At 72.7% G+C, this 55800-nt stretch carries 58 protein-coding genes and 2 pseudogenes (1 of these 60 only partly in view); 27 read left to right on the plus strand and 33 right to left on the minus strand.

Annotated elements, in window-relative coordinates; all coding sequences use genetic code 11:
- Positions 1-41: 41 nt before the first annotated feature.
- The 5 genes from ACXN5W_RS20120 to ACXN5W_RS20140 form a co-directional block, all read right to left on the minus strand.
- Entirely contained in the window at positions 42-1034 is a 993-nt protein-coding gene (locus ACXN5W_RS20120) for a divisome protein SepX/GlpR (RefSeq protein WP_473159881.1), read from the minus strand.
- Positions 1035-1205: 171 nt separating this feature from the next.
- The gene (locus ACXN5W_RS20125; RefSeq protein WP_473159882.1) at positions 1206-1841 is read right to left on the minus strand and encodes a GNAT family N-acetyltransferase; all 636 of its coding nucleotides are present in this window, start codon (positions 1839-1841) and stop codon (positions 1206-1208) included.
- Positions 1841-3169, minus strand: a complete 1329-nt coding sequence (locus tag ACXN5W_RS20130) for a molybdopterin molybdotransferase MoeA (RefSeq protein ID WP_473159883.1) — start codon at positions 3167-3169, stop codon at positions 1841-1843. The genes ACXN5W_RS20125 and ACXN5W_RS20130 overlap by 1 nt, the downstream gene beginning before the upstream one ends.
- Complete coding sequence (locus tag ACXN5W_RS20135; RefSeq protein WP_473159884.1) at positions 3166-4131, minus strand: UTP--glucose-1-phosphate uridylyltransferase; 966 nt, start codon at positions 4129-4131, stop codon at positions 3166-3168. The genes ACXN5W_RS20130 and ACXN5W_RS20135 overlap by 4 nt, the downstream gene beginning before the upstream one ends.
- Before the next feature lie 9 nt (positions 4132-4140).
- Positions 4141-6477: a diguanylate cyclase gene (locus tag ACXN5W_RS20140; protein ID WP_473159885.1), complete on the minus strand. Its 2337-nt coding sequence runs from the start codon at positions 6475-6477 to the stop codon at positions 4141-4143.
- A gap of 83 nt (positions 6478-6560) precedes the next feature.
- Between ACXN5W_RS20140 and ACXN5W_RS20145 the strand changes: the two genes are divergently transcribed.
- Both ACXN5W_RS20145 and ACXN5W_RS20150 read left to right on the plus strand, forming a co-directional pair.
- Positions 6561-7178, plus strand: coding sequence for a 5-formyltetrahydrofolate cyclo-ligase (locus ACXN5W_RS20145; protein WP_473159886.1), 618 nt, complete (start codon positions 6561-6563; stop codon positions 7176-7178).
- Between the two features lie 177 nt (positions 7179-7355).
- Positions 7356-7742, plus strand: coding sequence for an FmdB family zinc ribbon protein (locus tag ACXN5W_RS20150; RefSeq protein ID WP_473159887.1), 387 nt, complete (start codon positions 7356-7358; stop codon positions 7740-7742).
- Between the two features lie 28 nt (positions 7743-7770).
- Here the strand turns inward: ACXN5W_RS20150 and ACXN5W_RS20155 are convergent, their stop codons facing one another.
- A complete protein-coding gene (locus ACXN5W_RS20155; RefSeq protein ID WP_473159938.1) occupies positions 7771-7950 on the minus strand; it encodes a hypothetical protein in 180 nt (59 codons plus the stop codon).
- Between the two features lie 68 nt (positions 7951-8018).
- On the opposite strand from ACXN5W_RS20155, the gene ACXN5W_RS20160 reads away from it, so the two are divergent.
- Positions 8019-8558 (plus strand): hypothetical protein, encoded by a 540-nt coding sequence (locus ACXN5W_RS20160; RefSeq protein WP_473159888.1) that lies wholly within the window; start codon positions 8019-8021, stop codon positions 8556-8558.
- An 86-nt stretch (positions 8559-8644) separates the two neighbouring features.
- Here ACXN5W_RS20160 and ACXN5W_RS20165 read toward each other — a convergent pair whose 3' ends face one another.
- Complete coding sequence (locus ACXN5W_RS20165) at positions 8645-9127, minus strand: DUF2231 domain-containing protein (RefSeq protein WP_473159889.1); 483 nt, start codon at positions 9125-9127, stop codon at positions 8645-8647.
- Between the two features lie 159 nt (positions 9128-9286).
- Here ACXN5W_RS20165 and ACXN5W_RS20170 point away from each other — a divergent pair, with 159 nt between their 5' ends.
- Positions 9287-9709 (plus strand): Fur family transcriptional regulator, encoded by a 423-nt coding sequence (locus ACXN5W_RS20170; protein WP_473159890.1) that lies wholly within the window; start codon positions 9287-9289, stop codon positions 9707-9709.
- A gap of 34 nt (positions 9710-9743) precedes the next feature.
- Positions 9744-10592 (plus strand): oxygenase MpaB family protein, encoded by an 849-nt coding sequence (locus tag ACXN5W_RS20175; RefSeq protein WP_473159891.1) that lies wholly within the window; start codon positions 9744-9746, stop codon positions 10590-10592.
- A gap of 96 nt (positions 10593-10688) precedes the next feature.
- Here the strand turns inward: ACXN5W_RS20175 and ACXN5W_RS20180 are convergent, their stop codons facing one another.
- The 11 genes from ACXN5W_RS20180 to ACXN5W_RS20230 all read right to left on the minus strand — a co-directional run bounded on the left by ACXN5W_RS20180 (position 10689) and on the right by ACXN5W_RS20230 (position 19660).
- Complete coding sequence (locus ACXN5W_RS20180) at positions 10689-11534, minus strand: RecB family exonuclease (protein ID WP_473159933.1); 846 nt, start codon at positions 11532-11534, stop codon at positions 10689-10691.
- A 139-nt stretch (positions 11535-11673) separates the two neighbouring features.
- A complete protein-coding gene (locus ACXN5W_RS20185) occupies positions 11674-12288 on the minus strand; it encodes a MarC family protein (RefSeq protein ID WP_473159892.1) in 615 nt (204 codons plus the stop codon).
- A 40-nt stretch (positions 12289-12328) separates the two neighbouring features.
- The gene (locus ACXN5W_RS20190) at positions 12329-13246 is read right to left on the minus strand and encodes a PHP domain-containing protein (protein ID WP_473159893.1); all 918 of its coding nucleotides are present in this window, start codon (positions 13244-13246) and stop codon (positions 12329-12331) included.
- A complete protein-coding gene (locus ACXN5W_RS20195; RefSeq protein ID WP_473159894.1) occupies positions 13243-14523 on the minus strand; it encodes a hypothetical protein in 1281 nt (426 codons plus the stop codon). The genes ACXN5W_RS20190 and ACXN5W_RS20195 overlap by 4 nt, the downstream gene beginning before the upstream one ends.
- A 72-nt stretch (positions 14524-14595) precedes the next feature.
- A complete protein-coding gene (locus tag ACXN5W_RS20200; protein WP_473159895.1) occupies positions 14596-15399 on the minus strand; it encodes a SigE family RNA polymerase sigma factor in 804 nt (267 codons plus the stop codon).
- Between the two features lie 202 nt (positions 15400-15601).
- Entirely contained in the window at positions 15602-16486 is an 885-nt protein-coding gene (locus ACXN5W_RS20205; RefSeq protein ID WP_473159896.1) for a PH domain-containing protein, read from the minus strand.
- A 6-nt stretch (positions 16487-16492) separates the two neighbouring features.
- Positions 16493-16651 (minus strand): hypothetical protein, encoded by a 159-nt coding sequence (locus ACXN5W_RS20210; RefSeq protein ID WP_198348085.1) that lies wholly within the window; start codon positions 16649-16651, stop codon positions 16493-16495.
- 121 nt (positions 16652-16772) lie between these two features.
- Entirely contained in the window at positions 16773-17471 is a 699-nt protein-coding gene (locus ACXN5W_RS20215; protein WP_473159897.1) for a DUF6758 family protein, read from the minus strand.
- Between the two features lie 216 nt (positions 17472-17687).
- The gene (locus tag ACXN5W_RS20220) at positions 17688-18314 is read right to left on the minus strand and encodes a TrmH family RNA methyltransferase (RefSeq protein ID WP_473159898.1); all 627 of its coding nucleotides are present in this window, start codon (positions 18312-18314) and stop codon (positions 17688-17690) included.
- Positions 18315-18455: 141 nt separating this feature from the next.
- The gene (locus ACXN5W_RS20225; RefSeq protein WP_473159899.1) at positions 18456-18971 is read right to left on the minus strand and encodes a hypothetical protein; all 516 of its coding nucleotides are present in this window, start codon (positions 18969-18971) and stop codon (positions 18456-18458) included.
- Between the two features lie 167 nt (positions 18972-19138).
- Positions 19139-19660, minus strand: coding sequence for a MaoC family dehydratase (locus tag ACXN5W_RS20230; protein ID WP_473159900.1), 522 nt, complete (start codon positions 19658-19660; stop codon positions 19139-19141).
- Between the two features lie 584 nt (positions 19661-20244).
- On the opposite strand from ACXN5W_RS20230, the gene trxA reads away from it, so the two are divergent.
- From trxA to ACXN5W_RS20255, 5 genes and pseudogenes are all read left to right on the plus strand, one after another.
- Positions 20245-20607, plus strand: coding sequence for a thioredoxin (gene trxA / locus ACXN5W_RS20235; protein WP_473159901.1), 363 nt, complete (start codon positions 20245-20247; stop codon positions 20605-20607).
- A 300-nt stretch (positions 20608-20907) separates the two neighbouring features.
- Positions 20908-21858, plus strand: a pseudogene (locus tag ACXN5W_RS20240) (Rv2578c family radical SAM protein); the annotation flags it as partial.
- A 248-nt stretch (positions 21859-22106) separates the two neighbouring features.
- Positions 22107-23489 carry an FAD-binding oxidoreductase gene (locus tag ACXN5W_RS20245; protein WP_473159934.1) on the plus strand — a complete coding sequence of 461 codons (1383 nt, stop codon included), beginning with the start codon at positions 22107-22109 and terminating at the stop codon, positions 23487-23489.
- Complete coding sequence (locus ACXN5W_RS20250) at positions 23486-24823, plus strand: class I SAM-dependent methyltransferase (RefSeq protein WP_473159902.1); 1338 nt, start codon at positions 23486-23488, stop codon at positions 24821-24823. Before ACXN5W_RS20245 ends, ACXN5W_RS20250 begins: the two co-directional genes overlap by 4 nt.
- Positions 24823-25230: a CoA-binding protein gene (locus tag ACXN5W_RS20255; RefSeq protein ID WP_473159903.1), complete on the plus strand. Its 408-nt coding sequence runs from the start codon at positions 24823-24825 to the stop codon at positions 25228-25230. Before ACXN5W_RS20250 ends, ACXN5W_RS20255 begins: the two co-directional genes overlap by 1 nt.
- Positions 25231-25285: 55 nt before the next feature.
- On the opposite strand, the gene ACXN5W_RS20260 is transcribed toward ACXN5W_RS20255, so the two are convergent.
- Complete coding sequence (locus tag ACXN5W_RS20260) at positions 25286-26482, minus strand: acyl-CoA dehydrogenase family protein (protein WP_473159904.1); 1197 nt, start codon at positions 26480-26482, stop codon at positions 25286-25288.
- A 195-nt stretch (positions 26483-26677) separates the two neighbouring features.
- Here ACXN5W_RS20260 and ACXN5W_RS20265 point away from each other — a divergent pair, with 195 nt between their 5' ends.
- From ACXN5W_RS20265 to ACXN5W_RS20280, 4 genes are all read left to right on the plus strand, one after another.
- Complete coding sequence (locus ACXN5W_RS20265; RefSeq protein WP_473159905.1) at positions 26678-27259, plus strand: DUF4190 domain-containing protein; 582 nt, start codon at positions 26678-26680, stop codon at positions 27257-27259.
- 278 nt (positions 27260-27537) lie between these two features.
- Positions 27538-28548, plus strand: coding sequence for a helix-turn-helix transcriptional regulator (locus tag ACXN5W_RS20270; RefSeq protein WP_473159906.1), 1011 nt, complete (start codon positions 27538-27540; stop codon positions 28546-28548).
- A 332-nt stretch (positions 28549-28880) separates the two neighbouring features.
- Entirely contained in the window at positions 28881-29957 is a 1077-nt protein-coding gene (locus tag ACXN5W_RS20275; RefSeq protein ID WP_473159907.1) for a LuxR C-terminal-related transcriptional regulator, read from the plus strand.
- A 13-nt stretch (positions 29958-29970) separates the two neighbouring features.
- Positions 29971-31020: a hypothetical protein gene (locus tag ACXN5W_RS20280; RefSeq protein ID WP_473159908.1), complete on the plus strand. Its 1050-nt coding sequence runs from the start codon at positions 29971-29973 to the stop codon at positions 31018-31020.
- On the opposite strand, the gene ACXN5W_RS20285 is transcribed toward ACXN5W_RS20280, so the two are convergent.
- Positions 31014-31859, minus strand: coding sequence for an SDR family NAD(P)-dependent oxidoreductase (locus ACXN5W_RS20285; protein ID WP_473159935.1), 846 nt, complete (start codon positions 31857-31859; stop codon positions 31014-31016). The genes ACXN5W_RS20280 and ACXN5W_RS20285 overlap by 7 nt on opposite strands.
- A gap of 189 nt (positions 31860-32048) precedes the next feature.
- On the opposite strand from ACXN5W_RS20285, the gene ACXN5W_RS20290 reads away from it, so the two are divergent.
- On the plus strand, positions 32049-32702 hold the full coding sequence (locus ACXN5W_RS20290; protein WP_473159909.1) for a DUF4190 domain-containing protein: 654 nt from the start codon (positions 32049-32051) through the stop codon (positions 32700-32702).
- A gap of 127 nt (positions 32703-32829) precedes the next feature.
- Here ACXN5W_RS20290 and ACXN5W_RS20295 read toward each other — a convergent pair whose 3' ends face one another.
- Positions 32830-33783, minus strand: coding sequence for an HpcH/HpaI aldolase/citrate lyase family protein (locus tag ACXN5W_RS20295; RefSeq protein WP_473159910.1), 954 nt, complete (start codon positions 33781-33783; stop codon positions 32830-32832).
- A gap of 134 nt (positions 33784-33917) precedes the next feature.
- Between ACXN5W_RS20295 and ACXN5W_RS20300 the strand changes: the two genes are divergently transcribed.
- On the plus strand, positions 33918-34739 hold the full coding sequence (locus ACXN5W_RS20300) for an SDR family NAD(P)-dependent oxidoreductase (protein WP_473159936.1): 822 nt from the start codon (positions 33918-33920) through the stop codon (positions 34737-34739).
- A gap of 8 nt (positions 34740-34747) precedes the next feature.
- On the opposite strand, the gene ACXN5W_RS20305 is transcribed toward ACXN5W_RS20300, so the two are convergent.
- Positions 34748-35710, minus strand: a complete 963-nt coding sequence (locus ACXN5W_RS20305) for a DMT family transporter (RefSeq protein WP_473159911.1) — start codon at positions 35708-35710, stop codon at positions 34748-34750.
- A gap of 92 nt (positions 35711-35802) precedes the next feature.
- Between ACXN5W_RS20305 and ACXN5W_RS20310 the strand changes: the two genes are divergently transcribed.
- Positions 35803-36381, plus strand: coding sequence for a hypothetical protein (locus ACXN5W_RS20310; protein ID WP_473159912.1), 579 nt, complete (start codon positions 35803-35805; stop codon positions 36379-36381).
- 147 nt (positions 36382-36528) lie between these two features.
- Here the strand turns inward: ACXN5W_RS20310 and ACXN5W_RS20315 are convergent, their stop codons facing one another.
- Entirely contained in the window at positions 36529-37143 is a 615-nt protein-coding gene (locus ACXN5W_RS20315) for a TetR/AcrR family transcriptional regulator (protein WP_473159913.1), read from the minus strand.
- 115 nt (positions 37144-37258) lie between these two features.
- Here ACXN5W_RS20315 and ACXN5W_RS20320 point away from each other — a divergent pair, with 115 nt between their 5' ends.
- Complete coding sequence (locus ACXN5W_RS20320) at positions 37259-38137, plus strand: NmrA family NAD(P)-binding protein (protein ID WP_473159914.1); 879 nt, start codon at positions 37259-37261, stop codon at positions 38135-38137.
- Between the two features lie 93 nt (positions 38138-38230).
- On the opposite strand, the gene ACXN5W_RS20325 is transcribed toward ACXN5W_RS20320, so the two are convergent.
- On the minus strand, positions 38231-39100 hold the full coding sequence (locus tag ACXN5W_RS20325) for a PhzF family phenazine biosynthesis protein (protein WP_473159915.1): 870 nt from the start codon (positions 39098-39100) through the stop codon (positions 38231-38233).
- Between the two features lie 32 nt (positions 39101-39132).
- Between ACXN5W_RS20325 and ACXN5W_RS20330 the strand changes: the two genes are divergently transcribed.
- The 3 genes from ACXN5W_RS20330 to ACXN5W_RS20340 all read left to right on the plus strand — a co-directional run bounded on the left by ACXN5W_RS20330 (position 39133) and on the right by ACXN5W_RS20340 (position 42369).
- Entirely contained in the window at positions 39133-40473 is a 1341-nt protein-coding gene (locus ACXN5W_RS20330) for a magnesium transporter MgtE N-terminal domain-containing protein (protein WP_473159916.1), read from the plus strand.
- On the plus strand, positions 40466-41113 hold the full coding sequence (locus ACXN5W_RS20335) for a DUF1003 domain-containing protein (protein ID WP_473159917.1): 648 nt from the start codon (positions 40466-40468) through the stop codon (positions 41111-41113). Before ACXN5W_RS20330 ends, ACXN5W_RS20335 begins: the two co-directional genes overlap by 8 nt.
- Before the next feature lie 110 nt (positions 41114-41223).
- Positions 41224-42369 (plus strand): Mrp/NBP35 family ATP-binding protein, encoded by a 1146-nt coding sequence (locus ACXN5W_RS20340; protein ID WP_473159918.1) that lies wholly within the window; start codon positions 41224-41226, stop codon positions 42367-42369.
- Between the two features lie 326 nt (positions 42370-42695).
- Here the strand turns inward: ACXN5W_RS20340 and ACXN5W_RS20345 are convergent.
- Together ACXN5W_RS20345 and ACXN5W_RS20350 are read right to left on the minus strand one after the other, a co-directional pair.
- Positions 42696-43040, minus strand: a pseudogene (locus ACXN5W_RS20345) (twin-arginine translocase TatA/TatE family subunit); the annotation flags it as partial.
- A gap of 68 nt (positions 43041-43108) precedes the next feature.
- Entirely contained in the window at positions 43109-44638 is a 1530-nt protein-coding gene (locus ACXN5W_RS20350) for a S1C family serine protease (protein ID WP_473159919.1), read from the minus strand.
- Positions 44639-44962: 324 nt separating this feature from the next.
- Between ACXN5W_RS20350 and ACXN5W_RS20355 the strand changes: the two genes are divergently transcribed.
- Positions 44963-45574 (plus strand): O-methyltransferase, encoded by a 612-nt coding sequence (locus ACXN5W_RS20355; RefSeq protein ID WP_473159920.1) that lies wholly within the window; start codon positions 44963-44965, stop codon positions 45572-45574.
- A gap of 62 nt (positions 45575-45636) precedes the next feature.
- On the opposite strand, the gene ACXN5W_RS20360 is transcribed toward ACXN5W_RS20355, so the two are convergent.
- Together ACXN5W_RS20360 and ACXN5W_RS20365 are read right to left on the minus strand one after the other, a co-directional pair.
- Positions 45637-47121 carry a leucyl aminopeptidase family protein gene (locus tag ACXN5W_RS20360; protein WP_473159937.1) on the minus strand — a complete coding sequence of 495 codons (1485 nt, stop codon included), beginning with the start codon at positions 47119-47121 and terminating at the stop codon, positions 45637-45639.
- 224 nt (positions 47122-47345) lie between these two features.
- On the minus strand, positions 47346-47513 hold the full coding sequence (locus ACXN5W_RS20365; protein WP_473159921.1) for a DUF3117 domain-containing protein: 168 nt from the start codon (positions 47511-47513) through the stop codon (positions 47346-47348).
- A 190-nt stretch (positions 47514-47703) separates the two neighbouring features.
- Here ACXN5W_RS20365 and ACXN5W_RS20370 point away from each other — a divergent pair, with 190 nt between their 5' ends.
- Positions 47704-48561 (plus strand): PaaX family transcriptional regulator, encoded by an 858-nt coding sequence (locus tag ACXN5W_RS20370; protein ID WP_473159922.1) that lies wholly within the window; start codon positions 47704-47706, stop codon positions 48559-48561.
- Positions 48558-49349: an enoyl-CoA hydratase-related protein gene (locus tag ACXN5W_RS20375; RefSeq protein WP_473159923.1), complete on the plus strand. Its 792-nt coding sequence runs from the start codon at positions 48558-48560 to the stop codon at positions 49347-49349. The genes ACXN5W_RS20370 and ACXN5W_RS20375 overlap by 4 nt, the downstream gene beginning before the upstream one ends.
- A 23-nt stretch (positions 49350-49372) precedes the next feature.
- Here ACXN5W_RS20375 and ACXN5W_RS20380 read toward each other — a convergent pair whose 3' ends face one another.
- From ACXN5W_RS20380 to ACXN5W_RS20395, 4 genes are read right to left on the minus strand one after another with little or no spacing between them, the layout of a single operon-like run.
- Entirely contained in the window at positions 49373-49981 is a 609-nt protein-coding gene (locus tag ACXN5W_RS20380; protein WP_473159924.1) for a hypothetical protein, read from the minus strand.
- A complete protein-coding gene (locus ACXN5W_RS20385) occupies positions 49978-50580 on the minus strand; it encodes a DNA-3-methyladenine glycosylase I (protein ID WP_473159925.1) in 603 nt (200 codons plus the stop codon). The genes ACXN5W_RS20380 and ACXN5W_RS20385 overlap by 4 nt, the downstream gene beginning before the upstream one ends.
- A 48-nt stretch (positions 50581-50628) precedes the next feature.
- Positions 50629-51126, minus strand: a complete 498-nt coding sequence (locus tag ACXN5W_RS20390; protein ID WP_473159926.1) for an SRPBCC family protein — start codon at positions 51124-51126, stop codon at positions 50629-50631.
- Positions 51123-51794, minus strand: a complete 672-nt coding sequence (locus tag ACXN5W_RS20395) for a DivIVA domain-containing protein (protein WP_473159927.1) — start codon at positions 51792-51794, stop codon at positions 51123-51125. Before ACXN5W_RS20395 ends, ACXN5W_RS20390 begins: the two co-directional genes overlap by 4 nt.
- A gap of 138 nt (positions 51795-51932) precedes the next feature.
- On the opposite strand from ACXN5W_RS20395, the gene folP reads away from it, so the two are divergent.
- Positions 51933-52802 carry a dihydropteroate synthase gene (folP, locus tag ACXN5W_RS20400; protein ID WP_473159928.1) on the plus strand — a complete coding sequence of 290 codons (870 nt, stop codon included), beginning with the start codon at positions 51933-51935 and terminating at the stop codon, positions 52800-52802.
- Between the two features lie 189 nt (positions 52803-52991).
- Here the strand turns inward: folP and ACXN5W_RS20405 are convergent, their stop codons facing one another.
- Positions 52992-53369, minus strand: a complete 378-nt coding sequence (locus tag ACXN5W_RS20405; RefSeq protein WP_473159929.1) for an NADH-quinone oxidoreductase subunit A — start codon at positions 53367-53369, stop codon at positions 52992-52994.
- Between the two features lie 271 nt (positions 53370-53640).
- On the opposite strand from ACXN5W_RS20405, the gene ACXN5W_RS20410 reads away from it, so the two are divergent.
- Both ACXN5W_RS20410 and ACXN5W_RS20415 read left to right on the plus strand, forming a co-directional pair.
- Positions 53641-55056: a hypothetical protein gene (locus tag ACXN5W_RS20410; RefSeq protein WP_473159930.1), complete on the plus strand. Its 1416-nt coding sequence runs from the start codon at positions 53641-53643 to the stop codon at positions 55054-55056.
- Between the two features lie 302 nt (positions 55057-55358).
- A protein-coding gene (locus tag ACXN5W_RS20415) for a 2-oxoacid:acceptor oxidoreductase subunit alpha (protein WP_473159931.1) crosses the window boundary here: on the plus strand, positions 55359-55800 show its 5' end (the start). The gene runs 1403 nt beyond the window's last position; the window shows 442 of its 1845 coding nt (coding positions 1-442); its start codon is at positions 55359-55361; the stop codon falls past the right edge of the window.

Consider the following 55800-nt stretch of genomic DNA (forward strand, 5'->3'; position numbering starts at 1 on the left):
GGGGTGGGGGTGGGGGTGGGGGTGGGGGTGGGGGTGGGGGGTCAGGCGGGGTGGGGGCCGCGGCCGGCTTCGTAGGGGCGACCGCGCAGGCCACCCGTACGCCGGTAGGAGAGCGAAGCCGCGGTCCGACCGCCACCACCGGCCGCCGCCGCGGGCAGGTCGGAGCGGTCCAGGCCCATCGCCGCCCGGCGGACCGCCTCACGTTGGGCCGCCAGCCGGCGCTGCGCCTCCCGGCGGGCGGCGGCCCGCCGGGCCTGCTCACGACGCACCTCGGCCTGCCGGGCGGCCAACCACGCGGCCTCCCGGGCCTCGATCCGCCGCCGGCGCCGGGCCGTGATCGCGTGGTGGCGCAGCCGGATGACGTACGCGCCCAAGAACGCGCCGGTGACCGCGAAGCCGATCCAGAAACCGGGGCCGACCACGATCACCCCGATCAGCTCGACCAGGTTGAGCAGCAGCAGCGCGGCGAAGACCCGGCGTCGCCGGTAGACCGCCGGGGTGTGCCGGCGCGGGATCGGCCGGCGCGGCCGGTTGGTCGCCGAGACCGCGCGCAGGCGACGACCGGACCGGCCGACCGAGCGGGACGCCGAGCCCCGACCCGAGGACGAGCCGTCGGCGGACGAGCCCGCACCACGACCAGCACCCAGGGCCGACCCACGGCCAGCCCCGGCCGAGGTCGAGTTGGCGGGAAGCACCGAACCCGCCGAACCCGCCCGGTCAGTCGGGCGGTCCCGGAGCGCGGTACCGTTCCGACCGGACCGGCCCGTGGCGGCGCCGGACGGGCCGTCGGCGTGGGCCGCGCCAGCGGGGGCCCCGGACACCGGCCTGACCACGAGCTGGCGGGCCGGGTTGACGGGCCGCCGGCCTGGTACGGTGCGCAGTCGGCGTCGCCGTTCGAGCACCCGGGCCGTCGACTGGGCCCGCTCCGCCACCAACCGCTCGGTCGCGTCGTACCGGCGGACGAGGGCCGGCGCCAGTGCCAGCAGGCCGGCAGCGGCGAGGACGGCGAGGAGCACCGACGTCGGCACCCGCACTCCTCCCGTAGCCGCCGGACGACCGACTACCCGAAGGATTTTCGGGCGATGGCCGCAAATGGTGAAGATCATGCGGTCTACAGCGCGCTACCGCACGTCCAGTTACCCCAGGTTACGGGCGGTCAACCAGCCCGGCTCGACGCCGCGCCGGGCGGTTGACTCATGAACGAGTCAGGAAGCGGTGGCCCGGAGCCGGTGCCAGCGGGCCAGCAGGCCCCCCTCGGCCGCGACGTCTTCGCTGGTGAGGGCGTATCCAAGGTGGTCGCGCCAGGCCCGGTCGATATGCATGTAACGCGGGTGGTACGCCTCCTCGCGGAAGCCCAGCTTTTCCACGACACGCCGTGAAGGCCGGTTTTCGGGGCGAATGTTCACTTCGATGCGATGCAACCCGCTGGCGAACGCGTGGTCCACCGCCAGCGCGAGCGCCGTGGGCATGAGACCGCGCCCGGCGACCCGCGCGTCCACCCAGTAGCCCGCGTACGCGGAGCAGAACGCGCGGCGAACGATGTTGCCCAGGTTCAGGTGACCGACCAGCCGCTCCTGGCCGTCCTCGCGCAGGCACAGCGCGAACGGCATCCCCTCACCCCGCCGCGCGGACCGGCGCTGGTCGGCGTGGACATAGCGGAAGGCGGACGGCGAGTTCAACTCGTACCAACTGCCCGGCGGGGTGGACTCCCAGGGCGCCAGCCACGCTTCGTTGGCGCGCCGCACCTCCGACCAGGCCGCGGCGTCGGACCGGCGGTACGGCCGCAGCACCACCGGGCCGTCGGAGAGCACCACGGGCCAGCCCGGGACCGGCTGGAACATCACCGGCGCCGATCCAACAGCAGCACGTCCACGGTGGAGCCCGCGGCGGCGGTGGTGACCCGCTCGCCCAGCACCAGCAGCCCGTTCGCGTCAGCGAGCCCGCTGAGCGTGTGCGGGCCACCGCGCAACGGCTGCACCGTGTACCCGCCGCCGCGCCGCTCGGCGACGTGGGCCGGCCGGAACTCGCGCAGCCCGGCCGGGGACGAGACGGTCTCCAGCAGATGCGCCCGGGCACTCGGCCGGAACACCGGCTCGGCGCCGGCGAGCAGCTGGATGGCGGGCCTGGCCAACACCTCGAAGCCGATCAACGCGGCGCCAGGGTCACCGGGAAGACACACGACCGGTACCTCCTCGGCACCGACGGTACCGAAGCCGAGCGCCGTGCCGGGATAGAGGGCCACCTCGGTGAAGGTGACCGGTCCGGCCCGGCTGCCGTCCCGGCGGGACAGGATGCGCCGCACCATGTCGCCGGGACCCGTACCGGTGCCGCCGGTCGTGATGATCAGGTCGGCCCGCAGGGTCTGGTCCTCGAGGAGCCCGCGCAACCCCTCCGGGTCGTCGTCGCAGATGCCCACCCGGTACGCCAGGGCGCCCACCTCGGCGGCGGCGGCCGTCAGGGCGTGCGAGTTGGTGTCCACCACCTGACCCGGCTGGCTCGGCCGGCCCACGTCGACCAGCTCGTCACCGGTCGCCACGATCACCACGCGCGGACTGGGCCGGACCACGACATGCCCGAGACCGGTGGCGGCGAAGATCGCCACGAGGGCCGGTGAGACGTACGATCCGGCGCGGGCCAGCAACTCGCCGGCCGCCACCTCCTCGCCGGCCCGGCGTACCCCGTAGCCGCGCTTGGGCACCCGGTAGATCTCCACGGCCGCCATGCCCTGGTCGGTCCACTCCACCGGCACCACCACGTCCGCGGTGCTGGGCAGCGGCGAGCCGGCGGCGACCGAGAAACACGCGCCGGGCGTCAACCGGACCGGCCGCCAACTGGCCGCGCCCAGGTCACCGACCACATTGAGCCGGACGGGACGCGATCCACCGGCCCGACCGGCCCCGGGCAGCGGCCCGGCGGCCGGGGCGTACCCGGCGCCCCGGGCCAGCGACAGGTCTTCCCAGCGCGCGGCGTACCCGTCGATCGCCGCCTGGTCGAACGCCGGGAAGGCGTGCGGCGCCAGGACGTCCTCGGCGAGCGTGTTGCCGTACGCCTGGGTGAGGTCGAGGTCGAGCGGAGGCAGCGCCCGGAGCCTGCGCAGCACGCTGCCCAGGTACTCCGCGAGCGGCGTCAGCTCGTTTGCGGCCGCCTCGGCGTCGGCCGTGGCTGTCATGTACCGGACCCGCCCCCCGGGAAGCCCGCCCGCACGAACTCGCCGAGCCAGGCACGGAACTCAGCGCCCAGGTCGTCGCGCTCGCAGGCGAGCTGGACCACTGTCTGGAGGTAGCCCAACGGCATGCCGGTGTCGTAGCGGGTGCCGCGGTAGACGATCGCGTGTACCGGGGTCCCCTCCTTGCGTAGCAGGTCCATCGCGTCGGTGAGCTGGATCTCGCCGCCGCTGCCCGGCTCGGTCCGCCGGATCGCGTCGAAGATGACGCCCGGCAGCACGTACCGGCCGAGCACCGCCAGGTTGCTCGGCGCGTCCTCCGGCTGCGGCTTCTCCACCAGGCCGGTCACCTCGACCACCTCGCCGATGTCGGCGAACTCCGAGCCGGTCCGCTCGACCGACGCGATGCCGTACCGCTTGGTCTCGGCGGGCGGCACCTCGAAGAAGGCCAGCACGACGCCGCCGGTACGGGACTGGAGCTCCAGCATGGCCGGTAGGAGTGGTTCGGCCAGGTTGACGAACTCGTCGCCGAGCAGGACCGCGAACGGCGCGTCGCCGACGTGCGATTCGGCGTACCCGATCGCGTGACCGAGACCGAGCTGCTCGGGCTGCCGGCAGGTGTAGATCTCGGCCAGCTCGCTGGGCCGGCGGACGGCGGCCAGCCGCTCGGCGTCGCCCTTCTCCGCGAGCCGGGCCTCCAGGTCGAGGCGCCTGTCGAAGTGGTCCACCATCGACGTCTTGCCCCGGCCGGTGATCAGCAGTACGTCGTTGATGCCCGCGTTCGCGGCCTCCTCGACGATGTACTGCAACACCGGCCGGTCGACCACCGGCAGGAGTTCCTTCGGCACGGCCTTGGTCGCGGGTAGGAACCGGGTAGCCAGACCGGCGGCCGGGATGACGGCCTTCACCGCTCGCCGGCCGGCGGACGGAATGGTCGTCGTTGCTGGGGTCGCTGAATCCTCCGACATGTCGCGAGACTATCGGCCACGGCCCTGACGTGGCGGGTGTGGCCCGGAAGACGCGCCGCTGGCACCCGCGCCCGCGCGTGGCGGATCATCGTCCGCCCGGCCCGCGTCCGTCGGCCCGACATGGCCGTTGACCAGCGGTCGGTGCCCGGCCACCGCCACCCGGTAGGTGTCCCGGCCGGCCGCCTTGGCAAGGTACAGCGCGTCATCGGCCGCGTCGAGCACGAGCTGGCCGGTGGTCGCATGATCCGGATACACGGCGATTCCTATCGATACGCTGATCGTGATGAGCAACGGCGGGGCTGGCGTGCCGACCACCCCTGGCCCACCGACCACCCCCGCTCCGCTGACCACCCCCGGTCCACCGGCCGCCCCCGCTCCGCCAGCCATCCCCGGCCCACCGACCGCTCCGGGCCCACCGCTCGGAAGCGTGACCGGGGTGGACCGGATGGCGGCGCCGAGCCGTTCGGCGGCCCGAACCGCCCCCCGGGCGTCCGTCTCGGGCAGCAGCACCACGAACTCCTCGCCGCCCTGGCGGAAGGCCAGATCGACCTCCCGGACCACCGCCCGGATCCGCCGGGCGAACTCCACCAGCACCGCGTCCCCGGCGGCATGCCCGTACGTGTCGTTGACGTCCTTGAACCGGTCCAGGTCCAACACCAGCACGCTGAGCATCCGGCCGAACCGGCTGGCCCGTTCCACCTCCCGACGGATCGACTCCTTCAGATAGCGGTAGTTCCACAACCCGGTCAGCGGATCGGTCAGGGACAACCGCTGGGCCTCCTCGTGCACCCGGACGTTGTCCACGGCTATCGCCGCGTGCCGGGCGAACGACCGGAGCGTGACCAGGTCCGCGTCGTCGAACTCGTCGGCGCCGAGCCGGTCGTACAGCGCCAGCACGCCCAGCGCGACCGGTGGGGTCGTACCGCCGAGGGTGATCGCGGCCCAGGCGGCGGCCGTACTGGTCGGCCCCTCGCCGGGCGATCCGGGCGCGGCGAACGGCACCGCCACATAGGTGGAGCAGCGCGGTTCCTCCGGGGCGAGCACCGGGCCGTCCCGGCGGACCCGGCCGCGCCGGGGCTCGCCGGTCGCGGCCACCCGCCCGAGCAGGCCACGACCGAGCGGGATCCGGATCCGGGACGGGTCGTGGGCCGGACCGCCGGGCCGGGTGGCGGGCACGGGCAACCCCTGGGCGCACTGCCCGACCAGCATCCCGGTCAGGTCGTCGACCAGCAGCACGATCCCGGCCCGGGCCCCGCTGGCGGCCAGCGCGCTGTCCAGGATCACCCGCAGGATCCGTTCCAGGTCATGCGTGCTGGCCAGGGTGTCGCCGAGCACCGCCAGGTTTCCCCGGAGCTGGTCCCGGCTCGTGGTCAGCGCCTGCACATAGGACTGGGTTTCCCGGGTCATCCGGTTGATGGTGGCGGCCAGCCGGCCCACCTCGTCCGGTCCGCGCACCGGAACCCGGACCGTGAGGTCGCCCTCGGCCACCCGCTCGACGCCGTGGGCCAGTTCGGCCAGCGGCCGGGTGGTGGACCGGGCCAGTCGCCACGCGGCCACCAGGGCCAGCCCGCCGGCGAGCAGCACGGCGACCGTGAGCAGCGCGTACGCCCCGACCGGCCGGTCGGGGCGGATGGACAGGACCAGCGGGAGCGGCTGGCCGGGTGCCGGCCCGACCCGCCGGACGTACCGGCCGTCGTCGGCGCGGACGACGGTGTCCCCCTCGATCCGCCGCGCGGCCGCCAGCACGGCTTCCCGTACCGTGGGCTGCTCGGTGCTGCGCGCGGCGGTCGCCCCACCGGGCCCACCGTCGGATCCGTCGCCGGACGCACCGTCGGCGAGCGTCACGGCCGCCCCGGTGACCGCGGCGAGCCGGGTCACGAAGGGCTCGTCCACCGGCGCGGCGGTCCAGACCGCGCCGATCCGGGCGCCGTCCGCGCCCCGCAGCTCGCTGCGCACCGCGAGAGCGTACGCCGCGGCACCGGAGGGCAGCGGCGTACCGCACTCGGCCCATGGTGCGGCCGGGGCGTTCGGGGTCTGGAACTCGACGTCGTCGCCCGGACCGGTGAGCCGGACGGCGGCGGCCAGCCCGCGCCCGACCACCTGGGTGGCGGCACCGACCCGGGCCGCCGGCTCGGCCGCCAGGGCGACCGCGTCGGCCGCCGCCCGCAGTTGCTGACACAGCGCGCCCACCGAGGTCCGGGTCACGGTGGCGGCCAGGTCGAGCCGTTCCTGGGACCGTCGGGCATCGACGGCGCCCAGCGTGGTGCCGGCGAAGACCGCGCCGAGCAACACCGGTCCGAGCACGACCGCGAGAAACGCGGTGGTCAACCGTCGGCGCAGCGTCACTCGTCCCCCCGGAGATTCCGCACCCGTAGCTGCGATGCTGACACAGCCCGATCGGTTAACCCGACTGGACATCGGAGAGTTGCGTGCCGGATTTTTCGGATGAAGCGGAAGCGCTGGACAGCGCCAAGAACGAGTTGCGGCACGCGGTGCTCACCCGCCGCCGGGCACTGCCCGCGCCGGCCCGCACCCGGGCCGCCGGGCTCGTGCTGGCCGAGCTGACCGCGCTGGTACGCCGGCTGCGTCCACGGGTGGTCACCGGGTACGTCCCGGTGGGGACCGAACCCGGGGGGCCCGAACTGCCCGCGGCACTGGCCGGCGCGACCACCCGGGTGGGGCTGCTGTTGCCGGTGTTGCGACCGGACCTGGATCTGGACTGGGCCGCCTACACCGGGCCGGCCGACCTGCACGCAGCCGGACGGGGAATGCGGGAGCCGGCCGGCCCCCGGCTGGGCACCGAGGCGATCATCGGGGCGGGGCTGGTGGTGGTCCCCGCGCTCGCCGTGGACGGCACCGGTGCCCGGCTCGGTCGGGGTGGCGGCTCCTACGACCGGGCGCTGGCCCGGGTCGCTCCCGGCGTGCCGGTGGTGGCGCTGCTGCACGACGGCGAGTTGGTGGCCGAGGTGCCGGCGCTGCCGCACGACGTGCGGGTCGACGCGGTGATCACCCCGACCGGCGGGACCCGGTGGCTCCGCCCGGAATGACCCACATCACCTTGTCCCCTACCCTGGCCATACCGGGACGGGCGTACGGACCGACTGTCTGGCTGCCCACGTCCGCTGGACGGAACCGGGTCCGATGACGCACCATTGGCACTCGAATGCGTTGAGTGCCAATGAACGGCATCCGGCGTCAACCGACCGCAAGATCCGGAGGGGACCGTGCCCACGTACCAGTACGCCTGCACAGCGTGCGGCCACCAGCTCGAGGCGGTGCAATCCTTCGCCGACGAGCCGTTGACCGAGTGCCCGTCGTGCGAGGGCCGGTTGCGTAAGGTCTTCAACTCGGTCGGGATCGTCTTCAAGGGCTCCGGGTTCTACCGGACCGATTCCCGATCGAACGGCTCCGACAAGCCGGCCCCGGCGACGAAGCCGGCAGACTCGTCCGGCGCCAAGAGCGATTCCTCGGCCAGCGGCTCGGGTGGCTCCGGTTCCGGCTCCAGCGACTCCTCGACGGGCGGCGCCTCGACGGCCAAGCCGGCCGCCGCCACAAGCGGCGGCGGTTCAGCCGCCAGCTCCGGCACCAAGCCCGCGACCACCAGCGCCTGACCCGGCCATGGCCGACCGGGGTCGGCACCTACCAGTGCGGCGGGCGCTCGGCGTACAGCCGGTCGTCGTTGGAGTCGGAGCGCTCGCCCCAGCCCCGGTCGGTGTCGTCCGACGACTGCTCGGGTAGCAGCACATGATCGTCGTCACCCAGCTCAACCGCGCGGTCGGCGTCCGTACCCGAGGCGCGCGGGTCGTTCAGCATGTCCACGACGGCAAGGGTACGCGCGGACCGGCGCGACCGGCCGGTGCGGGCCGGCGTTGGTAGCGTCGGACGCCGTGACCACGAACAGCGACCCGGACCCGGATGCGGCCTGGCGGCGGCCATCGGACGAATCGGCGACCCCCGGCCCCGGCGAGCCGGACCACGCGGGCCCGACCGAGCCGGGGAACCCGATCGAGCCGGGGAACCCAGCCGACCCGGGGAACCTGACCGAACAGCGGAACCCGACCGAACAACGGAACCCGGCCGAACAGCGGAACCCGGCCGAACAGCGGAACCGGGGTCCGGTCGAGCCGGGAAACGCGGGCTCCGCCGGACCGGTCGCCGCCCCGCCAGCCCCCACCGGGCTCCATGATCCGTGGCGGTCCGGCGGCTCCGGCTACCAGGGGCCGCCGGCCAGCACGCCACCGCCGGCCGGATGGCGGCCGCCCGTACACGTGGAAGCCGCGCCCCCCCGGCAGCTGCCACCGCAGGACCCGACGGCGCTGGACGCCGAGGAGCGGAGCGCGCGGACCCTCACCACCGGCGTGGCCCTGATGGCGACCGCCATCATCGTCGTGGTGGTCTGCCTGCTCTGCTCCCGGATCCTGTTCTGACTCCGAGGTGCGGCGGTACGACGCCGGTCAGGCGCAACCGGCCCGGGTCGGCGGTACGATGCCGGCCGAGGTGTCCGGAACGTGCCCTACAGGACGCCCTGCCAGACCGCCTGGGCGCCGGAGTCCCCGGTCAGGTACACGTAGGCCGCGGCCAGTATCCCGCACCCGACGACGAGTCCGGACAGCGTCCACCGCACCCACCTGGACAGCCCCGTGGCCCGGGGGTGCCGGCTGGTCGCCGCCAGCAGCAGGCCGGTGGAGACCGCCAACCCGACGGTCCACCAGAACAGCGTGTCGGCGTACTCCGAATGCTCCTGGACCTTGGCCAGCACGTCGGGGCCGTAGCCCTTGGCGACGAGGATCTCCTGCAACTGCTCGCCGGACTCCTTGGCCAGGTAGACGGCGACCACGGCGGCCACCGAGAGTACGGCGGCCAGCCAGCCCACCCGGGGGCGGAACCGGGGCACCAGGGCGTAGGCGACCGCGGCCAGCACCAGCAGCGGAACGGTCACCACGGCCGCGTGTACCAGCAGCGCGTGGGCCGGCAGGCCCGCGATCTCCCTGAACACCAGTACCTCCCGGTCTAGGACGGACAGCGTACGACGGGTCCGCGTCCGCTGTCCGACCACACGCACGGTGGCTGGCCCTGGTTCACCGGTCATGTGGCCGTGGCCACCCCGGAATCTCGGAGCTGAACCAGATTCGTCGATCCGTGCTCCAATTGGAGAATGTCCAGCGAAGAACTGCTCCGGACCCGGGGACTGCGGGTCACCCGTCCCCGGCTGGCCGTGCTGGACGTACTGGCCGAGGGCGGGCACCTGGAGGTCGACGAGATCGCCCGCCGGGTGCGCCAGCGGTTGGATTCCGTCTCCACCCAGGCGGTGTACGACGTCCTCGGCGCGCTGTCCCGGGCTGGCCTGTCGCGCCGGATCGAACCGGCCGGCAGCCCCGCGCGGTACGAGGCCCGAGCGGGCGACAACCACCACCACATCGTCTGCCGTGGCTGCGGCCTGATCAGCGATGTCGACTGCGTTCGGGGCAGCGCGCCATGCCTCGATCCGTCGTCCGGTCATGGCTTCGAGCTGGACGAAGCGGAGATCACCTTCTGGGGTCTGTGCCCGGACTGTCAGGCCCGCCGGGCAGACGACTGACCCGACCCACCGGTGGGCGTGGCACTCTTGGTTGGTGGATCGCGACGATCTCGGCCTGTTCGGCCCCGGCTCGGTCACCTGGCGGGTACATCAGGAACCGGTGCTGCTGGTCGCCGGCCTCCGTTCGCTCTATCTCCAGGCGCTGCACCCACGGGCCATGGCCGGGGTGGCGCAGAACAGCGACTACCGGGCGGACCCGTGGGGCCGGCTGATGCGGACCGCCACCTACGTGGCCACGACGATCTACGGCACCACCGCCGAGGCCGAGGCGGCCGGGCGACGGTTGCGCGCCCTTCACGCCCGGATGCGGGCCCGCGACCCGATCACCGGTGCGGAGTTCCGGATCGACGAGCCGGACCTGCTCCGCTGGGTACACGTGACCGAGGTGGAGTCGTTCGTCGAGACCGCCCGTCGAGCCGGCGTGGGGCTGAGCGACGCCGAGGTCGACGCCTACCACACGGAGCAGCGCCGGGCCGCCGCGCTGGTGGGCCTCGATCCGGACACGGTGCCCGGTACGGCGGCCGAGGTGGCGGAGTACTACCGGGGGATCCGCCCCGAGTTGCGGCTCACCCGCGAGGCCGCCGAGACAGGCTTCTTCCTGACCGCTCCCCCGGCGCCCCGGAACCTCAGCCTGCCGCTACGGCTCGGACTCGACCTCGGGCCGGCCCGGCTGGCGTACCTCGGGGTCGCCGGCACCGCTTTCGGCCTGTTGCCGGCGTGGGCCCGGCGGCTGTACGGCGTGCCGGGCCTACCCACCACCGACCTGTCCGCCGGGCTGGGCATCCGCGGCCTGCGGCTGGCGCTCAACGCCATCCCCCGCCGGCTCGTGGAGGGCCCGATCTATCAGGCCGCGATGGCGAGGGCGGCCCGACACCCGACCTAGCGTCTTCAAGCCCCTGGCCGGCCTGGGTCGGGGCTCAGGCGGCGCCTGGACTCCGCCCCGGCTCGGCCGAGTACCTTGACGCTCGGCCCTGGCCGCTCACCGGCCCGGCTCGGCGGGCGGGCCGAGCGTCCGGTCGAGCGCGGCCCACGGCTCAGCCCCCGGCAGTCGGCTGCCGTCCGGGCAGCTGCGACGATAGTCACACCAGGTACACAGCGCCCCCGGGCGGGTCGGGAACGCCTCGTCGGGGTCACCGCCGTCGGCCACCGCCCGCTCGGCCGCGACGATGTCCCGGGCGGTGTCCTCGGCCCGGCTGACCTGCCGGGCCAGCGACTCCGGGGTGTGCTCGTGCGCCGCCACCGTGCCGGTGGGCAGGTGATGCAGCTCGACCCGGCGGCAGGGCCGGCGGAACACCCGCTCGGCCGCGTAGGCGTAGAGGGCCAACGCCGCGGACCCGCGCGCGTCGTCGGCGTCCAGTCCGGACCGGCCGGTCTTGTAGTCGACGATCACCGCCTCCGGGCCGGACGGCCCGGATCGACCGTCGATCCGGTCGGCCCGGCCGTTGAAGGCCAGCACGGCGGTCTTCGCGGCCACCACCCGCTCGACGCCGAGCGGGTCGGCGTCCGGGTCGAGAGTGGCCACGTAGGACTCCAGCCAGGCCAGCGCCCGCTGGTAGGCCAGCCGCTCCTGGTCGGCGTCCCGGTAGCCCTCACCGACCCAGGTGCCGCGCAGCAGCCGGGGCAGGGCCTCGGGTCGCCGGTCCGCCACCGGGAGCGCGAACCAGTTGCGCAACGTCGTGTGAACGCTGGCGCCGAGCGAATTGTGCGCCCACGCCGGGCCCTTCGGTGGTGCCGGTCGGTCGAGGTAGCCGTACCGGTAGCGGCGGGGACAGTCCGTGTACGTGCCGAGCTTGCTCGGCGTACACACGAAGAGCCGCTCGGGCATGCCCGCGAAACCCAACTGCTCGGGTTCGGCCCGGGGTCGCGGGGCACGCCCGCCGGTCGAGGAGGATCGTCGCACGCACAGATCCTGCCATCGGGCACCGACAGCGCCCCGGACCCGTTCAGCGCGAGTCGAGGGCCGTTCAGCGCGAGTCGAGGTAGAGGGTGACGAAGGAGCCGACGGCGTCGGCGATGAGCTGGACCGCGATGGCGGCCAGCAACAGACCGGCGATCCGGGTGAGCACCTCGATGCCGCCGGGCCGCAGCACCTTGACGATCACTCCGGAGAACCGCAGCACCAGCCACACCGCGATCATGACGGCCACGATCGCCGCGCCGATCTCCAGATAGTCGACGGGGCCGTCGGCCCGCTGGACGAACAGCATGGTCGCCACGATCGCGCCGGGACCGGCGAGCAGCGGCGTACCGAGCGGCACCAGGGCGATGTTGGCGGTGACCTGCTGGCCGGGGTCGTCGGCCTTGCCGGTCAGCAGTTCGAGGGCCACCAGGACCAGCAGCAGCCCGCCCGCCGCCTGCAGGGCGGGCAGCGAGACGTGCAGGTACGCCAGGAGCGTCTGGCCGGCCACGGCGAACACGACGATCACGCCGAGGGCCAGCGCCACCGCCTGCCAGGCGGCGCGATTGCGTTCCCGGGCCGGCAGCGGGCCGGTCAGGGCGAGGAAGATCGGCATCATGCCCGGCGGGTCGGTGATGACCAGCAGGGTCACGAACACCTCGCCGAACAGCTTGACATCCACCTGATCACGGTATCGGCGCTGCTCGGCGGCCCGACGCGGATCACCCGGAAGCGACCCCGGTCACCCCGCCGGCCGCCGCGACCAGTCGTTCGTACGCCTCCCCCGACGTGGTGAAGGCACCCAGCGTGACGCTCTTGTGGCTACCGTGGAAGTCCGAGGAGCCGGTGACCAACAGGCCGAGCTCACCGGCCAGGGCCCGGATCTCGGCGCGCTCGGTGGGCGAGTGGTCCTCGTGATCGGCCTCCAACCCGACGAGGCCGGCGGCGGCGAGTTCGGCGATCATCCGGTCCGGCACCACCCGGCCACGACGGGTGGCCCGGGGATGGGCGAAGACCGGTACGCCGCCGGCGCGCCGGACCAGCGAGACCGCCCGGAAGACATCGATCTCGTCCTTCGGCAGCCCGTACCGTCCGCCCAGCCAGTCCCGGCCGAACGCCTCGGTGGTGGAGCTGACCAGGCCGGCCCGGATCAACGCCTGCGCGATGTGCGGCCGGCCGACCGTGCCACCGGCGGCACCGGCCAGCACCTCGGGCCAGCTGATGTCGTGGCCGTCGGCGCGGAGCAGGTCCACGATGCGCTCACCGCGCAGTTCGCGGGCGGCGCGTACCCGGTGCAGTTCGGCCGCGAGTTCCGGCTCGGTCGGGTCGAACAGGTAGGCCAGCAGGTGCAGCGGTGTCGCCGGCCGGGACCCGAACCATCGGCAGGACAGTTCGGCGCCGCGTACCAGATCGAGCCCGGCCGGCAACGCGGCGACCGCCTCCGCCCAGCCGGCGGTGGTGTCGTGGTCGGTGATCGCCACGACGTCCAGGCCGGCCCGCGCCGCCGCGGCGACCAGTTCCGTCGGGGTCAGCGTGCCGTCGCTGGCGGTGGAGTGGGCGTGCAGGTCGATCCGGGGTCCCGGACCGGAGGGTCCGGGACCGACCGGGTCCGCGGGTGTCCCACCGTCGTCGGTCGTCATTGGCCCGCCGGGCTGGGACTGTCGCTCGCTCCCGTGGAGACCCGAACGTCCGCCGGCACCGGCCCGGTGACCAGCACGGCTCGCGGGTCCGTCGTACCGTCCGCCATCGTCAGCAGGTCGGCGCTGCCGCCGGCCGTCACCCGCGCGGCGGCCACCACCACGACGCAGCCCTGGTCGTCCAGGTGGACGGCGGTTTCGGCGCCGGCCCAGTCGGGCTCGGTCCGCAGGGCCGGACCGGCCGTCCACGCCGACGCACCCTGGGTCGTCAGGTTCACCAGTACGGCCGTGTCCGGTGCGTCGGCCGGGTCGGACGTGGCGCCGGACGTCCCGGTGCCGGCCGGAGCGGCGTTGGCCAGCAGCCACCGGCCGTCCGGGGAGACCGACCCGGGGCCGGCCCGCAGCCGGGTGCGGCAGTCGGTGCGCATCGTGTCCAGTCCCTGGTTGAGATCGAGTATGCCCAGGCAGGGCGCGCCGGCGCCGTCCCGGACCGCCGCCACGACGCTGCGGCCGTCCGGAAGCAGGCCGTACACGCTCACCGGTGCCGCCTGCCAGGGCGACCGGCGGCCGTTGGCCGGCCACCACAACCGGAAGCCGGCCGGTTGGGTCCGGTGCAGCAGCACCGCGTCGCCGAGAAACCCGACGGGCTCGGCACCCGTCTCCTCACTGATCGAGGTCGGCGTGTCGACTCCCTCGGACCGCAGGCCGGCCCGGTACACCCGCCCGTCGGCCCGCCAGGCCACCCACTGGCCGTCGGGCGCCAGGGCCATGGCGGTCAGGTCGCCGAGCAGCCGCTGGGTCCCGCCCGAGGAACTGCCGGACCAGAGTGTGTACCGGCCGGTCGCGCTGGTCACCAGCAGCCAACCCGTCGGGGTACGCCGGGCCGCCGTCACCGGCGCGGTGAGCCCGAAGTTGACCCGTCCGCCCACGCTGACCAGCGCGTGTCCGCTGATCAGTTCGACCTCCGCCGGGGTTCCGGGGGCCAGCAGCGGGCCGTCCGTCGCGGTGAGGCCGGGCAGCACGCCGTCAGCGGAGTCGGGCGACCCGTCCAGCACGATCACCGCGTGTTCGGGGCCCGGTGCGGTGCCCACCTGGACGACCCCGGCGCTCACCAGCACGGTCGCCAGAGCGGCCGACGCGATTCCGCCGGTGGTCCGCAGCCGACGGATCCGCCGGCCGCGCCGGATCGCCACGCTCGCCGGATCCGACGGGGACGGCGGGACGGCGACCCGCTGGGACAACAGGTCCCGCAGGGTCCGTTCGAGTTCGTCCTGCCTCACGGTGTGAAGACGCCGCCAACCGGGGTGAAGGTTGCCGGCCGGGCAGGTCGTCGGCGCCGGGGCGGAACCATGTCACGCCTCCAACCCGGCCGCCGGAACGGCCGGTACCGGGGCTACCGGCCGGACGTGCTCGGCCGGCAGCGGCTGCGCCGGCACGATCGACGGCGGCGCGGCCGACCGCGCCGCCGCACCCGAGGACGGCGTGACCGACCGTTCCGGTACGCCTGACGGCGGCGTGACCGATCGTCCCGGTACGCCCGAGGACGGCGCCGGGCGGGCCCGCGGGACGGGTGCGCGCGTCGTGCTCGCCGGGCGGCGGGCGGGGTTCGGTGGCGCGAGCGGTCCGGTGGTGCCGAGTGCGTCCTGGATCCGTTCGGCCTCGTTCTCGGCGGCCAGCCGGCGACGCAGGGCGGCCAACGCCCGCGAGGTCTGGCTCTTGACCGTGCCGGTGGAGATGTCGAGCAGTTCCGCCGTCTGCGCCTCGGACAGGTCCTCGTAGAACCGGAGGACCAGCACGGCCCGCTGCCGGGCCGGCAGCGCCTGGACGTGCCGCCAGAGGACGTCCCGCTCCAGCTGCTCGTCGACCCGGTCCCGGACCGGCTGCTCGGGCAGCACCTCGGTGGGTCGCTCGCCGTGCCAGCGTCGCCGCCACCAGCTGGTCGAGGTGTTCACCAGGACCCGCCGGGCGTACGGCTCGACCGCCTCGATGCCGCCCAGTCGCTTCCAGGCCAGGTACGTCTTGGTCAGCGCGGTCTGCAACAGGTCTTCGGCGGTGGCCCAGTCCCCGGCGAGCAGGTAGGCGGTGCGCAGCAGCGCGCCGGAGCGCGCCGCGACGAACTCGCGGAACTCGTCCTCCAAGGCATCGCTGGGTCCCACCGACCGTCCTTCCGTCCCCGTGCCAACCGAGGCTGCCACAGCGGCGTCGGAAGGTCCATGGCGATCGGGTGCGAAATCGTCGATGTTCGGACACAACCGCGCACGGTTCCATCCGTCCGGCGAGCCCGGCTCACCCGCGCTGCCGGCGTCCGCCCGGCCCGCTGGACCGGCCCCGGCGGGCCGGTGGCTTCGCGCGGGCCGATCAGGCCCCGTCCTCCGCCTTCGCCTCGTCGGCCTCCTTGCCCAGCCGCGCCTCGACGGCCTGCGGCTCGTACATCTCCTCGACCACCCGCAGATACAGCTCGTTCGGGTTGGGCAGGTGCTTCACCTCACGCAGCGCCTGCTCCTGGCCGGCCGACTCCAACACGAACGTTCCGTAGTTCAGCGTGCGGCCCAGCGGCGACTGCTCATATTTCATGTCCGTGACCCGGGCCAGCGGCATCATCGCGACCTGCCGGGTCACGATGCCGTTGACCACCATGACCCGCTTGTTGGTCAGGATGAAACGGTCGTAATACCAGTCGGCGACCCGCCAGGCTACCCAGCCGATCACGGCGAACCAGAGGATCACGGCCACAGTGGTCAGCGCGCCGATGTCCCGGCCGGCGAGGAACCCGGAGAGGTAGCCCAGCACGAACGTGGCCAGGATCCCGACCAGGAGCGGGGTGGTCAGGTGGATCCAGTGCCGCTTCCACTCGCCGCGGTACCGCTCGGTCGGGAAGAGGTAGCGGGCGACCAGCGGTGTGGGCTCGTCCTCCAGCGGGAGGACCCGACGGGTGCCCAACGGCATGCCGGAGGCGTCGACCCGCAGGCCGGCGAGTTCGTCCTCGGTGATCCGTGGTTGGTCGCGGTGGCCCTCCGGATCCCGGTAACCCTCGTCCTGGATCCAGGGGTTCGGGCCGGCCGGCCCATACGGTGAGCGGTCCGGATAGGAGGGACCGGCCGGATAGCCGGAGCCACCCGTCGGCGGACCGCCGACGGGTTCGTCGTCCGGGCGCACCCGAGGGATCGGTTCGGTGTCACGCTCGCGCCGACGTCGGTCCTCGTCGTCGGGTTCGGGGGGTGGCGGACCGGGAGGGCTCGTCATCGGGCACTACGCGACGAGGTTGCTGAAGAACTCGCCGAAACCCGAGGCGATGTCCACGAGGCCACCGCCGAGTGACTTGAAGACGTCGGCCGCCGAGTTAGGTCGGAACGCGACGAAGAAGATGAGAAATGCGACCCCTAGCCAGGTGAGCACCTTCTTGACCATGATGGGTCATCCCCCTCCGTGCGGCTCCGTACCCGCACCGCATCGATACTGAGAGTGTTAGCCATACGCCTTACAGTGATACAGACTATCCATCCACTTCGGCGTCGGCGCAAGCCCCGGATCAGGCCTTGCCGTGCAGATATGGACTGGGTGCGCCGTACACGAGCTCGGGTGGCATCCACTCAACGAGGTCCTGTAGGACGACCTCGTCGGCGAGGAGATAACCCGCGCTCGCCGGCCAGGTTATCGCATAGAGCCACATTCCCCGAGCTTCACCGACGTAGGCGCTCCGATCTGTCGGAGATCGAACGGACCACAGTGGAGTCGGATGACCGCCCGCGCGGATCTTCGCGTGCGCCGCGAGCTCCTCGTGCCCCGGTGGCGGTTGGTTCATCACGTCGGCCAGTTCCGAGCCGGGGTCCAGACCCGACAGGCCGGCGAACCGGTTGCCGAGGCCCACGCCGGGCTCCTCGGCCACCAGGACCAGATCGGCCGGACCGCCGCCGAGCGGCGCCGGGCCGCTGCACGCGATCGCGCCGGCCCGGACCCCGGTCCGCTCGTCGCCGGCCCACGCCACCCCGGTCACCGTCCACCCTGCCGGCAGCGGCCACGGGCTCCACAGCGGCACCGGGAACCGGCCCGGCTGCGGCGGCGTGACGGCGATCCGCTCCGCCGCCGCCGCGATGATCTCCGTGCCGACGTGTTCCGCCGTGTGCAGCGGGGGGACCGGGCCACAGCTCGGGCACCGCCAGTCGGTGTGCATGAGGTCCGGCTCGCGGACCGAACCACCGCAGCGGGGACAACTCACCGAAACACTCATGACCCCCACGCTTCCGGTACTCGCCGCCGACGTCAACCGAACCGGCCCTTTTGGTCATCTTCCGGCAGCACCGCCGAGCCGGAGGTTTCACCGCCGGCACCGCCGGGATCGGCAGGTCGCGGCAGGTTCGGCAGCGGGTCGGAACCGGCGGGACCGGCGGCTCGGAGAAACTGGCGGGTCGACGGTCGACGGGATCGGTGGGACGGTGGGTTCGGCTCAACCCTCGGGTGGAGCGCCGGCGTGGGCCCGGATCCACGCGTGCATGGCGATACCGCTGGCCACCCCCGCGTTGATCGAACGGGTCGAGCCGTACTGGGCGATCGAGAAGAGCTCGTCGCAGGCCCACCGGGCCGCCTCCGACAGGCCGGGGCCCTCCTGGCCGAACAGCAGCACGCAGCGCCGGGGCAGCGTGACGGACTCCATGGCCCGCGCCCCGGGCAGGTTGTCGATGCCCACCAGCGGCAACCGGTCCGCACGAGCCCACGCCACCAGCTCGTCGACCGTCTCATGGTGTCGCACGTGCTGGTACCGGTCGGTCACCATCGCGCCCCGACGGTTCCACCGGCGGCGGCCGACGATGTGCACCTCGGCGGCGAGGAACGCGTTGGCGTTCCGGACGACCGTTCCGATGTTGAAGTCGTGCTGCCAGTTCTCGATCGCCACATGGAACGGGTGCCGGCGCTGGTCGAGATCCGCGACGATGGCCTCGCGGCGCCAGTAGCGGTACCGGTCGACCACGTTGCGCCGGTCGCCGGCGGCGAGCAGCTCGGGGTCGTACCGCGGGTCGGTCGGCGGTACGCCGGGCCACGGGCCGACCCCCACCTCCGCCTGCTCAGCGTCCACGAAGGGGCAGGGTACGGCGACTCGCCCCGACGATCGCGCGGGGGCCACGGACATTTCGGTAGCTCACCGCGCGACCGCCGTGGTCGGTGAACGGCGTGCCCGGGTCCCGCCGCCCGGTCTGCCCGGGCTGGGACGGCCGGCTCAGCCGAGGTTGAGGGCCCGGCGCAACTCGCCGAGGAAACCGGCCCGACGCATCGGGGTGGCTCCGGCCGCCGCCGCGGGCTCACCGGCCCGGCAGACCCGGATCGCGACGGACTGCACCCACTGGCGATAGGCGGCGGAGTCGGCGGGGTCGGCACTGTCGGCGAGCAGGGCCACCACCCGCCGGCAGGCCGACAGCGCGGCGGCCACCCGCCGGGTCGGATCGCGCTGGTCGACCTGCGGGTACGGGCCCGCCGACTCGGCGTAGACGGCGGCCACGATCGCCCGTACCAGGTCACTGTCGAAGGCCCGGCCCGCGGCGATGCCCTCGAGTCCGGCAAGGCTTTCGCAGACCATCGTCCGGGGATCGGCCGGACCGGCCGAGGCGGCGGCGACCATCACCTGGCCGGGCAGCCGGACCAGCAGTCGCCAGTCGGGGTCGGTAAAGGGCGCGGTGTTCGCGGGACCGGCGGCACGACCGGTCGAGGGCGGTTCTCCGGCAGCGGAGTGGCTCATCGGAACCTCCGGAAATCAGCATATGCCCCGGCCGTCGAAATCCGCCCGAGCCGCCGCGAAGAAAGCCTGATCCGGGTCCGAAGTGAGCCTGCGCAGGGCCCGAAGTGGGCGCGGACCGGGCCCGAAGTGGGCGCGGACCGGGCCCGAGGTGAGGGCGGACCGCCGGCTCAGGGGTTCCGTGGCTCAGGGAAGCTCGGGCGTTCCGGATCGACACCGTCCGGGACGGCCGCCCTCGCGTACTCCCGCTTGGGGACCATCACCCGGCGGCGGAAGACGCAGACCAGCGTGCCGTCCTGGTTGTAGCCGCGGGTCTCCACCGCGACCACGCCCCGGTCGGGCTTGGATTCCGACTCCCGCTTGTCCAGCACCGTGGTCTCGCCGTAGATCGTGTCGCCGTGGAAGGTCGGCGCGACGTGTCGGAGCGACTCAACCTCCAGGTTGGCGATCGCCTTGCCGCTCACGTCGGGCACCGACATCCCCAGCAGAAGGGAGTAGACGTAGTTGCCGACCACGACGTTGCGCTTGAACTGGCTCGCCTGCCCGGCGTAGTGGGCGTCCAGGTGCAGGGGGTGGTGGTTCATCGTGAGCAGGCAGAAGAGGTGGTCGTCGTACTCGGTGACCGTCTTGCCCGGCCAGTGCCGGTAGACCGCACCGACCTCGAACTCCTCGAAGTAACGGCCGAACTGCATCCTTGAGCCCTCCGACGGACGGCGACGTGGTGCGGGTCAGCATGCCGTACCGGGCGGGTGGGGCGACGATCGGCGTCGGGGCCGGGCGGAATTGTCACACCGGGCGCGTCCGTCAGGCGTTTCCGCGGCTCGCCGGATGGGATTTCCGGGGCCGGACGCAATGAGCGGCGGGGCCCTCCCCGGCACCCGCCGCCCACGCTTTGATGAGGAAGATTCTGCCCCAGGACGGGTGCCGACAGAAAGGGTCCGACCAGAGACGGAGGTCACAGTTATCAATTTGTTACGTAACTCAGGGTAGTTTCATGGGAGCGCTAACACGCGGTCATGATGTTTATCGACCCAGTTCAGACGGCAAGTTACCCTGAAGTAAGAAAAGGCCCAACGCTCTGACCTGGGAACGCTCCCATCACAGACCGTCGTCGGCGACCGATGGCCGACACTAGTCGGTTACGATCAATTACATCGACGATCACCACCTGATGCCGGACCCTCGGCGGCGTTTCGGTACACCCCGGGCCGGGAATTCCACCGGTCCGGGCCGAGTTCTTCCAGATGTACGTGACCCGCGCAGATCGGAGAGACCAATGGCGACCGTTGAGCTGACCGCGACCAACTTCGATGAGGTGACGGGCCAGGACGGCATCGTGCTGGTTGACTTCTGGGCGAGCTGGTGTGGTCCGTGCCTGCGTTTTGCCCCCGTCTACCAGCGGTCGTCCGAAAAGCACCAGGACATCACCTTCGGCAAGGTGGACACCGAGGCCCAGCAGAGCCTGGCGGCCAAGTTCGACATCCGCTCAATCCCCACGATCATGGCGATCCGGGACGGTGTGATCGTCTTCGCCCAGCCCGGCGCCCTGCCCGAGGCGGCTCTCGAGTCGCTCATCGAGCAGGTCCAGGCCCTGGACATGGACGACGTGCGCGCGCAGTTGGCCAGCCACAAGCACTGACGGTGCCGTACCCCGTACACCCGCCCGCCAGCATGGTTGCGGAGTTGATCGCACGTATGTTCGAATAGGCGGGTGCGCTGGGACAACCTCTCGGCTCCCCACGAGAGGGCGGACCCCGGGGGGACGCCACCGGGCGCCGGAGCGCAGCCGGAGCCGCAGTCTGGCGAAGGCGAGCACCGGCCGATCCAAGACGCCGGAGCGCAGCCGGAGCCGCAGTCTGGCGAAGGCGAGCACCGGCCGATCCAAGACGCCGGAGCGCAGCCGGAGCCGCAGTCTGGCGAAGGCGAGCACCGGCCAGCTATGGACGCAGCGCCAGCGGCTCCACCCCTGCCGCTGGCGCTGCCTGGCGCGGTGACCCGCACTTTCGACACCCCCGGCTTCGCCGGGGTCACCTTCTACGAGGTACGCGCCAAGTCGATCATCAACCGGGTGCCCGGTTCCTCGCGCGTCCCGTTCCAGTACACGATCAATCCGTACCGGGGCTGCACCCATGCCTGCGTCTACTGCTTCGCCCGGAACACGCATCGATACCTGGATCTCGACGCCGGGCGGGACTTCGACAGTCGGGTGATCGTCAAGGTCAACGCCGGGGAACTGACCCGCCGTGAGCTGGCCGCGCCGCGCTGGTCCGGCGCGGCCGTCGCGATGGGCACCAACGTCGACTGTTACCAGCGGGCCGAGGGTCGGTACCGGCTGATGCCGCAGATCATCGCGGCGCTGCGCGACTTCGCGAACCCGTTCTCGATCCTCACCAAGGGCACGCTGATCCTGCGCGACCTGCCCCTGCTGCGCCAGGCCGCCGAGGTGACCAGCGTCAGCCTCTCCCTCTCGGTCGGTTTCGTCGACGAAGCCCTGTGGCGGTCGGTCGAGCCTGGCACGCCCAGCCCGAGGCGCCGGCTCGACACCGTCCGCGCGCTCACCGAGGCGGGCTTCGCGGTCGGCGTGCTGATGGCACCGATCCTGCCCGGCCTCACCGACGACGAGGAGTCGATCGACGCCACGGTCGCCGCCATCGCGGCCGCCGGGGCCACCGGCGTGACACCGCTACCACTGCACCTGCGGCCCGGCGCCCGGGAGTGGTACGCGGGCTGGCTCGCCCGGGAGCACCCCGGGCTGGTGCCGCGGTACCGGGAACTGTTCGGCCGCGGCTCGTACCTGGCATCGACGTACCAGCGGGAGGTGACCGCGCGGGTCCGGATGGCCGCGCGGCGGCATGGCCTGCACCGGGCGGAGTCGGGCGACAACCGTCGAGCCGGAGCGGTCTCGGCGGCCGGCGACGCAACCGACGGCCCGACCGACGGCCCGACCCGCGAGAAGACCGGTGGCCCGACCGGCCGTCCGGGACGCGCCTCGACCCGGAACGCGCCGCCCGGTGCCGAACAACTCACCCTGTTGTGAGGACGGCACGCATCCGGGCCCAATTGATCGAGGTGACCCGCCGCACGTCGGCCCCGTACGCCGCCCGGGGCGCGTAAGTTGTGGCCGTGACCTCTGTACGCGTGGAACGGTCGGGTGACCACGACGAGGCGGTGGCCGCGCTGCGTCGGTCGTACGCGGCGGTGCCGCCGGGCGCGCCGGTCCGGCTGGCCAAGCGGACCTCCAACCTGTTCCGGCCCCGGGCCCCCGTCGGTACGCCGGGCCTGGACGTCAGCGGTCTCGACGGGGTGCTGTCGGTCGACCCGGTCGCCCGCACCGCCGACGTGCAGGGCATGTGCACGTACGAGCGGCTGGTCGACGCGACCCTGCCGCACGGCTTGATGCCGCTGGTGGTGCCGCAGTTGCGGACCATCACGCTCGGCGGCGCGGTGACCGGGCTGGGCATCGAGTCGACGTCGTTCCACAACGGGCTGCCGCACGAGTCCGTACTGGAGATGGACATCTTCACCGGTGCCGGCGAACTGCTGACCGCCCGGCCCGACGGCGAGCACGCCGACCTGTTCGCGGCGTTTCCCAACTCGCTGGGCAGCCTCGGCTACGCGACCCGGCTGCGGATCGAGTTGCAGCCGGTGCGGCGTTACGTCGGGCTGCGCAATGTCCGCTTCACCGACCTGGACGCGCTGGCCGAGGCGATCGACCGGGTGGCCGCCACCGGCGAGTGGGAGGGGCAGCCCGTCGACGCGATGGACGGGGTGATGTTCAGCCCCGGTGAGGCGTACCTGGTGCTCGGGACCTTCACCGACGACGGGCCGGCGCCCAGCGACTACACCGGCCAGGACATCTACTACCGCTCCCTGCCGCGTCGCACCCGGGACTGTCTGACCACCTACGACTACCTGTGGCGCTGGGACACCGACTGGTTCTGGTGTTCCCGCGCGTTCGGGGTGCAGAACCCGACGGTCCGGCGGCTGTGGCCGGCCCGGTACCGGCGCAGCGACGTCTACCACCGGCTGGTCCGGCTGGAGCACCGGTACCAGGTGGCCGCCCGGTTGGACCGCTGGCGCGGTAACCCGCCCAGCGAACGGGTGGTGCAGGACGTGGAGATCCCGCTGGACCGGACGGCCGAGTTCCTGCGGTGGTTCGCCGGGAACGTACCGATGGCGCCGGTGTGGCTGTGCCCGCTGCGGCTGCGTGAACCGGCCGGCGCGGGCTCGGCCCGGACCTGGCCGCTCTACCCGCTCCGGGCCGGCGAGCTGTACGTGAACATCGGCTTCTGGGGTACGGTGCCGATCGCCTCCGGCGCGGCCGACGGCGACGTGAACCGGGCGGTGGAGCGGGCCGTGTCCGACTCGGGCGGGCACAAGTCGTTGTACTCCGACGCCTACTACGACCGGGAAACGTTCGACCGGCTGTACGGTGGCCCGGTCTACCGGGCGACCAAGGACCGTTACGACCCGGATCATCGACTGACGGGACTGTACGAGAAGGCGGTGGATCGACGATGAGCATGACCGAACGCGAATCGGGCCGGACCGACCCTGGTCCGACACCCCCGCGTCGGACCGGTACTCCGACCGTGGCGACGATCGTCCGCGCGGTCACCACCGGTGAACTACCCGTGCGGATAACGGCGTACGACGGCAGCGACGTCGGCCCCGCCGACGCTCCGATCGGGCTGGACATCCGCACCGAGCGGGGCCTGTCGTACCTGCTGACCGCGCCGGGTGACCTGGGTATGGCCCGGGCGTACGTGGCCGGTGACCTGGCTGTGACCGGGGTGCACCCGGGCGACCCGTACGAGGCGCTGCAGGTACTCAAGGACGGTCTGCGACTCAAGGCACCACCGCTGGCCGAGGCGCTGGCCCTGGTCCGTGGCCTCGGTTGGGAGCGGCTGCGGCCACCGCCAGCCCCGCCGCAGGAGGCGGTCCCGAGATGGCGCCGGGTGGTGTCCGGGCTGCGGCACTCGCGAACCCGGGACTCCAGCGCCATCCAGCACCACTACGACGTGTCGAACTCCTTCTACGAGAAGGTGCTCGGCCCGTCCATGACGTACACCTGCGCGGTGTACCGCTCCCCCACCGACAGCCTGGAGCAGGCCCAGGCCAACAAGTACGACCTGGTCGCCGGCAAGCTGGCGTTGAAGTCGGGGATGCGGCTGCTGGACGTGGGCTGCGGCTGGGGCGGCATGGTGCGGCACGCGGCCCGCGAGTACGGCGTCAAGACGCTCGGCGTCACGCTGTCCCGGGCGCAGGCCGAGTGGGCGCAGGCGGCGATCGAGCGGGAGGGCCTGGCCGACCTCGCCGAGGTCCGGCACATGGACTACCGGGACGCGCCGCTGGACCACTTCGACGCGGTCAGTTCGATCGGGCTGACCGAGCACATCGGGGTCCGCAACTATCCGGCGTACTTCCGGGCGCTGCTGGACCGGCTTCGGCCGGACGGCCGGCTGCTCAACCACTGCATCACCCGGTCCCACAACCGGATGCCGCACAACCCGGGCGCCTTCATCGACCGGTACGTCTTCCCGGACGGCGAGCTGGCCGGACCGGGCCGGTTGATCAGCGAGATGCACGACGCGGGCTTCGAGGTGCACCACGAGGAGAACCTGCGCCAGCACTACGCGCTGACCCTGGCCGGCTGGTGCCGGAACCTGGTGGCGAACTGGGACGCCTGCGTGGCCGACGCGGGCGCCGCGCGCTCCCGGGTCTGGGGGCTGTACATGGCCGGGTCCCGGCTGGCCTTCGAGCGCAACGAGATCCAGTTGCACCAGGTGCTGGGCACCAAGACCGGCGCGCGTGGCGAGTCGAGCTACCCGCTCCGGCCGGACTGGACGGCCTGATGCGGGATGCCCGGCGCATCCTGGCCGACGCCGCGACCATCGCCGTGGTCGGGGCGTCCCGCGACCCGCGCAAGCCGGCGCACACTGTGCCGGCCCAGATGCAGCGGTACGGCTGGCGGATCATCCCGGTGAACCCGACCGCCGACGAGTTGTTCGGCGAGCGGGTGTACCGCTCGCTCGCCGACATCCCGCACCCGGTGGATCTGGTGGACGTGTTCCGCCCGGCGGCCGACGCCGTCGAGGTGGTCCGGCAGGCCGTGGCGATCGGCGCACCGGCGGTCTGGCTCCAACTCGGCATCGTCTCGGCGCAGGCGCGGCGGATCGCCGAGGACGCCGGCGTCGACTACGTCGAGGACCGCTGCCTGGTCATCGAACGCGCCGCCGGCGGGCTCACCCGGCTCGGCTGAAAGGAAGGGCCCCCTGTTATCGCTTTTCGGATAGCAGGGGGCCCTTGTTAACGGCTCAGAGCTTGTACTCCTTGAGCAGGCCGCGGGAGATGATGGTTTTCTGGATCTCCGAGGTGCCCTCGCCGATCAGCAGGAACGGCGCCTCCCGCATCAACCGCTCGATCTCGTACTCCTTGGAGTAGCCGTAGCCGCCGTGGATCCGGAACGCCTCCTGGACCACCTCGGCGCAGTACTCGGAGGCGAGCAGTTTGGCCATCCCCGCCTCCACGTCGTTGCGCTGGCCGGCGTCCTTGAGCCGGGCCGCGTTGACCATGAGGGCATGCGCCGCCTCGATCTTCGTACCCATCTCGGCGAGCTTGAACGCCACGGCCTGGTGCCGGGCGAGCGGCTGGCCGAAGGTACGGCGCTGCTGGGCGTACCCGACGGCCAGCTCGAACGCCCGCAGCGAGATGCCGCAGGCGCGGGCCGCCACGTTGACCCGGCCGACCTCGATGCCATCCATCATCTGGTAGAAGCCCCGGCCGATCCGGTCGGCGCCACCCAGGACCGCGCTGTCCGGGACGGTTACGCCGTCGAGAATCATCTCGGTGGTCTCGACGCCCTTGTAACCCATCTTGTCGATCTTCCCGGGGATGGTCAGCCCGGGGGCGGTCTCACCGAAGCCCGGCTCCTTCTCCAGCAGAAACGTGCTCATGTTGCCGTACACCGAGTCGGCCCCGGTGTCGGTCTTCACCAGGGTGGCCACCACCGAGGAGTACGCCCCGTTGGTCAGCCACATCTTCTGACCGTTGATGACGAACCGGTCCCCGTCGCGGACCGCCCGCGACTTGATGGCCGACACGTCGGAGCCACAGTCGGGTTCGGACATCGAGAACGCCCCGCGTACCTCACCGGTGGCCATCCTGGGCAGCAGCCGGTCCCGCTGCTCGGCCGAGCCGTGCTGGGAGATCAGGTACGCCACGATGAAGTGCGTGTTGACGATGCCGGAGATCGACATCCAGCCCCGGGACAGTTCCTCGACCACCAGCGCGTACGTGAGCAGCGACTCGCCGAGGCCGCCGTACTCCTCCGCGATGGTCAGGCCGAACAGCCCCATCTCCCGCATCCCGTCGATGATCTCGACGGGGTACTCGTCGGCGTGCTCCAGTCGTTGCGCGTGCGGGATGATCTCCTTGTCGGCGAACTCCCGGACGGTCTCCAGGATCGAGCGCTGCACGTCGGTCAGGCCGGGGGTCCGAGCGAGTCTGGCCATGTTCCGCCTCCGAGGTCGATCCACCGTCGCCGGCGGCGGATGATCGAGCCGCGGGATACCGACGAGTAACCAAACGTCGGGTCAGTATCGACCGCCGGTCCGGACCGGCGCCAGGTCGGGACTCCACACATCGGCTGTGAAAAGGTTCACCGACCGCTAGCGTCGGCAGCAGGGCAGCCAGCGCAGGGAGACCCGATGCCGCATCCACCGCCGGGCGAGTCCCCGGAACCCGAGGAGCCCGCGCCACCGTACTCGCGGCGTCCCGACGACCCCGCCAACCCGTACGGCCGGTACGGCCAGCACGACCAGCCCGAGTACCACCCCGGCCCCGGGCCGTACGGGCAGCATCCCGGCGCTCCGAGGGCCGACCCGGACCCGTCCGGATCACCCCCTGGCGGACCCGGACCGTACGGCGGACCCGGACCGTACGGCGGACCCGGACCGTACGGCGGACCCGGACCGTACGGCGGACCCGGACCGTACGGCGGACCCGGACCGGCGTGGCCCGGCGGAGCCGGACCGGACAGGCCCGGGCAACCGGGCACGAACCTGATGGCGGTCCTGTCGCTGGTCTTCGCCTTCGTCTTCGCCCCCGCCGGCATCGTGCTCGGACACCTGGCCAAGAAACAGCTCCGGACCAGCCACGAGCATGGCGATCGGCTGGCCAACTGGGGCCTGGTGCTCAGCTACCTGTTCACCGCGCTCTACCTCGCGGGTTGCTGCGCCTGGATCGGTGTGCTCGTCTGGGTCACGCGGGGCGGCGATTCGTCGTACTGACCGGTCGGTCGGTGGGCGCGGTGCGGCGGCGTACCCGGGCCGGTCCGGCCGGTCAGAAGTGGGGGACGCACGGGAGCGTGTACGTCCCCCACCGCTCTGCACGGACTGTCGGAAGTCCGTCACCCTTGAGTAGAAGTCGAAGGAACGGGTTGTACTCGTCAAGCAGACACCGTTCAAGCCGACCGCGTCGATCGGTAGGATCGCCGATTAGCAGCTCAGCTGGGGACCAGGACAGATCCGGGAGACATCCGACGCACCACCTGCCACCCGCCCGCGCGGTGGCCAATGGCATCGCCCGGATCGCCTCCTCCCCCGGCCGGCTCGAAACCCGGGTCGACGCGGTGTTCGAGCAGCTACGTCGAGTTGTTCCGTACGTCGGGCGGACGCTGGCGCTGCTTGACGGCGACCGGCGCACCTTCGTGACCTACGGCACCCGGGGGTACGACGACCGGACCCGCGACTACTACCAGAGTCCGGCGATGTACGCCGACGTCGAACTCGTCGGGATGCACCGCGACCGTCCGCCGATGTGTCTGCGGGACCTGCCGATCCCGCCGGCGGAACTGCCGGTCTGGGCCGACTACCTGGAACCCGCCGGCTTCCGGGAGGGCATCGGACTCGGCCTCTTCAGCCCGGACGGGCGTCACCTCGGCCTGCTCCTGCTGCACACGGACGACCCCCGGCACCCCGACGACGCGACCCGGGACTTCCTGGGCACCTTGGCGCCGTTGATCGCGAACGCCGTCGACCCGATGCGGTCCATCGGTCCGCTGGCCCGGCTGGCCACCGACGCCTACGCGGGGGTGGTGCTCACCCGGGGCGGGCACACCCAGCCGTTGCCCGGCCTGAGCGTGGACGAACCGCTGCTGCGGGCCGGGTCGCCGACGCTCACGGCGGTGACCGAGGGCCTGTCCAGCAGGCAGCCCCTGCTGTCGTTCCTTGCTCCCGGCCGGCATTCGCTGGTCCGGATCACCGCGCTGACCTGCCCTCCGGACGTACCGCAGCACCTGCTGGCGCTGGTCCTGGCGGCACCGCCCGGCCCGCTGTCCGGGCTGACCCGGTGCGAACTGGAGATTCTCGGCCTGGTCGTCGAGGGCTGGCCGAACGACCGGATCGCGCGGCACGCCGTCAGCGCCGAACCTGCCGTCGCCTCCCACGTCGAGAACATCCTGACCAAGCTCGGCGTCGCGTCCCGAACCCTGGCCGCCGTCCGCGCTCTGCGCCTGGGCCTGTACGTCCCGCGCCCGCTGGGCGGTGCGCTTCGGGACGGCGTCGACCCGCAGACCTGAAAGACCGGCTGGGTTGGCGCGCTTCGGCACGGCGTCGATCCGCGGACCGGTGGGGCCGGCTGGGCGGCACGCAACGCCCGGGTGGCGCAGCAGGCGCGGACGGCACCGCAGTCCCCGACGGCACCGCAAGGCCCGGACGGTGCCGCAAGGCCCGGACGGTGCCGCAAGGCCCGGACGGTGCCGCAAGGCCTCGGACCGGGCCCGATGCGGAATCGCATTGTCGGACATCCGTCGTTTTCCCCGGAAAGTCGGTTGGACGAGGTGTACTCGTCGGACAGGACCCGCAACGGGGCCGGCTCGCCCTCCGGGATCGACGATTTCCGCTGGTCAGCATGGTCACACGACCGCTCTGGACGGAGATGCCCGCACTTCCACCGCAGGCCGGGACGGTGGCGATCGAGATCGCCCGGATCGCCTCCGCGCCGGGCAGCGCCGGCGACCGGGCTGCCGCGCTGCTGGACCAGTTACGCCGGATCATCCCGTACACGTCCGCCGCGCTCACGATGATCGACACTGACCGCCGGGAATTCGAGCCGCTGCACCTGATCGGGTACAACGACCGGATCCGGAAGTTCTACCAGGGCCCCGAGTTCTATGCCGACGTGGAACTCCTCGGCCTCACCCGCGACCGGCCGCCGCTGTGCCTGCGCGACCTGGACATCCCAGCCGAGCAGCTGCCCACCTGGGTCGAGTACATGGTGCCGGCCGGCTACCGGGAGGGGGTCGGCGTCGGGCTCTTCGCCTCCGACGGACGACACCTCGGCATGATCGCCCTGCACACCGACGACCCCCGGCAGCCCGACGACGCCGCGCGGGACTTCCTCGGCACTCTCGCCCCGCTGATCGCCAACGCCGTCGACCCGATGCGGTCCGTCGGCACACTCGCCGCCACGGTCAACGATGCCCGCTCCGGCGCCCTGCTCACCCGGGCCGGCAACGTGTACCCGCTGCCGGGCCTGGTCGCCGACGAACCGCTGCTGCGGTCCGGCTCCGCCGTGTTCGAGGCCGTGACGACCGCGCTGGACGGCGGCCCCGCGTACGTCGCGTTCCTCTGCCCCGTCGACCACGACTTCGTCCGGATCACCGCCCTCGACTGTCCCACCGATCTCCCCCGACACCTGCGCGCGGTTGTGCTGGTCTCCCCGCCCCCCGACCTGCACGGACTCACCCGGCGCGAACTCCAGATCCTCGGCCTGCTGGCCGAAGGCTGGCCCAACTCCCGGATAGCGGCCTGGTACGTGATCACCGAACGCACCGTCGCCACCCATGTCGAACACATCCTGGCCAAACTCGGCGCCGCCTCCCGAACCGTCGCGGCCGTTCGGGCACTGCGGCTCGGGCTCTACATCCCCCGCCGGCTCGGCACCGAGCCGAGCAGCCGGCGGGTGGCGGCCCCCGGTTGGCACTGATCCGGAGGTAGCGGTGGTCACCGGCTCCCCGTACGACCAACGGCAGATCGTCGCGGTCAGCATGGACATCCGCGACATCGGACGGTCCGCCGCGTCCCTGGCGGCCCGTGCCGAGGCGATCACCGTCGTGCTGCGTCGGCTCATCGCCGTCGACGGCGTGGTCATCGCCCAACTCGATCCGGCGGCCCGACGGTTCCGGTTGTTGTCGGCGCCCGGGTACGACCAGCGGGTGCGGACCTACTTCGAAGGCTCGGAGTGGTACCAGGACGCGGAGCGGATCCACCGGCTGCTGCCGGTCGGCCCGGTGCTCACCAGGGACCTTCCGTTCCCGCGCTGGGAACTTCCCGGCTGGTCGGACTACCTCGGGCCGGCGGGCTTCCAGGAAGCCATGGGCGTCAACCTCTACGCCGATCCCGGCCGGCAGCTCGGGCGGCTCATGCTCGCCAGCGCCGACCGCTTCGATGAGCGGTACCGGCAGCTGCTCGGCGCGCTCACCCCGGCCATCGCCAGCGCGGTCGATCCGATGCGTTCGGTGAGCGCGCTGGCCCGGCTGGTCGGGGACGCCCTGGCCGGCGTGACCATCGACGCGGCCGGAGTCCCGGAGCCGATACCCGGGCTGTCCGGCCATCCCCTGCTGGCCAACGGCTCGGCGCTGCCCACCGCGGTCCGGCAGCAACTCAGCGACGGTGAGCGGCACGTCGTGTTCCACTGGCCCGCCGGCGGACCCGACCTCGCCGGTTCGGTACTCAAGGTCACCGCGTTCACCTGTCCCGACCTGCCGCAGGTCGAGTCCGTGGCGTTCCTGTCGCCCGCCGACGAGCTGTACGGGCTGAGCCGATCCGAACTCGAGCTGCTCGGACTGCTGGTGGCCGGGCACGCCGACGACGACCTTCCGGCGCTGGTCGCCCTGACCGGGCGGAGCCCGGAGAGCCTGGCCGACACCCTGGCCCTCGCGCTGGCCAAGCTGGATACCGACAGCGTGGCGGTGGGCACGCTGCGCGCGGTCCGGGAAGGGCTGTACATCCCCTGGCACCCGGACCTCGTACCGGGTCCCGGTCAGTAGCGGAACTCGGCCTCGCGCACGCTGTTGCCGCCGTCGACCACCAGCATCTGGCCGGTGATGTAGGAGGCGGCCGGCGAGCACAGGAAACAGATCGCCGCCGCCACCTCGTCCGGGGTGCCGGGCCGGCCGACCGGGGTACCGAGGCCCTGCTTCAGCTCCGCCATCGTCGAGGCCGCGGTGTAGATCGTGCCGGGGGCCACCGCGTTCACGGTCACGCCGTCGGCGACCATCTCCATGGCCAGGGCCCGGGTCAGCCCCACCACGCCCGCCTTCGCGGCGGCGTACGCGGCCTCGGTGGGCAGCGCGTTCACCGGGCCCGAGGTGGCCGCCAGGTTGACGATCCGCCCCCAGCCCCGCTCGGCCATGCCGCCGATGAACGCGCGGCTGCACAGGAAGGCGGTGGACAGGTTGCGCTCGATCTCCCGGTGCCACTCCTCATAGCTGAGCTGGGCCACCGGCCGCAGCACCTCCGGGCTGGCCCGGCTCGCCAGGCCCGCGTTGTTGACCAGCACCTCGACCTCGTCGAGCTGGTCGGCGATGGCGTCCGCGAGCGCCGCCACCTCCGCCTCGTCGGTGAGGTCGGCGACGAACCCCGTGACACCCAGCTCGGTGGCGCGTTCGTGGATGCGCCGGGTGGTCGACACGATCGCCACCCGGGCGCCCAGGTCACGCAGTCGCCGCGCCGTGGCGTACCCGATGCCGTCCGGGCTGCCGGCGCCGGTCACCAGCGCCACCCGGCCGTCCAGGCGCAGGGTCACCGGCTCCTCCCGGGCGGCCCGGTCGATCTCTGGCCCGTCGCCGGCGGCCGGACCGCCGGCGGCGCGGCTGCGCCGGGCCAGCGCGGGACGGGTCGCGTCCCGGCGGGAACGTCCGGAGCGGTCTGCGGCGCGCGCGTCGAATGCCATGCCCGAGATCCTGCCCGGTCGGGACGATGCGGGCAATGCGCCGCCCGGTACGGGGATCCCGGGAAAGTGCCCGGCTGGCTACCCTGACGGCGCAGTACTTCCCCGCGGACCGGAGAGAGAACGATGACATACCCCTCGCAGCCGGGTGGCTCGGAGCAGCAACCCGGCGGCTGGTCGTCCCCGGCGCAGCCGGAGCCGACCCAGCAGTTCAGCTCCCCGACGGATCCGACCCGGCAGTTCGGGGAATCGCCCGCGCAGCCGCAGAGCGCCCCGCCGGGGCAGCCCTACAGCGGACCCCCGGCCCAGCAGCCCTATCCCGGCGCGCCGGCCCAGCCGCACAGTGGACCCCCGGCATCGCAGTACGGCGCCGCGGGGCAGGAACCGTACCCGTTCAGCGGACCGCCGGCCCAGCCCGACCCGTACCAGTACGGTGCGCAACCGGCCGGGATACCCGGCCCGCAGCCGGGTTACCCGTACGGTTACGGCCAGTTCCCCCAGCAGAAGCCGAACAACAGCCTGGCCCTGGTGTCGATGATCCTGGCGCTGGTCGGCTTCGCCACCTGCATCACCGCACCGGTCGGCGCGATCCTGGGTCACGTCGCGATGCGGCAGATCCGGGAGCGCGGCGAGGGCGGTGAGGGCATGGCCAAGACCGGCATCATCGTCGGCTGGATCCTCACCGGGTTGCTCGTGCTCGTGATCATCGGCTACGTGATCGCGATCGTCTTCGCGATCCGGGAGGGTGCCAGCACGTCGCCCAGCTACAACGACTACTGACCGGTCCCGCCAGGGGTACCCGGAGCCCTCCGGAACCCCTGGCGTCCGACCCGGACCCTGTCGAGTACCCGCCGGTCCACGGCGGCAGGGACGGCCCGGCCGCGAGTTCGGCGGTTGACCGGCCGGCTCACTCCGGCGGGGTGAAACTGGAGGTCCGGCTCATCCCGGCCGCCCGGCCCTTGGCCGCGATCACCAGCGCCATCTTCCGGGACGCCTCGTCGATCATCTCGTCGCCCAGCATGACGGCGCCCAACCTGCCGCCCGCCTCCGAGGTGTAGTGCTGGTAGGCGTCGAGGATGAGCTCGGCGTGGTCGTAGTCCTCCTGCGCTGGCGAATAGACCTCGTTGGCCGCGTCGATCTGGCCGGGATGCAACACCCACTTGCCGTCGAAGCCCAGCGCCGCCGACCGCCTGGCCACCTCACGGAACCCGGCCACATCCCGGATCTGCAGGAACGGGCCGTCGATGGCCTGCTTGTCGTGCATCCGCGCGGCCATCAGGATCCGCATCAGGATGTAGTGGTACGGATCTCCGGGGTAGTCCGGGATCAACCCACCCACGACCAGCGACCTCATGTTGATCGAGGCCATGAAGTCCGCGGGGCCGAAGATGATGGTCTCGACCCGCGGGGACGCGGCGGCGATGGCGTCCACGTTGACCAGGCCGGCCGCGTTCTCGATCTGCGCCTCGATGCCGATCCGCCCGACCTCCAGGCCCAGCGTCTTCTCCAGCTGGGTGAGCGTGAGGTCCAACCACTCCACGTGCCCGGCCGTCTGCACCTTGGGCAGCATCACGCAGTCCAGGTTCGCGCCGGCGCCCTCGACGACGTCCACCACGTCCCGGTAGGTCCACGGGGTGGTGAGGTCGTTGACCCGTACCACCCGGGTCTTGCCGGCCCAGTCGCCGTCGTTGAGCGCGGCGACGATGTTCTTCCGGGCGTCCGGCTTGGCCAGCGGCGCGACCGCGTCCTCCAGATCGAGGAAGACCTGATCGGCCGGCAGTCCGCGCGCCTTGTCCAGCATCTTCACGCTGGACCCGGGCACGGCCAGGCAGGACCGGCGGGGACGGCCAACAACGCCCATCGGACCCTCCTTCCGCTCATGGCCGGCGACTGCGGCCGGTTCGCCTCCCCGGCACCGACGGGACCGGCGCGGGCCGCCCGGCGGGCGAGGTGACGCCACGGTAACCTCACGCCATGACCGGGGAGAACCGCGGTGTGGAAGATGTCACTGAGCAGCGCCGGGTGGTGATCACCGGCGCGAGTTCGGGCATCGGGCTGGCCGCCGCGGTCGAGTTGGCCCGCACGGGCGACGAGGTCGTGCTGGTCGGCCGGGACCCGACCCGGCTCACCGCCGTACGGGACCGGATCCAGCGGGTCACCGGGCGGGCGCCGGAGCTGTTCCGGGCCGACTTCGCGGTCCTCGACGACGTCCGTCGGCTGGCCGCCAACCTGCGCGACGCCTACGACCGGATCGACGTGTTGGCCAACAACGCCGGGGGGATCGCCGTCGAGCCGATCACCACGGTGGACGGCTTCGAGTGGAACATGCAGGCGAACCACCTGGCGCCGTTCCTGCTCACGAACCTGCTGTCCGACCGCGTGCGCCGGGTGGTGAACACCGCCTCGGACGCGCACCGCGCCGGCGCGCTCGACCCGGACGACCTGTCCGGGCAGCTGCGGCACTACCGATCGTTCCGGGCGTACGGCACGAGCAAGCAGGCGAACATCCTGTTCACCGCCGAAGCGGCCCGCCGCTGGCCGCACATCCGGTCGTACGCCTTCCATCCGGGGGTGGTGCGGACCCGGTTCGGCAGCGACAGCCGGTGGCTGGCCGTCGGAATGCGGCTCGCGTTCTTCCTGCGCAGCCCGGAGAAGGGCGCGCGGACGCTGGTGTGGCTGGCCCGGCAGGACCCGGCGACACTGGTGGACGGCGGGTACTACCTGGACCTGCGGCCCCGCCGGCCGCACCCGGCCGCCGCGGACCCCGAACGGGCGGCCCGGCTGTGGACTGCCAGCGAGCAGGCCGTCGGCCTCTGACGACCGGCTCAGTCCGGTAGCGGGGCGGTCTCCGGCGGCGCCGCGACCGTCCGGCGGACCGCACGGGTGCCGCCGACCACCACCACCGCCACCCCGATCAGCAGCAGCGCCAACCCGGGCAGCGCGGCCAGCCGGGGCACCTGGCCCAACCAGAGCCAGGCGATCAGGGCGGCACCGGGCACCTCCAGCAGGATCAACACGCTGACCGTCGTCGCGCTGATCCGGTGCAGGGCGTAGTTCAGCAGCGAATGCCCGAGCAACTGGGCGCCGACCACCAGGCCGAGGATGGCCGTCCAGGTGCCCGAGTCGAAACCCGTGAGCCGGACGCCGGCCACCAGGCAGACCCCGAGCAGCAGCAACGAGCACACCCCGTAGCAGATGGTGGTGTAGGTGGTGGTGCTCACCGTGCTGCGTACCCGCTCGCCGAACGCGGTGTAGACGGCGGCGGCCATGCCACCGACGACCGCCAGCACATCCCCCAGGACGGCCCGTCCCGACCCGGCCAGGTCCAGCCCGGTCACCAGGGCCGCGCCGACGATGGCCAGCCCGATTCCCAGCCAGGTCAGCACGGACAGCCGTCGACCCTGGCCGAGCGCGATGAGCCCCTGCCAGACGGGCTGGGTGGTGACCAGCGCGGTGGCCGTGGCCACCGAGGTGAGTTTGGCGCTCGGTGTCCAGGTGGCGAAGTGCGCCGCCAGGGCCACCCCGGCCAGGATCCCGTACCAGCCGGCCCGGCGGCCCGCCGGGGCGAGCAGGCGGCGCAGTTCCGCGCGCCGCCGGGTCAGCGAGAACGGCGTCAGCAGGGTGGTCGCCGCCGCGTTACGCCAGAACGCCACGGCCAGCGCGGGCGCGGCGGCGTACGCGATCAGCGGTCCGGACGACGAGACCGCCGCCAGCGCCAGCGCGACCGACGCGGTGGTGAGCGGGTCGACCGGGGGCTTCGACGACGGAACGGGGTGATGGTCCAGCACAGGGGAGTATCCCCACACGGCCTCGGGAAAGGAAGGGCACCCTGTTATCGCTTTTTGTATAGGAAGGGCCCCCCTTTTAACGCGCCCGTCCGATGCGTCGCGGGCGGTGCCGGTGGCTGCCGGGCGCATGTCGCGTACGGCAGGATGGCTGGGTGACCGACGAGCTGGATGCCCCCGGCCGGACCTCCGCGGTGCGGGACGAGGCACTGAGAAAGGCGAGTGTCGCCTGGATCGCGGTCGACGGCGGCCCGGCGTACCCGGTCTGGTGCCTGGCCCTCGACGGCGCCCTGTACGTGGTGAGCGGGCCGGGCGAGCAGCGCGCGCCCGGACTGGCCGGGGCCGACGCCGCGGTGGTGACCCTGCGAGGCGATCATGGCGGACGCATCGTCAGCTGGCCGGCCGGGGTGAGCCGGTTGGCTCCCGGCGACGAGACGTGGTCGACGGTGGCGCCGCAGGTTGCCGCGAAACGGCTCAACTCTCCCGAAGCCGCGCCCCGGCTGGTCGAGCGATGGGCCGCCGAATGCGTGCTGAACCGGCTCGTTCCGGCGGCGGGCGCGGTGGTCGAGGGCGCGGGACTGCCCGATGACTCCCTCGCGGCGCCGCCCCGGCCGACCCCCGCGGCCCGGCCCACCCGGCGTCCGTTCCGACTGCATCGGGTACGCCGCCGCTGAGGGCAGGGACCTGGCGGGCAACGGACGCCGCCCCGGACGGGATGGCGCCCTGCCCGCTCGGGCGGATGGCCCCCTTCCCGCTCGGGCGGGCGGATGGGCCCCTGCCCGTTCGGGTGCGCGGATGGCCCCACTGCCCGCTCCGGCGGGCTACCCCGGGTCAGGCGACGGCGGGGCGCTCGGTCCTCCCCGGGGACCCGGGCCGAGGATGCCGTCGAGCACGAGTTGCAGGTGGCGTCGCCAGTCGGAGTTGCCGCCGGGCTTGAAGTACATGGTGGATATAACGCCGTTGGCCACCACCGTGAAGTCCGCGAGGGTGAGGTCGGCGCGGATCCGGCCGGAGGCGACGGCCCGGTCGATGATCCGGCCCACCGCCATGGAGAACTCGGCCTTCTGCTGTCTGATGCGTACCCACTCAAGGGTGTCGGAGCCCATCAGCGCGAGCTGGAAGGCGGCATCGCCCTCGGCGGCCTCGAGGTAGCCCCGCAGCATCGCCTCGAACGCCTCGCCGGGGTCGGCGATCCGTTCCACGGTGTGTGCGAGGTCCGTCATGTCCTGGAACCGTTCGCCGACCATCGCGGTGAGCAACGCCTGCTTGCTGGGGAAATGCCGGTAGAGGGTGCCCATGCCCAGGCCGGCCTGGGCGGCGATGTCCTCCATCTGGGCATCGCGCCCGCGCTTGGCGAACAGCTCACCCGCGGCCGCCATGATCCGGCCACGGTTGCGCCGCGCGTCGGCGCGCAGGGGTCGCTCGGAATCGGTCATCAACTCACAGCCTAGGCGCGGGGCTTGACAACCGGAATCTTAGTTCCGTAACGTCCCGAGGCACTAAAGGGAACCGAAGTTCCGGTTCCGGAAAGCCCGAACGGGGTTGAGGATCATGATCGTTGTCACCACTCCCACCGGCCAGATCGGCCGGCAGGTAGTCGCGAACCTCCTCGACAGCACGGAGCTGATCCGGGTGATCGCGCGCGACCCGGCCCGGCTGCCCTCGGTGATCCGTGATCGCGTCGAGGTCGTGGCCGGATCGACCGATGACGTCGCCGTCGTCGACGAAGCCCTCACCGGCGCCGACAGCGTGTTCTGGCTCGTGCCGCCGAACCCACGCGCCGAGAGCATCCCGGGACACGTCATGGACTTCGTCCGCCCGGTGTGCGAGGCGATCGGCAGGCAGAAGGTCCGGCGGGTGGTGGGGCTGTCGAGCCTGGGCCGGGAAACCGCCCGCAGCGCCGGACAGATATCCGCGATCTTCGCCATGGACAGCCTGATCGAGAGCACCGGGGTGAGCTACCGCTCGGTGTGCCCGCCGGGGTTCATGGAGAACCTGCTCCGGCAGCTCGAACCGATCCGGAACCAGGGCGTCTTCTTCGCGCCGTTCTCGGCGGACCGGAAGGTCCCCGTCTGCGCCACGGGTGACATCGCCGCCGTCGTGGCCGAGTTGCTGCTCGACGACTCCTGGAGCGGGCAGCAGAGTGTGCCGGTCCACGGCGCCGAGGACCTCTCCCAGAACGAGCTGGCGGAGATCATGTCCGAGGTGCTGGAGCGGCCGATCCGCTGCCAGCAGGTGCCCGGTGAGGCGTACCGGACCAGCCTGACCCACAACGGCATGACCGAGGCCTGGGCACAGGGCCTCGTCGACATGGCCGCGGCGGTCGAGCGGGGTGTCTACGACACCGAGCCACGAACCGCGCGGTCCACCACCCCCACCAGCTTCCGCCGCTGGTGCGAGGACGTTCTCAGGCCGGCCGTCCTCGGCTGAACGCCAACCGGAGCGCAGGACCGGACCGGAAGCGCAGGGCCGGAGTGCAGGACCGGGAGCGGAAGCGCAGGACCGGACCGGCCGGCGGTGCGTTCAGCCGACGAACGGCGGGATGATGATCTCACCCCGGGCCACCGGCACGACCCGACCCGCGACGGTGACCCCCACCGCGACCCCGTCGGCCGCGGTCACCACACACTCCAGCGTGGACGGGCGGTGGATCTCCGCGCCCTGCCGGACGGTGTACGCCGTCCTCCCGTCCCCCGGCAGCAGCCCACCGGCCACCAGCCACACGCCGAGGCCGAGCGCCGCCGAACCGGTAGCGGGATCCTCCGGCACGCCGAGGCCGACCCCGAACACCCGCACATGCGCCACCCGCTGCTCGGGATGCCAGCCGACCACGGTCAGCGTCTCGATGCCGTACCGCCGGGCGGCCGCGATGTCGACGGCGGCCCGCTGCACCGCGTCGGCGCGGACCGCCAGGTAGGGAAAGTCCAACCCGCAGCCGGCGGTCCTCGGTGCCGGCCCGGCCAGGTCCTCGGCGGTCAGACCCGCCACGGCCAGCAACGGACCCGGATCCAACTCCGGACCGAGCAGCGGGGTGCCGCCGGTCACTGTGGCCTGGCCGTCGGTCACGGTGATCGGCAGCAGCCCCGCGCCACACTCCTGCACCACGTCGCCGGCCGGAAAGTCCCCCCGGCGGCTGCCGGTCACCGCCGCGCCCACGCTGGGGTGGCCGGCGAAGGGCAGCTCGCCGTCGACGGTGAAGATGCGGGCCCGGTACGTCGCCCCAGCCCGGGTGGGCGGCAGGATGAACACCGTCTCCGAAAGATTGAACTCCCTGGTCAGCGCCATCAACTGCGCGGTGGCCAGGGCCTGCGCGCCGAACACCACCGCGAGCGGATTGCCCGCGAACGGGCGGTCGGTGAAGACGTCCACGATCTCGTACGCCAGGGTCGACATGGTGGTAAACCCTAGGCCCTTAGGCTGGACCGGTGACCACGCCGAACCGGGTGTACATCGCCCGCCTCGCCGGGCTCACCGTTTTCGATCCCAACGGTGACCAGGTGGGGCGTGTCCGGGACGCGGTGGCCCGGCTCCGCAGCAGCAACCGGCCGCCCCAGGTGGTGGGTCTGGTGGCCGAGATGCCGATGCGTCGGCGGATCTTCCTGTCCATCAACCGGATCACCTCGATCGACGGCGAGGCCGTGGCGCTGGGCAGCGGCACGCTCAACCTGCGGCGCTTCTCCAAACGGCCCAACGAACTGCTGGTGCTGGAGGACCTGCTGGACCAGCGGGTCCAGATCCAGCCCTCCGGTGGGCAGGGCACGGTGGTGGACGTCGCCATGGAGTGCAGCCGCACCGGCGAGTGGTCGCTGGCCCGGGTCGCGGTCCGGGAACAGACGGGGCGACTGACCCGCCGGGGTCACCTGCACCAGGTCGAGTGGGAGGACGTCCGGGGCCTGCTGGGCGGGCCGGACGCGAACCGTGGCACCGCGAACCTGCTCGCGGTGCTGGAGGAGATGCGTCCCGCCGACCTCGCCAACGCCCTCCAGGAACTCTCCGACTCCCGGCGGAACGAGGTGGCCGCCGCGCTCGACGACGAGCGGCTGGCCGATGTGCTGAGCGAGTTGCCCGAACGGGACCAGGTGGAGATCCTGGCGGCGCTGGACCGGGAACGGGCGGCCGACATCCTGGAGGAGATGGACCCCGACGACGCGGCCGACCTGCTCAGCGAGCTGTCGCCGCCGGAACAGGACATCCTGCTCGACCTGATGCGGCCGGACGAGGCGGACCCGGTCCGGCAACTGCTCAAGTACACGCCCGGCACGGCGGGCAGCGTGATGACCTCGGAACCGGTGATCATGCCGCCGGACGCCACCGTCGCCGAGGCGCTGGCCCGGATCCGCGAGCCGCAGATGTCGCCGGCGGTGGCCGCCCAGGTGTTCGTCACCCGGGCGCCGCTGGCCACGCCGACCGGCCGGTACCTCGGAATCGTCCACTTCCAGCGGCTGCTCCGGGAGCCGCCGGCAGAGTTGCTGGGCGGGGTGGTCGACAACGACATCGACCCGCTCCAGGCGGCCACGCCGCTGCCCGAGATCACCCGCCGGATGGCCACGTACGACCTGGTGGCGATGCCCGTGGTGGACGCCGCCGGCCGGCTGGTCGGCGCCGTGACCGTCGACGACGTGCTGGACCACTCACTGCCCCGCAACTGGCGGGACCGGGACGCCGCCGACGCGGTCGGACCGACGATCGCGGGGCCACCCGGCGATCTTGGCCGGGGTACCGACCTGGACACACCGCAGCAGCCGGGGGAGGCCAGGGATGGTTGAGCGCAGGCAGGTGGCCCGGCTGGATCAGCCCAGCCAGCCCCGCCGGTTCAAGCTGCCCCGGTTCGACCCCGAGGCGTTCGGGCGCTGGGCCGAGGGCACCGCCCGATACATGGGTACGGCGAACTTCATCGTCTGGATGACGCTTGTCATCACCGCCTGGCTGGGCTGGAACACGCTCGCCCCGTCACGGCTGCGGTTCGACCCGTACACCTTCACCTTCCTGACCCTGCTCCTGTCGTTGCAGGCCTCGTACGCGGCGCCGTTGATCCTGCTGGCCCAGAACCGGCAGGCCGACCGGGACCGGCTGACGATGGAGGAGGACCGGCGTCGAGCCAGCATGCAGAAGGCGGACACCGAATACCTCACCCGGGAGATCGCCGCGCTGCGGATCGCGCTCGGCGAGGTGGCCACCCGGGACTTCGTACGCTCGGAGCTGACCCGGCTGGTGGAGGAGTTGGACGACCAGCAACGCCGACGGCAGCGGCTGGCGCGCCGGCCGGCCGCCGAACGGGTCGGCGGCGCCGAACGGACAGGCGGTCCCGAACGGACAGGCGGTCCCGAACGGGTCGGCGGGGCCGAGCGGACGGGCGGGGCCGAGCACGGCGTCGACGAGCCGCACGACGAGCTGGACGGCGACTGACCGCCCGGAACGCGCGGTGCCGAGCGACCCCGCAAGCTGTGCCATCGCCTCGCTCACATCCCGCCCGGCGGCTGCCGGCAGCCGGTACGGGGCGACGTAGCATTGCCGGCATGTCTGCACCCGTCAGCACCGTCGAGGAAGCGGTCCAAGCCGCACTGGCCACCGTCGACGACCCGGAGATCCGCCGGCCGATCACCGAACTGGGCATGGTCCGCTCGGCCACGGTCGGGCCGGACGGTGTCGTCCGGGTGGAACTGCTGCTCACGGTCGCCGGCTGCCCGCTGCGGGACAAGCTGCGCACGGACATCACCGCGGCCGTCAGCGCGGTCCCAGAGGTCAGCGGCGTGGAGATCGAGTTCGGGGTGATGAGCCCGGAGCAGCGGCAGCAGTTGCAGGTGCGGCTGCGTGGTGGCGCGACGCAGGAGCCGGTGATCCCGTTCGCCCAGCCCGGATCACGGACCCGGGTCTACGCGGTGGCCAGCGGCAAGGGCGGCGTCGGGAAGTCCAGCGTGACCGTCAACCTGGCCGCGGCGCTGGCCGCCCGGGGTCTCTCGGTGGGCGTGGTGGACGCGGACATCTACGGCCACTCGGTGCCCCGGATGCTCGGCGTGGACGGCGCGCCGACCCGGGTGGAAGACATGATCATGCCGCCGCAGGCGCACGGCGTGAAGGTGATCTCGATCGGAATGTTCACCGCCGGCAACGCCGCGGTGGTCTGGCGCGGTCCGATGCTGCACCGCGCGCTGCAGCAGTTCCTCGCCGACGTGTACTGGGGTGAGCTGGACGTACTCCTGCTGGACCTGCCGCCCGGCACCGGCGACGTGGCGATCTCGCTCGCCCAACTGCTGCCCAACGCCGAGATCCTGGTGGTGACCACACCCCAGACCGCCGCGGCGGAGGTCGCCGAGCGGGCCGGCGCCATCGCGTTGCAGACCCACCAGCGCCTGGTCGGAGTGGTGGAGAACATGTCCTGGCTGGAACTGCCGGACGGCTCCCGGATGGAGGTCTTCGGTTCCGGCGGCGGCGCCACGGTGGCCGAGTCGCTGACCCGGACCGTGGGCGCCCAGGTGCCGCTGCTCGGCCAGATCCCGCTGGACACCCGGGTCCGGGAGGCCGGCGACGCGGGTACCCCGATCGTGCTGGCCGAGCCGGCCGCGCCGGCCGCCCGCGCGCTCGGCGCGGTCGCGGACCGGCTCGCCGTCCGCCGGGAATCGCTGCTGGGCAAGCCGCTCGGGCTCCGTCCGGCCGGTCGCTGAATTTCGGGTACGTCCCCGACCCGCCCGCGCTGATCCCTCATGGGCCCGCGCGGGCGGGGTCCGGCGTGCCATCGGCATCAAGTCCCGACCGGGCGACCCGCGCCGCGTCGTCGACCGGGTGGTGCCGGCCGACGGGGGTGGGTCCGTCAGGTGGCGTCGAGGTCGTAGTCGCGGTGGGTGGCCGGTACCGAGGGGGCCGGAATCGACGTACCGCCGTGGTCCTGTCCCGGGATCGGCCCGGTCGGCCCGGCGCCGTTCCCGGTCACCGCCGCGGACGCCGGGCTCGAACCGTTGACCGACGCCGAATCCCAGCCGGACCGCAGGCTGGATCGGGGGTCGACGGCCGAGCCGATGTCCTTGAAGTCCTTCTGCACCCCGGTCAGATCGGTCTTGAGGTCGTCGTACACCGCCTGGAACGGCTTGCGCAGCGCCGCCTCGTCCTCCTCGCTGAGCAGGTGCTTGCGGATGAACGCCTTGGGGTGCAGATCCTCCAGCTTGATGTCGGTGCCCAGTTCCCGGCTCAGGTCGCTGGTCGCGTTGCTGGCCATGGTGCGCAGGTTGCGGACCATCCTCAGCCCGTCGCTGATCACGTTCGGCAGCTTGTCACCGAAGATCAACAGGGCGAGGAGCAGCAGGAGACCCATCTCCCACCAGTTCAGGTTCTGGAACATCTCCGGCTCCTCCTCGTCACGACCTTCGGCAAGGGTACGCACCCACCCGCCCCGGACGGCAAGGCCCGTTACTTCGCATCGGCGGCCAGCGTCACCGAGGCGGTCTGTCGGGCCGAGCCCCGGCGGTACTCGACGCTCACCACCGAGCCGGGCGCGTACTTCCGGACCAGCGCGATCAGGTCGGTCGGCTCGGTGAGCGTCCGGCCGCCCAGCTTGAGCAACACGTCGCCGGACCTGAGTCCCGCGCCGGCAGCCGGGCCGCCCGGTTGGACGCTGGACAGCCGAACCCCGCTACCCGGCCCGGTGTCCGAACCGACCTGGGCGCCGATCACCGTACGCCGGGCCCGGCCGGTGTCGATGATGTCGCTGGCGATCCGCTTCGCCTGGTTGATCGGGATCGCGAAGGCCAGACCGATGTTGCCGGCCTGCTGCTCGTCGAGGGCCAACGACTTGATCACCGAGTTGACCCCGACCACCCGGCCCCCGCCGTCGACCAGCGGTCCACCGGAGTTGCCCTGGTTGACCGCGGCGTCGGTCTGGATCGCCGCGTAGTACCGCACCGGTCCACCCGGTTCACCCGCCCGGATGGTCCGGTCCACCGCGCTCACGATGCCGGCGGTCACCGTGTTCGACAGCGCCAGCGGCGACCCGAAGGCCAGCACCGGATCACCGACGGCGATGGCGTCGGAGTCACCGAACTGCACCGGCGTCAGACCGGACCGGCTCGCCTTGATCACGGCGATGTCCGACTCGGGGTCCTGACCCACCACCTTGGCCGAGGTCGTCGACCCGTCGCTGAACTCCACCGTCGCCGACCCCCGGGCACCCTCCACCACGTGCTGGTTGGTGATCACGTATCCGTCGGCGGTGGCCACGAAACCCGAACCGACACTGGTCCCGTCGGCGCTGGTGGTACGCACCGTCACCACGCTCGGCAGCAACCGTTCGGCCACCCCGGCGAACGAGTCCGGCGCCCGCTGCGCCATGGCCGGCGGGGAGGCGTTCGGCGCCCCCAGCACGGTGGGCGTCCCGGCCCCGGCGCGGACCGCGAAGCCGTACCCGAGGGCACCACCGAGCGCGCCCGCGAGCAGCGCCGTGACGATCGAGACCAGGAACACCGAACGCAGGCCGCGCGGGCGGGGGGCGTCCGGATCCGTGACCGGTTCGGGGTCGCCCTCGCCCCCGCCGGCCGGCGGGCGGAGCACGGTGGCGGTCGGCGTGGCCGGATCCCGCCACGGGTCCCGCAGCGCGTCCGACCACCAGGGTGAGGCCGGCACACCCGCGGCGGGCGCACCCGACCAACCGGACCCGCCCGCGGAGTGCGCACCCGACCAACCGGACCCGCCCGCGGAGTGCGCACCCGACCAACCGGACCCGCCCGCGGAGTGCGCACCCGACCAACCGGAAGCGCCCGGCGCGGAGACGCCCGGGGAGGGCGTACCCGACCAGCCCGGCGCGGCGGACCGGGGGCCGGAGGCCCAGGTCGGATCCGGCGGTGGTCCACCCCACGGCGCCGGGCCGGCCGGCTCGCCCTGGTCGGGGTGGGACGCCGCTGCCGGCGTCCCACCGGGCTGGTGCCAGTTCCAGCCGTCGGTCACGATCGGTGCCTCCCACCTGAGTCCCGGGTCACCGGCCGCACCGGACCCGGGAAGGTGGGGTCCACCCGCCCGGGTCGCGGAGTCCGGTTTCCGCATCCAGGATTACACGGATGCCGCGCGCACAGTCAGCGGTCGGCGTCCGTCCGTTCGTCACCGGCCGATCCGGTACGGCTCCGTGCCCCCGCTGCGGACGCGGGCCCGAGGCTCAGGCCCTAGTCTCTGAGAGACTGTCGGGAACCCCCGAGCCACCCCGCTGAACCGTCCGCCCGGAGGTGCCCCATCGGCACGCTCGACCGGTCCGTCCCCTCGACGACCACCCAGGCAATGCAGTTCGCCGAGGCGTACGTCGCCGAGGATCTCGTCCTGCGTACCGCCCGCAGCCTGGCCCAGGAGGTCGGGCTGGACGCCGTGACACCCGGTGTCGGTGCGACACTTCGGCTGCTCGCCGCCGCCGGCAACGCCCGGGCCGTGGTGGAGATCGGCACGGGCACCGGGGTCAGCGGCGTCTGGCTGCTGCGCGGCATGCGCCCAGACGGGGTGCTCACCACGATCGACCTGGAGTCCGAGCACCAGCGGATCGCCCGACGGATCTTCCTGGAGGCGGGCTATCCCGCGGGGCGTACCCGGATCATCACGGGCCGGGCCCTCGACGTGCTGCCACGGCTCGCGGACGGCGTGTACGACCTGGTCTTCGTCGACTCGGACGTCACCGAGTACGGCGCCTGCGTGGAGGCGGCGCTGCGGCTGCTGCGCCCGGGCGGGCTGCTCGCGTTGAGCGGAGCGCTGGCCGGGGGCCGGATCGGCGACCCGGCGGCCCGGGACCTGGCCACGGTGACCATCCGGGAGGTGGTGAAGGCCGTCCGGGAGTCGGAGGACTGGGTGGCGGCGCTGCTGCCGGCCGGCGACGGCCTGCTCACCGCGGTACGCCGGGGCTGACCACCGCACGGCGTTAAAAAGGGGCCCCTCCTATACCGGAAACGATAAGAAGGGGCCCTTCCTTACAGCGTGGCGAGCCAGCGCAGCAGGGTGCGTACGCCCCACCCGGTGGCGCCCTTGACCAGTTCGGCGTGGTCCGAGGCGGTCCAGGACGGTGCCGACATGTCCACGTGCAGCCACCTGTCGCTCAGCTCACCGACGAACTCCCGCAGGTAGAGCGCGGCGGTCACCGAACCCGCGCCCCGGGCCGGCGAGCTGTGCAGGTCGGCGAGGTCACTGTGCAGGTATTCCAGGTAGTCGTCGGCCAGCGGCATCCGCCAGGCGCTCTCCCCGGCCGCCCGGCCGGCGGCCAGCACGGCGGCGGCGAGCCGGTCGTTGTCGGCGTACAGGGCGCCGGTCCGGGAACCGAGCGCCACGGCGTTCGCCCCGGTCAGGGTGGCGAGATCGACGATCAGGTCGGGCGCCAGCCGGTCCCGGGCGTACGCGAGCGCGTCGGCCAGCACCAGCCGGCCCTCGGCGTCCGAGTTGGTGCTCTCACTGGTCAACCCGCCGTAGTGCCGGATGATGTCGCCGGGCCGGAACGCCGAACCGCTGACCATGTTCTCGGCCAGCGGGGCCAGTGCGGTGACCCGGACCGGCAGACGCAGCTCGGCGGCGCCGATGGTCGCGGCCAGCACGGCGGCGGCGCCGCCCATGTCCTTGCGCATCAGCTTCATCGCGTCGCGCGGCTTGATCGAGATGCCGCCCGTGTCGAAGGTGATGCCCTTGCCCACCAGCACCACGTGGGTCCGGGCCTGCTCCGGGCGCCAGGCGAGTTCGACGAACCGGGGCGGACGCTCCGACCCGCCGCCCACCGCCAGCACCCCGCCGAATCCCTCGGCCGCCAGCCAGTCGGGCTCGCGTACCTCGACGGACAGCCCGGGACGCCCGCCGGCGGCGGCCACCACCTGGTCGGCCAGCCAGGCCGGGCTCTTCACCGACGAGGGCATGTTGGTCAGGTCCCGGGCGAACCGGGTGCTCTCCGCCACGATTTGGGCGGTGTCCACCGCGGCCCGGACGGCCGCCGGATCGGCCACGGCGAGCAGCACCACGGTTCCGTCGTCGTCCGCGGCCGGGACATCACCGTCCTCGGGCGGGACACTGCCGTCTTCGGGCGGGACACTGCCGTCCCGGGCCGGCACAGCGCCCGTCCCGGGTCGCGGCACCCGGAACCGGTACGACGCCAGCCACAGCCCCTCGGCCAGCCCGCGTACGGCGCCGGATCCGGAGCCCACCGGCTCGGCGCCGGTCGACTGGCGGTCCACCGGCTCGGTGCCAGTCGGTTCGGTGGCGACCGGCTCGGTGTCCGCTGGTTCGGCGGCGGGTAGCGCGACGGCGACCGTGCCGGCCAGCGCTCCCGAGCGGACCAGCGCGGCACCGGCGGTGCGCCAGTCCGCCTCGGTGCCGGCCCCCACACCGAGCAGCACCAGCCGGACCGGCTCCCGGCCCGGACGGACCGACACGAAGGTCTCCCCGGGTTCACCCCGGTGCTCGACCACCGGCAGCAGGGCCGACGCCTCCGCGCCCAGCTCGACGGGAGCCTCCCAGGCGGTCCGGACCGGCTCAGCGCCCGACCGGATCGGCAGGACCAGCACGTCGTAGGCGGTCGGTTCGGCGACGGGACGGATGGCGAACACGCCGGGTTACCTCCGGGGAGAGCAGATCGAGCGTTTTCCGCTACCAACGGCGAACGGCCCGGACGCGGCGCGCGCCGGACCGTTCGCCGGGTAAATCAGCCGACGGCGGTCTTCAGCGCGTCCCCGAGCGCGCTGGCCTCGTCAGGTGTCATCTCAACGACGAGCCGGCCGCCACCCTCCAGCGGCACCCGCATGACGATGCCCCGGCCCTCCTTGGTGACCTCCAGCGGACCGTCGCCCGTCCGCGGCTTCATCGCCGCCATGTCGTCTCCCCTCAGACCTTCACTAGGGTCCGTGGGTTGCCCCACAGCCACTTCGCCAGCATTGCCACGGGAGAAACCCGAGGCGTCGACAGACGATTTTCCCTGATGAACACCGCCGGACCCAAACCGAGCCGGTCTCGATATAACAGCACCTAGCATATATCGAGAATGGCTGTCACAATGTGCGGTCATGCAGGCACGGTCGGCACTCTTCGACCTTTACGGGGACCATCTACGCCCCCGCGGTGGCCGCGCGCCGGTAGCCGCCCTGGTCAGACTACTTACCCCGCTCGGGATAGCGGCACCGGCGGTACGTACCGCGGTGTCCCGGATGGTCCGGCAGGGCTGGCTCCAGCCCGTACGGCTGTCCAGCGGCCCCGGATACTCGATCACTCCGAAGGCCGCCCGGCGGCTCGACGAGGCCGCCGCGCGGATCTACCGGACCGGACGGATCGGCTGGGACGGCCGATTCGACCTCCTCGTCCTGGACGGTCCCGGCAACCGCCGCGAGCGGCAGCGGCTCGGCGCCACCCTCAGCTTCCTCGGCTACGGGATGCTCGACGAGCGCACCTGGGTGGCCACCCGGCCCGGTGAGGACGTCGACGGGCTGCTCGCCGAGGCCGGGGTCCGGTACGAGCGGTTCACCGCCGCCCACGCGGCCGGCACCCCCGGCGCGATGGGCGTGGTCCGCCGCGCCTGGGATCTGGCCGAGATCGGCGAGGCGTACGAAAGGTTCGTGGCCGAGCAGCGCCCACTGCTGGCCGGGGTCACCGCCCGCAGCGGCGACGAGGACGCCTACGCGGCCCGGTTCCGGCTGGTACACGCATGGCGTACCTTCCTGTTCCGGGACCCGCAGCTTCCGCCGTCGCTGCTGCCCGACCGCTGGCCCGGCACCGGCGCGGCCACGTTCTTCGACCGGCACGCGGCCCGGCTGCGGCCGGCCGCCGACCGGTTCGTCGACCAGTGCCTGGGCAACGGTTCCCCACCCACCCCGACCCGGGGCCGGAACCCCGGCACCCGGGCCGCCCGACAGAAGGGCCGCGCATGAGTGATCCGCTGCTCGTCGAACGCGCCGATGCCGTGGTCACGCTGACCCTCAACCGTCCGGACGCGCTGAACTCGCTGGACGTGGCGCTCAAGGAGGCGCTGCGCGACGCCCTGGCCGAGCTGGAGCAGGATCGCTCCTGTCGGGCCGTGGTGCTCGCCGGGGCCGGTGGGGCGTTCAGCGCCGGCCAGGATCTCCGGGAGCACACCGCGACCCTGAACTCCGGCACGGCCGACCCGCTGGCGACCGTACGGGCCCACTACAACCCGATCGCGGCCCGGCTGGGCAACCTGCCGAAGCCGGTGGTGGCGGCCGTCCGGGGCATGGCCGCCGGTGCCGGCGCCTCGCTGGCCTTCCTCTCCGACTTCCGGGTCGGCGGTCCCGCGACCAGCTTCCTGATGGCGTTCGCCCGGGTGGGCCTGGCCGGTGACACGGGCATCTCCTGGTCGCTGCCCCGGCTGGTCGGTCACGCCAAGGCGGTGGAGCTGCTCATGCTCGCCGAGCCGGTACGGGCCGAGGAGGCGCTCCGGCTGGGCCTGCTCACCCGGCTGGTCGACGACGACGAGAAGATCCTCCCGGCCGCGCAGGAACTCGCGGCCCGACTCGCGGCCGGCCCGACCGTCGCGTACGGGGCGATCAAGCGCCAGCTCTCGGTGGGTGACGCCGGCACCCTCTCCGACGCTCTCGCCGCCGAGGCGCAGGCCCAGGCGATCTGCGGAGCGACCGCCGATCACCGGTCGGCCACGGCCGCCTTCGTCGCCAAGCGGAAGCCGGAATTCGAGGGCCGCTGACCGGACCCGCCCACGGCCTCGGTTCAGTCGTCCTCTTCGGGGTCCTGGTTGGCCTCGGCGCCCAGCACGAACGCCTGCATGGCCAGCTCATCCCGGGTCGGCGCGACGAACGCCGGCAGCTCGCGCGGGCCGAGTTCCAGGACGTACGACCAGAAGATCCGGGCGGCCTCGGCCGGTGAGCTGGCCTCGATGGGCAGGTCGACGCTGACCAGCCAGGTCTGCCGGGCGCCGGCGGGGGCCACCCGGGCGGCCCACCGGCGGAAGACCCCGGCCTCGATCCGGGTCAGCGGCCCGCGCAGGGTCAGCCCGGCCGCCGGCACCGGCCGGTCCAGGGCCCGCCGCAGGTACGTCACCACCAGCGGGTCGCCGTCCCCGGTCATCGGATCGTCCGGGTCCCGCTCACTCGTCCCGCTGGTTGGACCGATCCGGCCGACGGCGACCACCAGCGGGGTCTGCTCGTCCCGGACCACGAGGACATCGTCGCCGGCCCGGGGACGCTCCGACCCGGGCCGCTCGGGAAGGCCGGTCAACTCCAGCAGGTCGTGTTGGATCAGCCGCTCCGCCTCGAACCGCTCAGCCGGGATCACCACGGCCCAGGCGTTGGACGCCGACTCCGGGACGCGCTCGCTCACGACCGGGTCCCGACCCGGTCCGCCGGGGCGTCCCGGGCGACGTGGCAGCCGGCCAGGTGGTCGTCGACCATCCCGGTCGCCTGCATCAGCGCGTACGCCGTGGTCGGGCCGACGAAGCGGAACCCGGCCTTCTTCAGCGCCCGCGCCATCGCCGTGGACTCGACGGTGACGGCCGGCACCTCGGCGAAGCTGGCCGGTCGGGTCGACCGGGCCGGCGGCGCGAAGCTCCAGAGCAGTTTGGCGAGCCCGCCGGGCAGGTCGAGCGCCGCCCGCGCGTTGGCGATCGTCGCCTCGATCTTGGCCCGGTTGCGCACGATGCCGGCGTCGTCGAGCAACCGGCGCACGTCGCCCTCGTCGTACCGGGCGACCGTGGCGATCCGGAAGTCGTCGAAGGCCCGTCGGAACGCCTCCCGCTTGCGCAGGATCGTCAGCCAGGACAGGCCGGACTGGAACGCCTCCAGGCACAGCCGCTCGTAGAGGGCGTCGTCGTCACGTACCGACCGCCCCCACTCGCCATCGTGGTAGGCCACGTAGTCGACGGTGCTGCCCCCCCAGGCGCAACGCGGCAGACCGTCCACGCCCGTTACCAGATCAGTCACCACACCACCGTAGGGCACACCACCGACGACCCTCGGCGACGGCCCGGCTCACGGCAGCCGGCCGTCCTCCACGAGTCGGGCCAGTCGCTTCAGGGCACCGGTGAGGCCGACCTTCGAACCCGGCCAGAGCACCGGCCAGGCCACCCGGCCGACGGGCCCGCCCGGCAGGTGGAACCACTCGTGCCAGACCACCTGGGTCCGGTCCCGGTCCATCTGGGTGCAGCGCAACACACCGGGCCCCCGCAGCAGCGCCCCGGTGTGCACCACGCGCACCTCGTACGGCGCGTCCACCCGGACCACCGTCATCTCGTCCTTCAACACCGCCGGACCGACGCTGGTGACCGCCTCGATCCGGCTCCCCTCGCCACCGTCGCCGGAGACGATCCGGACCCGGGTGAACGGGATCCACTCCCCCTGCCGCTCCCACGCCGTGAAGGCGGCGAACACCCGCTCGGCGGGCGCGTTCACGATGACCGTCGCGGTCACCTCCCCAGCGCCGGGCCGGGCGGCGGTGCGCAGTTCGTCGGCGTCGGCCGGATCGGTCACGCCCGCTCCGACCGGGCGGCGACCTCGGGCGCCACCTTGGAATCGACCTCGGCCGTGGTGACGGGCTCCCCGTCGGCCGAAGTCCCGGACGCGGTCACGGAAGCCGACTCGGCCGAAGTCCCGGACGCGGTCGCGGGAGCCGTGTTCTGGCCGGCGCCGTTCTGGCCGGCGCCGGTCTCCACCGAGTCAGTCTCCACCGAGTCAGTCTCCACCGAGTCGGTCTCCCCGGCGGCGACCGGCTCGGCGGAGCCCTCCGCGGCCGAATCGGCGTTGTCGGCGGACTCGGTGGCGGCGTTGCCGGCCGCTGCCGACCTGGCCTCCTCACGGGCCTGACGCAGCGTGTCGGCGTCCGCGAGACGCCCCTCGCGCAACGCCGTGACCTCCGCCTCCAGGACGCCGATCAACTCGTCCTTGTAGCCGATGTCGTACGCGGCACGGCGCAGCGCCTGATCGACCTGGCCCATCCGGTAGCCGCGGAAGGCGGTGTCGAAACGGACCTCCGTCACGTCGCCCTCCTTCAGCGGACGACTCTCCGGCAGGGGTAAAGCCCGGCCGTCCGGCTCGGCCGGCGCCAGGCCGGGATCACCACCGGTCACCAGTACGGCGACCCCGAACACCACCGTCGCGACGGTCAGTGCCGCCACCAGAATGAGCAAAAGCTGACCCATGGCATCGATCGTGGCATGCCGAGAGGTATCGGGGTAGCCCGCCACACGGCCATCGATGCTCTTGTTGACCCGCCCGGCGGGCCCGCCACCCGCTCCGGATAGCGTCGACGCCGGCCCTGATCAGCGAAGGAGAGCCGGATGGCGGGTTTACTGCGGCTGGGCGGGCGGGCCTTCGGTCCGGACGAACTCGTCGTGATGGCGATCGTCAATCGAACCCCGGATTCTTTTTTCGACCGGGGCGCCACCTTCGACGCCGGGGACGCGCTACGGGCCGTTGAACGGGCCGTAACGGAGGGTGCCGAGATCATCGACATCGGCGGGGTGAAGGCCGGGCCGGGCACGGAGGTCGATCCGACCGAGGAGATCCGGCGTACCGTCGCGACCATCGCCGCGGTCCGGGCCGAGTTCCCGGAGGTGGTGATCTCGATCGACACCTGGCGGGCCGAGGTGGCGGTCGAGGCCGTGGCCGCCGGTGCCGACCTGTTGAACGACACCTGGTCGGGCGCGGACCCGGCGCTGGCCGAGGTGGCCGCCCGGACCGGCGTCGGGCTGGTCTGCTCGCACGCCGGCGGCCTGGCCCCACGGACCCGTCCGCACCGGCCGGCCTTCGCCGACGTGGTGGCCGACGTGGTCGGTACGGTCACCCGGCTCGCCGACCGCGCGGTGGGCCTGGGGGTACGACCGGACGGTCTGCTGATCGACCCGGCGCACGACTTCGGCAAGAACAGCCGGCACTCCCTGGAGATCACCCGGCGACTGACCGAGCTGACCGCCACCGACTGGCCGGTGCTGGTGGCCCTGTCGAACAAGGACTTCATCGGCGAGAGCCTGGACCTGCCGGTCGGCGAGCGGCTGGAGGGGACCCTCGCCGCCACCGCCGTCTCCGCCTGGCTGGGTGCCCGGGTGTTCCGGGCCCACCAGGTCCGTCCGACCCGCCGCGTTCTCGACATGGTCGCCACGATCCGCGGCGACCGCCCACCCAAGGTGTCCCGGCGAGGGCTGGCGTAAGGCAGGCGGGTCCGCCGGGCCGGTGCTCACCTCCGCCAAACCCCGGCTCCGGCTGCGCTCCGGCGGGGTTCGCCGGGCCGGTGCTCACCTCCGCCAAACCCCGGCTCCGGCTGCGCTCCGGCGGGGCCCGCCGGGCCGGTGCTCACCTCCGCCAAACCCCGGCTCCGGCTGCGCTCCGGCGGGATGGGGTCAGGTCCAGCGCAGGACGTCCTTGCGCCAGGCGTACAGGATCCCGAGCGCGAGGACGGCCACGAAGATCCCCATCTCGGTCACCGCACCCGCCCCGAACCCCGGCCGGTCGAAGATCACCGCCCACGGGAACAGGAAGACCGCCTCGACCGCGAACAGCACGTAGAGGTAGGCGAAGACGTAGTAGCGGATCTGCATCTGGGCCCAGTCCTCGCCGACCGGATCGAGGCCGCACTCGTAGCTGGCCCGCTTGCCCGGCGGATCCGCCGGGCTGGCCGGGCGCAGCAGGCGGTTGGCGGCGAAGGCCGCCACGAACACACCCGCGCCGGCGAGCAACACCAGGCCGAGTGTCGCGTACGAACCGAGATAGCCGGCCATGGCCCGGAGCCTACCGCCCTCGGCGACCGCTCGTAACACACCGCTGACGGACGGCGCTCACCCTTCGGATGGCCCGAGTGACGGCGTCACCCTCGAGGTGGCCCGGCGGACGGGTCATCCGGCCGCCCGGCGGAGGCAAGCCGGGACAGCCGGCCCGGAAGGTTTCGGGCCGGCCGGCTCGCCGTTACGAATTCGTTTCGTAGCTCGACTGGTGCCGGGCGGCAAGCAACCGCGAATAATGTGATCCACCTGCTGGTACCCCGGAGGGGCGATGACGCGCGACCACCAACGATCGTGGGCTCCGACCCGCCCGCGGCGGGTCCGCAACCACCCGGCGATCCTCGCCGGCGGTCTCGCCGCGTTGCTGTTCAGTGGGCTCGTGGCCGCCATCGGCGTCGCGGCGCCCGCCACGGCCCAGCCGGGCCGGCCGGCCGCGCTGCTGCTGGACACCGACCCGGCGCCGTCGGAGGAGCCGCCGGCGACCGAACCACCGAGCCCGGATCCGGCGCCCACCGACACACCCCCGACCTCCGAGCCGCCCGCCCCGGACAACCCGCCGACCAGCGCCGCCCCGGCCTCCCCGTCGACGGCACCGACGACGGCGGGGCCGCCGCCGTCCAGTCCGAGCGTCAAGCCACCCCCGCCGCATCTGCCGGACCAGCCGGGGCCGCCGCCGGGTGAGCCACGTCGGGGGATGTCCGTCACCACCACCGACATCACGCTCCCGGAGAGCTACTGGTCGAGTCGGAGCACGACCGCCGACCTGAGCGTGACGATCACGAACACCGGCGAGGTGACCGAGGCGGTGCGGTTGACGTACACCCTGCCGGTCGGGGTGGTCGACGCCGGCACCCGCGGCTGCACGGGTGACCCCCACGCCGGCCGCTGCGCCCCGTGGACGGTCTCGCCGGGCGCCCGGTTCAGCACCCACCTGCGGCTCCGAGTCGACGGCGACGCCTGGCGGAAAATGCCGATCAGCGGATCGGTCCAGGTCAGCGCCACCCGCCCGGACCACCCGACGGCACCGGCGGTGACCGACAGTCAGGGCTTCGCCGTGCTCTTCCCGGCCGGCCCGCCGATCCCCGGAGTGTCGCTGGCGGCCAGCGAGGTCAACTTCGACGTCACCGGCCTGGCCACCACGCTGAACGTTCGGCTGGGTAACACCGGTCGGACGGACGCGGGCGGGATCATCGAGGTGATCCTGCCGGCCGGAGTTTCCGTACCCACCGAGCCGGCGGGTTGCGTGGCCACGGCGACCGACCGCACCCGGTGCGACCTGGGTTCGATCAGCGCCGGTCAGGTCGGTGTGGTGCGACTGCCGGTGGCCGCCACCCCGGAGGCCCAACGTTCGGCGCCGCTGTCCGGAGCGGTGATCGGCACGCTCACCCCCCGCGCGGGCCGGGCCAAGATGATCCAGATGAGTTTCCGGATCATGGCGGTCGCGGCACTCGCCACGGCGACGCAGGCGGAGAGCACCCCGACCGGGTCACAGGGCGCGCTACCCCCGCTGACCCGGGCCAGCGACGGGGAGGGACTGACCGGGGTACGGAAGACAGCGATCGCGTTGATCGTCAGTTCTCTGCTGCTGGTGGTCCTGGCCCTCGTCCTGGCCACCGGTTCCCTGCGCCGCCGCACCGCCGTGGACCCGGCGGCACCCGGGGCTCCGGCACCCGCACCGGGCGAATAGGGGATCCCCGGCGGCTCTCAGCCCGGCGGTGCCGGAGTGATGTGAGTTACCTCTGGGGTCGAAGGGGCCGGAAGACCCCGTTAAGACCGATTAGCCGCGTCCCATCCTGGAGACCTTGCGAACGGATCGGATGCCCACGCGACGTAGGCTCAGGGCATGACAGGACGGTGCGGGCCGGGCGGCCACGCGCGAGTCACCGGTACGCAGGGAGTTCCCGTGACCGGACCCGGAGAAACCACCGATGGGCCCGGCCCATCGGTCGCCCCGGCCCGGCAGGACGTCGAGCAAAGCGAGGTACGACCGTGAACAAGCAGGTCCGTCAGCTGGACCGGGTCGTGATCCGGTTCGCCGGGGACTCTGGCGACGGCATGCAGCTCACCGGTGATCGGTTCACCTCCGAGACAGCGCAGCTGGGCAACGACATCTCGACGCTGCCCAACTTCCCGGCCGAGATCCGGGCACCAGCCGGGACACTGCCCGGGGTGTCGAGCTTCCAGGTCCACTTCGCCGACTATGACATTCTCACCCCGGGTGACGCGCCGAACGTCCTGGTCGCGATGAACCCGGCGGCGCTCAAGGCGAACCTCGCCGACCTGCCGCGCGGCGCGGACATCATCGTCAACACCGACGAGTTCACCCGGCGCAACCTGGCCAAGGTCGGCTACCAGGCCAACCCGCTGGAGGACGGCACGCTGGAGGCCTACGCCCTGCACCCGGTGGCGCTCACCTCGATGACGGTCGGGG

This window comes from Plantactinospora sp. A48 (assembly GCF_055793945.1).

Coding starts and splice junctions, on each gene's coding strand:
- ACXN5W_RS20210 (WP_198348085.1), bottom strand. CDS start 16,651: ATGGTCAAGAAGGTGCTCACCTGGCTAGGGGTCGCATTTCTCATCTTC.
- ACXN5W_RS20265 (WP_473159905.1), top strand. CDS start 26,678: ATGCCGCATCCACCGCCGGGCGAGTCCCCGGAACCCGAGGAGCCCGCG.
- ACXN5W_RS20320 (WP_473159914.1), top strand. CDS start 37,259: ATGATCGTTGTCACCACTCCCACCGGCCAGATCGGCCGGCAGGTAGTC.
- ACXN5W_RS20365 (WP_473159921.1), bottom strand. CDS start 47,513: ATGGCGGCGATGAAGCCGCGGACGGGCGACGGTCCGCTGGAGGTCACC.
- ACXN5W_RS20180 (WP_473159933.1), bottom strand. CDS start 11,534: ATGCCCGAGCGGCTCTTCGTGTGTACGCCGAGCAAGCTCGGCACGTAC.
- ACXN5W_RS20340 (WP_473159918.1), top strand. CDS start 41,224: ATGTCTGCACCCGTCAGCACCGTCGAGGAAGCGGTCCAAGCCGCACTG.
- ACXN5W_RS20135 (WP_473159884.1), bottom strand. CDS start 4,131: ATGTCGGAGGATTCAGCGACCCCAGCAACGACGACCATTCCGTCCGCC.
- ACXN5W_RS20410 (WP_473159930.1), top strand. CDS start 53,641: ATGACGCGCGACCACCAACGATCGTGGGCTCCGACCCGCCCGCGGCGG.
- ACXN5W_RS20310 (WP_473159912.1), top strand. CDS start 35,803: ATGCGTCGCGGGCGGTGCCGGTGGCTGCCGGGCGCATGTCGCGTACGG.
- ACXN5W_RS20225 (WP_473159899.1), bottom strand. CDS start 18,971: ATGAGCCACTCCGCTGCCGGAGAACCGCCCTCGACCGGTCGTGCCGCC.
- trxA (WP_473159901.1), top strand. CDS start 20,245: ATGGCGACCGTTGAGCTGACCGCGACCAACTTCGATGAGGTGACGGGC.
- ACXN5W_RS20125 (WP_473159882.1), bottom strand. CDS start 1,841: ATGTTCCAGCCGGTCCCGGGCTGGCCCGTGGTGCTCTCCGACGGCCCG.
- ACXN5W_RS20295 (WP_473159910.1), bottom strand. CDS start 33,783: ATGGGCGTTGTTGGCCGTCCCCGCCGGTCCTGCCTGGCCGTGCCCGGG.
- ACXN5W_RS20170 (WP_473159890.1), top strand. CDS start 9,287: ATGTCCAGCGAAGAACTGCTCCGGACCCGGGGACTGCGGGTCACCCGT.
- ACXN5W_RS20405 (WP_473159929.1), bottom strand. CDS start 53,369: ATGGCCGGCTATCTCGGTTCGTACGCGACACTCGGCCTGGTGTTGCTC.
- ACXN5W_RS20275 (WP_473159907.1), top strand. CDS start 28,881: ATGGTCACACGACCGCTCTGGACGGAGATGCCCGCACTTCCACCGCAG.
- ACXN5W_RS20370 (WP_473159922.1), top strand. CDS start 47,704: ATGCAGGCACGGTCGGCACTCTTCGACCTTTACGGGGACCATCTACGC.
- ACXN5W_RS20215 (WP_473159897.1), bottom strand. CDS start 17,471: ATGAGTGTTTCGGTGAGTTGTCCCCGCTGCGGTGGTTCGGTCCGCGAG.
- ACXN5W_RS20130 (WP_473159883.1), bottom strand. CDS start 3,169: ATGACAGCCACGGCCGACGCCGAGGCGGCCGCAAACGAGCTGACGCCG.
- ACXN5W_RS20315 (WP_473159913.1), bottom strand. CDS start 37,143: ATGACCGATTCCGAGCGACCCCTGCGCGCCGACGCGCGGCGCAACCGT.
- ACXN5W_RS20205 (WP_473159896.1), bottom strand. CDS start 16,486: ATGACGAGCCCTCCCGGTCCGCCACCCCCCGAACCCGACGACGAGGAC.
- ACXN5W_RS20355 (WP_473159920.1), top strand. CDS start 44,963: ATGCAGTTCGCCGAGGCGTACGTCGCCGAGGATCTCGTCCTGCGTACC.
- ACXN5W_RS20395 (WP_473159927.1), bottom strand. CDS start 51,794: ATGGGTCAGCTTTTGCTCATTCTGGTGGCGGCACTGACCGTCGCGACG.
- ACXN5W_RS20290 (WP_473159909.1), top strand. CDS start 32,049: ATGACATACCCCTCGCAGCCGGGTGGCTCGGAGCAGCAACCCGGCGGC.
- ACXN5W_RS20375 (WP_473159923.1), top strand. CDS start 48,558: ATGAGTGATCCGCTGCTCGTCGAACGCGCCGATGCCGTGGTCACGCTG.
- ACXN5W_RS20250 (WP_473159902.1), top strand. CDS start 23,486: ATGAGCATGACCGAACGCGAATCGGGCCGGACCGACCCTGGTCCGACA.
- ACXN5W_RS20230 (WP_473159900.1), bottom strand. CDS start 19,660: ATGCAGTTCGGCCGTTACTTCGAGGAGTTCGAGGTCGGTGCGGTCTAC.
- ACXN5W_RS20260 (WP_473159904.1), bottom strand. CDS start 26,482: ATGGCCAGACTCGCTCGGACCCCCGGCCTGACCGACGTGCAGCGCTCG.
- folP (WP_473159928.1), top strand. CDS start 51,933: ATGGCGGGTTTACTGCGGCTGGGCGGGCGGGCCTTCGGTCCGGACGAA.
- ACXN5W_RS20335 (WP_473159917.1), top strand. CDS start 40,466: ATGGTTGAGCGCAGGCAGGTGGCCCGGCTGGATCAGCCCAGCCAGCCC.
- ACXN5W_RS20255 (WP_473159903.1), top strand. CDS start 24,823: ATGCGGGATGCCCGGCGCATCCTGGCCGACGCCGCGACCATCGCCGTG.
- ACXN5W_RS20190 (WP_473159893.1), bottom strand. CDS start 13,246: ATGACGACCGACGACGGTGGGACACCCGCGGACCCGGTCGGTCCCGGA.
- ACXN5W_RS20325 (WP_473159915.1), bottom strand. CDS start 39,100: ATGTCGACCCTGGCGTACGAGATCGTGGACGTCTTCACCGACCGCCCG.